The following is a 56,053-nucleotide window of genomic DNA, read 5'->3' on the forward strand; positions in this document are numbered from 1 at the left end:
GTTCGTCAACAACTTTTTAACTACTTCGTTGCGACGGCTGGGGTTCAACTTCCTGCACCGCCGAGGCCGCTACGACCAGCCCGACAGCACCGCTTCCCTTCTTCTCCCGCGCTGCGTTTCCGTTAGCGCGAAAGAGGCGTGATTCTAAGCACGTGCCCTCGTCTGCGCAACCCCTTTGTGAAAATATTTTGAAAAGCCCCCGTGCGCTGCCGCGCACGGGGGCTTGGGGTTCGATGAACTACGTGCCTCCGGCGACCTTGAAGCGGCCGGCAATCCGTCGTTCTATATATATGGCGAGTTTACTTGCCGCCAGCCACGGCCTGCAGCTGCTCCACCGGCACCGCGTCGGCCATCGCCGTGTAACCGGCGTCGCTCGGGTGAATGCCGTCGCCGCTGTCGTAGCGGCGCTGCAGCACACTCGGGCGCGCCGGATCGCGCAGTACCGCGTCGAAGTCGACCACACCATCGAACCCGCCGCCGCTTCGGATCCACCGGTTCACCTCGAGCCGGATCGCCTCGCGCCCGGCCGGCAACGCCGCGGGCGTGAGCGTCGCACCGAAGATCTTCACCCCCTGGCGGTGTGCAGCCTCGATCAACCGGCGATAGCCGTCGATCAACGATGCCGCCGTGACCTGCGTATGCGGGTTGTCGCAATCCAGCCCCGCGCGCGGCGGCATCGCCGCAAAGTTGATGTCGTTGATACCGATCAGCACGATCGCCGCCTTCACCCCCGCGCGCGACAGCGCATCGCGCTCGAACCGCGACGCCAGCGACGTGCCGTAGCACGCCGAATCGCTCAGCAGACGATTGCCGCTGATCCCGAGATTCACGACGCCAAGCGAATCCGAACCTGCCGCGGACAGCCGGCGCGCCAGCGCGTCGGGCCAGCGACGGTTGCGGTTCAGGCTCGAGCGCAGCCCGTCGGTGATCGAGTCGCCGATCGCGGCGACGCTCGCCCGCGCGGCCCCGGCCTCGACGGCCAGTTCGGTCACCCACGCATACTGGGTAAAGCGCGCACGGAAGGCACCGCCGCCCGGATCGTTCACGTGATCACCCGGCGCCGATACGAAATTGAGCTGGTTCGACACGCGGTGCCACACGGTCATCCGCTGGTTCGCGCCCATCCGCAGACTGATCGCATACGGCTGCCCGGCCATCACGTCGATCGCCACCGCGTCGCTTTCGAGTTCCTGGCCCGGCGCGAGCGTCACCGACGCCTTGCCGCCGAAGCGCACGGCAGCACTCGCCCCGTCGGCAAGCGCCGCGCCGTCACCCGCGCGCGCAAGACCGGCGCCCTCGATCACCAGCGGCGCGCGACCGTACGCATTGCTCACGCGAATCCGCGCGGCATGCCCCGATACCGTCGGGTAGACGATCTGACGGACGGTCCGTCCGCCCACGTCGGGCGCGCGATAGAGCGGCGGCGGCGCAGCCAGGTCGGGAATCGGCTGCAATGCGGTCGCCCACGCGGCGACCCACCCGGCCGGTGCGGCCGAGGCGGCAAGCGGCGACAGGAACACGGACGCGCCCAGTACGGTCGCGACGAAACTGCTTCGAAATGACATCGGCGAAATCCTTATCGGAAAGCGGGCATTGTGCCGCAGAAGCGGCCCGTCTCACGCGCCGGACCGTCTTCCTGCCCTGGCGATCGCGCCCCGACGCCCCACGTTTACCCGAATCTCCCCGCAAATCCGCGAGAAATTTATTAACCGACCGGTCGGTTGGTTTATACTTCGCACACATTCAACCGGACGAGATCCTCCGCCATGTACACGCAATCCCTCGACATCCCCGGCAACGTCGCATCGCTCGACGCCGCAGCCGAGTCGCCCGAGCAGGCGCGGTTCGACGCGGTCATGGCCGCGGACGGCAAGATCGAACCGCAGGACTGGATGCCCGACGCCTATCGCAAGACGCTGGTGCGCCAGATTTCGCAGCACGCGCACTCGGAAGTCGTCGGCATGCTGCCGGAAGGCAACTGGATCTCGCGCGCGCCGAGCCTGAAGCGCAAGGCGATCCTGCTCGCGAAGGTCCAGGACGAAGCCGGTCACGGCCTCTATCTATATAGCGCGGCGGAAACGCTCGGCGTCTCGCGCGATTCGCTGATCGACGCGCTGCACGCCGGCAAGGCGAAATACTCGAGCATCTTCAACTACCCGACGCCGACCTGGGCCGACGTCGGCGTGATCGGCTGGCTCGTCGACGGCGCCGCGATCATGAACCAGATCCCGCTGTGCCGCTGCACGTATGGCCCGTACGCGCGCGCGATGATCCGCGTCTGCAAGGAAGAGTCGTTCCACCAGCGCCAAGGCTTCGATGCGCTGCTGTCGATGATGAAGGGCACCGACGCGCAGCGTGCGATGGTCCAGCAGGCGGTGAACCGCTGGTGGTGGCCGGTGCTGATGATGTTCGGCCCGAGCGACGCCGATTCGGTCCACAGCAACCAGTCCGCAAAATGGGGCATCAAGCGGATCACGAACGACGACCTGCGGCAGAAGTTCGTCGACGCGACGGTCGACCAGGCGAAGGTGCTCGGCGTGACGCTGCCCGACCCCGACCTGAAATGGAACGAGGCACGCGGCCACCACGACTACGGCGCGATCGACTGGGACGAATTCTGGCGCGTCGTCAACGGCGACGGCCCGTGCAACAAGGAACGCCTCGCGACCCGCGTGAAAGCGCACGACGACGGCGCATGGGTGCGCGAAGCCGCGCTCGCGCACGAGGCGAAGCGCCGCGCCCGCGCCGAACAGCACGCCGCCTGAGCGGCAACCATCGAATACAGGATTCAGGAGAGAGTGATGAACAAGGAATGGCCGATCTGGGAAGTGTTCGTGCGCAGCAAGCAGGGCCTCGACCACAAGCATTGCGGCAGCCTGCACGCGGCCGACGCGTCGATGGCGCTGCGCATGGCGCGCGACGTCTACACGCGCCGCCAGGAAGGCGTGAGCATCTGGGTGGTGCCGTCGTCGGCGATCACCGCGTCGGATCCGGCCGAGAAGGCCGAGCTGTTCGAACCGGCGGGCGACAAGATCTACCGTCACCCGACGTTCTACACGCTGCCCGACGAAGTCAACCACATGTAACGCCCGCGCCATGACGATCACGCCCGAACACCTCTCCTACGTGCTGCGCCTCGCGGACAACGCGCTGATCCTCGGTCAGCGCAACGCCGAGTGGTGCGGCCACGGCCCGATCCTCGAGGAAGACATCGCGCTCACCAACATGAGCCTCGACCTCATCGGCCAGGCCCGCATGCTGTATACGCACGCAGCCGAACTCGAGCGCCAGCTGAACGGCGCGACGAAGACGGAAGACGATTACGCGTACTTCCGCACGGAGCGCGAGTTCGCGAACTTCACGCTCGCCGAGCTGCCGCACTACGGCCCGATCGCCGGCACCGCGCACGCCGACAAGGATTACGCGGTGACGATCGTGCGCAACTTCCTCTACGCGACGCTGATGCTGCACGTGTGGACCGCGCTCGAAACGTCGACGGACGCCCAACTGGCCGCGATCGCCGCAAAATCGGTGAAGGAGACCCGCTATCACGTGCAGCACGCGCGCGAATGGCTGGTGCGCCTCGGCGACGGCACCGACGAATCGCATCGCCGCGCTCAGGCCGCGCTGGACTACCTGATTCCGTACACGCGCGAATGCTTCGCGGCCGACGCGATCGACGACGCGGTCTGCGCATCGGGCATCGGGCCGGCACCGGCCGCGCTCGAAGCCGCATGGCGCGCGGACGTGCACGAAGCGCTCGCGGAAGCGACGCTCACCCTGCCGGCGCCCGTGCAGCACGTGAGCACCGGCAAGCAGGGCGAGCACTCGGAGCACATGGGCTACCTGCTCGCGGAAATGCAGAGCCTCGCGCGCCAGCACCCTGGCGCGACCTGGTAACCCGCCGCCCCAACGGAGCCCGACGATGTCCGTCCAGACCGCCGCCCCAGCCGACCCGACGCCCGCCGCGCACCGCAACGATCCGTTGCTCGCGCGCGCGTGGGACGTGCTCGAAGCCGTGCCCGATCCCGAGATTCCGGTCGTGTCGATCCGCGAGCTCGGCATCCTGCGCGACGTCCGTCGCGCGGACGACGGCCAGCTCGAAGTCGTGATCACGCCGACCTACTCCGGCTGCCCGGCGATGTCGCAGATCGCCGAGGACATCGCCGCGGCAATGCAGGCCGCCGACCTGCCGCCGCACCGGATCGAGACGGTGCTCGCCCCCGCGTGGACGACCGACTGGATCACGCAGGAAGCGCGCGACAAGCTGCGCGCGTACGGCATCGCGCCGCCCGTCGGCCAGTGCGGCAGCGCCGCGCCGCGGGAAAACGTCGTGCGTTTCGTGCCGCGCCCCGTCGCGGCGCCCGTGTGCCCGCGCTGCGGCTCAGCCAACACAGAGCGCCTCGCGCAATTCGCGTCCACGGCCTGCAAGGCGCTGTATCGCTGCGTCGACTGCCGCGAACCCTTCGACTACTTCAAACCTTACTGAAATGAAACAGCCCCCACGCTCTCTTCATTCGCTGCCCCCCGAGGGGGCCGACGCCCCCGTTGGGGCGGCCCGGCGGGGGTCGTCAACCCCGCAATTTCACCCGCTGCGTATCCGCGACGTGCGGCCCGAGACCGCCGACGCCGTTACCGTCTCCTTCGACGTGCCGCCCGAGCTGCGCGACGCGTACCGCTTCACGCAGGGCCAGTTCGTCACGCTGAAGACCCACATCGACGGCGAGGAAACGCGCCGGTCGTACTCGATCTGCGTCGGCACGACCGACTACGACCGCGACGGCGAACTGCGCATCGGCATCAAGCGCGTGCGCGGCGGCCGTTTCTCGAATTTCGCGTTCGACACGCTGCAGCCGGGTCACACGATCGACGTGATGACACCGGACGGCCGCTTCTTCACGCATCTGAACGCGGACCACGGCAAGCAGTACGTCGCGTTCTCCGGCGGGTCGGGCATCACGCCGGTGCTCGCGATCGTGAAGACGACGCTCGAACTCGAACCGCGCAGCACGTTCACGCTGATCTACGGCAACCGCAGCGTCGACGCGATCATGTTCGCGGAGGAACTCGAGGACCTGAAGAACCGCTACATGAGCCGCTTCGTCCTGTACCACGTGCTGTCGGACGACCAGCAGGACGTCGAGCTGTTCAACGGTGTGCTCGACCAGGCGAAATGCGCGGAATTCCTCGCGACGCTGACGCCAGCCGACGCAATCGACGAAGCGTTCATCTGCGGCCCGGCGCCGATGATGGACGCGGCCGAAGCCGCGCTGAAGGCAGCCGGCGTGCCGCAGGCGAAAGTGCACGTCGAACGCTTCGGCACGCCGCTGCCGCAGGCGGGCGCGCCCGTCGTCGAGATCACCGACCAGACGCCGGCTGCCGACCTCGAAATCGTGCTCGACGGCAAGAAACGCAAGCTGCGCCTGCCGTACGAAGGCGTGAGCCTGCTCGACGTCGGCCTGCGCGCGGGCCTCGCGCTGCCGTACGCGTGCAAGGGCGGCGTGTGCTGCACGTGCCGGGCGAAGGTGGTCGAAGGCGAGGTCCGGATGGAGAAGAACTACACGCTCGAGGAACACGAAGTGAAGGACGGCTTCGTGCTCACGTGCCAATGCCACCCGATCAGCGACAAGGTCGTCGTGAGCTTCGACGAGCGTTGAGCGGCGTCGCGCCGGCGCGCCGCGCCGGTTTCTCGTCGTCACACATCTCGCTTACACTAGGGGCCGCCGGCCGGCTGGACGTCTTCACGTCCGCCCGGCCGGCGGTTTTCTTTTGTTGACGACAGACCGATGAGTACCATTCACGTGATTCAGGGCGGCACCGCTGCCGCGTCGCTGCGCGAGGCCCTCGCGCAAGCCGGACGCGACGAGCGCGTCGTCGGATTGCTCGACGATCTCGCGGTCGGTCCGCTGAAGGGCGCCGACGAGACGCCCGACACGCGCGCCGCCTTCTGGCAGCGCGTGCTCGGCGACGCGATTCCCGACTGGAACGCGGAAATCGAAGGCGAATTCGCCCGCCTCGACCAGCTCGCGACCGAGACGGGCCAGGTGGTCGTCTGGCACGCGCCGAGCGTCGGCGACAAACTGCTGCTGCGCCGCGTCGCCTATCACCTGCGCAACGTGCCGCAGCGCCTGAACGAGGTGCGGCTGTCGGCCGCGGACCTCGACGCGCCGCAGCGTGCGGCGCTGACCCGCACCGACCAGGCCTGTTCGACCGGGATGTTCTCGCCGGCGGCGCTCGCGCGCAAACGGCCGCTGGCCGCACCGATCTCGGTGCTGCGCATCGGCCGCCTCGCACTCGAATGGCAGGAGGCGAAGCACCTGAATGCCGAGTTGCGCTACTGGGTCAGCAACACCATCAAGAGCGGCCAATACGCGGACCTCGACGCGCTGATCGTCGCGCACGCGGAAACCGGCTGGCTGCCCGCTCGACGCGTCGTCGGCGGCATCATGGCCGGCGCCGACCGCGGCGGGCTGTTCGTCAGCGACTCGATCGCCTGGTGGCGCTGCCGCGAACTCGCGGCAGCCGGCCGGCTCGAGCTGCAGGACGACGCGCCGGCCGCCCTTTCTTCCACGCAGGTGCGCGCGCCCGCCGCGCCTCGCTAACGCTACTCTTTCGCATTCGACCATGGCCCGTACCCGAGCGCCCGACCACGAATCCCAGCGCGAGCAGATCCTCGATCTCGCCGCCGAGAAATTCGCGCAGACGAGCTACCCGAGCACGTCGATGTCCGATCTCGCGACCGCGAGCGGCACGTCGAAGGCACGTCTCTATCACTATTACGAGAGCAAGGAAGCGATCCTGTTCGACCTGCTCGACCGTTACACGAAGCGGTTGATGCTGATCATCGCCGAGGTTGAAGGTGCGAGCCAGCGGCGCGGCCTCAGCGAACGCGACGCGTTCGCCGAGCTGGTGCGCGCGTTCCTCGCCGAGTACGAGACGTCGCACAGCCGCCATGTCGCGCTGCTCAACGACGTGAAGTATCTCGAGGACGCCCAGCGCGAAATCGTGCTCGACCGCCAGCGCGACATCGTCGCGGCATTCGCGCGCCAGCTCGCGCGCGCCTATCCGGACCGGATCTCGAAGGAAAACCAGACGTCGGTCACGATGATGGTGTTCGGGATGATCAACTGGACGTTCACATGGCTCAAGCCGGGCGGCCGCCTCGGCTACCGCGACTTCGCCGAGCAGGTGATCGACCTGATGGAGCACGGGCTGTCGTCTGGCGCGTGATTGCCGCGCAGCAGCATGCGTTGCGCGGCGGGTACACTGCGACAGGCCGCCGCGCATTTCATGTGATGAATTTTAAATCGCTTATAAATCAAATAGATAGCAAATGAACTAAGCGGATTTAGAATTCGCCCTCGGCACAAATAACGTCAAATACGGGTTTTCCCCAACCCGCTCGGGTAAAATGCTGTTGCATTGCACAAGCTGCTTGTGCGGCTACAGACTGAGGAACCCACGATGAACACGCAACTCGACCGCCGTGCCGATGCTGTCGGCCACGCCGGTACTGCGCCGGTTCTCGTCAGGGAACTGGCTTCCAAAGACCGTGAGCGAATGCTCACCCACTTTCTCTCGCTCAACGAAGAGGACCGCCTGCTGCGCTTCGGCCAGATGGTGCCCGACCACGTGATCGAGAACTATGTCCGTACGATCGACTTCGGTCGCGACACGGTGTTCGGCGTGTTCGACCATGGGCTCGAACTGATCGGCGTCGGCCACCTGGCGTATCTGCCCGCGGAAGGCGACAAGCGCACGGCCGAATTCGGCGTGTCGGTGCTCGAAAGCGCCCGCGGACGTGGCGTCGGCTCGAAGCTGTTCGAGCGCGCGGCGATCCGCAGCCGGAACACCCGCGTGACGATGCTGTACATGCATTGCCTGTCGCGCAATGCGACGATGATGCACATCGCGAAGAAATCCGGGATGCGGATCGAATACGCGTACGGCGAAGCCGATGCGTACCTGTCGCTGCCGCCGGCCGACCACGCGACGATCCTCGCCGAGATGCTGCAGGAACAGGCCGCGGTGTTCGACTACGCGCTCAAGCGCCAGGCACACCGCACGTCGAAGTTCATCGAATCGCTGATGCCTGCCGCGCTGACGGCATAACATCGGCCGACCGGGCTGCCCTGCGGGGCGCCCGGCCTTCCCTTCCTTCTCGCCTTCCCCGCGCCGCACGCTAGCGCACCGACCGGATCGGCAACGCCGTCGTCTCCTTGAAGCACTCGAGCGAGAAGCTCGTCTTCACGTCGATCACCGACGGATGGTGCAGCAAGTGCTCCTGCACGAAGCGGGAGAAGTGCGCCATGTCCTCGACCTGCACGCGAAGCAGGTAATCCATGTCGCCCGTCATCGCATGACACGCGACCACCTCCGGCCAGGTCTGCACGGCCGCGCGGAACAGTTCCGCGTGGGTCGCACCCGCGCGCGCCGACGTCTCGTCGGCACGGACCGGCGCCAGGCCACCACGCTTCTCGAGCCGTACGCTCACGTACGCCAGCAGGTCGAGCCCGAGCTTCTGGGGATCGAGCAGCGCGACGTAGCCGGTGATCACGCCGATCTCCTCGAGCCGCCGGATCCGCCGCAGGCACGGGCTCGGCGACAGGTTCACGCGCTCGGCGATCTCCTGGTTCGACAGGCGGCCGTTCTCCTGAAGAATCGCCAGAATCCGCCGGTCGATGGCATCCAATTCGGCTTGCGCCATTTTCTGCCCTCCGTTGATTATTTTCAGACTGGAAATTGCGCCATCGTAGGCACGGACGATTAAGTTCGCAAGTTTTCGCTCGCGCCTGCCCGCTACACTTTGTCGCACGTACCGATTCGTTGCGCACGCCGACACGTGCGCCGCGTTCGACATCGAACCGGGCCGCACACGCGCACGTCGCGCCGGCCGATCGCCCCGCACAGGAGACACGACATGCAGATCCCCAACTGGGACAACCCCGTCGGCACCGACGGCTTCGAATTCATCGAATACACCGCGCCGGATCCGAAAGCGCTCGGACAACTGTTCGAGCGGATGGGTTTCACCGCGATCGCCCGCCATCGTCACAAGGACGTGACGGTCTACCGCCAGGGCGACATCAACTTCATCATCAACGCCGAGCCCGATTCGTTCGCGCAGCGCTTCGCGCGCCTGCACGGCCCGTCGATCTGCGCGATCGCATTTCGCGTGCAGGACGCCGCGAAGGCTTACCAGCACGCGCTCGAACTCGGCGCGTGGGGCTTCGACAACAAGACGGGCCCGATGGAGCTGAACATCCCGGCGATCAAGGGCATCGGCGATTCGCTGATCTATTTCGTCGACCGCTGGCGCGGCAAGAACGGCGCGCAACCGGGCGCGATCGGCGACATCAGCATCTATGACGTCGACTTCGAACCGATCGCCGGCGCGAACCCGAACCCGGTCGGCCACGGCCTCACCTACATCGACCACCTGACGCACAACGTGCATCGCGGCCGCATGCAGGAATGGGCCGAGTTCTACGAGCGGCTGTTCAACTTCCGCGAAGTGCGCTATTTCGACATCGAAGGCAAGGTGACGGGCGTGAAGTCGAAGGCGATGACGTCGCCGTGCGGCAAGATCCGGATTCCGATCAACGAGGAAGGCTCGGACACGGCCGGCCAGATCCAGGAATACCTCGACGCCTATCACGGCGAAGGCATCCAGCACATCGCGCTCGGCACGAACGACATCTACGGCGCGGTGGACGGCCTGCGCAGCAAGGAAGTGAAGCTGCTCGACACGATCGACACGTATTACGAGCTGGTCGACCGCCGCGTGCCGAACCACGGCGAATCGCTGGACGAGCTGAAGAAGCGCAAGATCCTGATCGACGGCGCCCGCGACGACCTGCTGCTGCAGATCTTCACCGAGAACCAGATCGGCCCGATCTTCTTCGAGATCATCCAGCGCAAGGGCAACCAGGGCTTCGGCGAAGGCAACTTCAAGGCGCTGTTCGAATCGATCGAGCTCGACCAGATCCGCCGCGGCGTGGTCCAGGACAAGGCCTGACGCAGAAGGCCGCGCGGCGCCCGGCGGGCCCGGGCGTCCGCGCGAACATCGGCGGCACAAGGAAAAAGGGCGGGAATCCTGCGATTCCCGCCCTTTCGTCATTCCGGCGCGGCCCGGCGGCCGCGCGAACGGATCAACGCACGTTCGCCTGCGACACGACCGCACGCGCGGCCGCCGGCTGTGCGTCGGCATCCTGCGCCGGCGCGATCTGACGCATCTGCGCGCCGGCTGCCGCCAGTGCGCTCGCGCCGCGCGCGTGCACCGGGCCGGTCATCGCGAAGAACGCGGCGGACACGATCAGGAAACTCTGGATATGACGTGTGTTCATTGCACCTCCTGTAAAACTGCCGGCGCCTCCCCGGTTGCGTCGAAACGAGCCGACGCGACCGGGCACCTCCGGCAGGCCGACAAGATTAACGGCATTTGTCCGATGATGGGCGCGCCTTTACATGCCTTTACATGATGTAACGCATAGTCGCGCCATTTAGTCGGCGTGCCGCGGCACGCCGGCCGGTGGTCGGCGGGTTTATCCCAGTGCTACCATCACTTAAAACCGGCCAATATGCCGGCCACTGCCGACACGTTCACAAGACGTCGACGCAATCGAAGCTTTGGTGATCCCAAACTGGGTGGAGGAGACTGTTAATGAATGCCCCGCTAGACGCAGGCCAACGCGCATCGCTCGAAGCCGCGCTGAAGTCCGTCACGCTTGACGACAAATACACGCTCGAACGCGGCCGCGCGTACATGAGCGGCATCCAGGCGCTCGTGCGCCTGCCGATGCTGCAGCAGGAGCGCGACCGCGCCGCCGGCCTCAATACGGCCGGCTTCATTTCCGGCTACCGCGGCTCGCCGCTCGGCGGCCTCGATCTGTCGCTCTGGAAAGCCAAGCAGCACCTGGCGGCCCACCAGATCGTCTTTCAGCCCGGCCTCAACGAAGATCTCGCCGCCACCGCCGTGTGGGGCTCGCAGCAGGTCAACCTGTACCCCGGCGCGAAGCACGACGGCGTGTTCGGCATGTGGTACGGCAAGGGGCCGGGCGTCGACCGCACCGGCGACGTCTTCAAGCACGCGAACTCGGCCGGCTCGTCGAAGCACGGCGGCGTGCTCGTGCTCGCCGGCGACGACCACGCGGCGAAATCGTCGACGCTCGCGCACCAGTCCGAACACATCTTCAAGGCCTGCGGGCTGCCGGTGCTGTTCCCGTCCAACGTGCAGGAATATCTCGACTTCGGCCTGCACGGCTGGGCGATGAGCCGCTACTCGGGCCTGTGGGTCGCGCTGAAGTGCGTGACGGACGTGGTCGAATCGTCGGCGTCGGTCGACATCGACCCGCATCGCACCGAGATCGTGCTGCCGACCGACTTCATCCTGCCGGAAGGCGGCCTGAACATTCGCTGGCCGGACCCGCCGCTCGTGCAGGAAGCACGGCTGCTCGACTACAAGTGGTACGCGGCGCTCGCCTATGTGCGCGCGAACAAGCTCGACCGGATCGAGATCGACTCGCCGAATGCGCGCTTCGGGATCATGACGGGCGGCAAGGCGTACCTCGACGTGCGCCAGGCGCTGACCGACCTCGGCCTCGACGACGAAACCTGTGCGCGGATCGGCATCCGCCTGTACAAGGTCGGCTGCGTGTGGCCGCTCGAAGCGCAGGGCGCGCAGGCGTTCGCGCGCGGCCTCGACGAAATCCTCGTCGTCGAGGAAAAGCGCCAGATCCTCGAATACGCGATCAAGGAAGAGCTGTACAACTGGCCCGATGCGCAGCGCCCGCGCGTGTTCGGCAAGTTCGACGAGAAGGACGGCGCCGGCGGCGAATGGTCGGTGCCGATGGGCAACTGGCTGCTGCCCGCGCACTACGAACTGTCGCCCGCGATCATCGCGAAGGCGATCGCGACGCGCCTCGAGAAGTTCGAGCTGCCGTCCGACGTGCGCGCGCGCATCGCCGCGCGGCTCGCGGTGATCAACGCGAAGGAAATGGCGCTCGCGAAGCCGCACGTGCAGACCGAGCGCAAGCCGTGGTTCTGCTCGGGCTGCCCGCACAACACGTCGACCAACGTGCCGGAGGGCTCGCGCGCGATCGCCGGGATCGGCTGCCATTACATGACGGTGTGGATGGACCGCAGCACGAGCACCTTCAGCCAGATGGGCGGCGAAGGCGTGCCGTGGATCGGCCAGGCACCGTTCACCGACGAGAAGCACGTGTTCGCGAACCTCGGCGACGGCACCTATTTCCACTCGGGCCTGCTGGCGGTGCGCGCGGCGATCTCGTCGAAGGCGAACATCACCTACAAGATCCTCTACAACGATGCCGTGGCGATGACGGGCGGCCAGCCGGTCGACGGCGTGCTGACGGTGCCGCAGATCACGCACCAGCTCGCGTCCGAGGGCGCGAAGAAGATCGTGATCGTCACCGACGAGCCGGAGAAGTACGACAGCCAGAAAGCCCTGCTCGCACCGGGCGTGACGATTCATCACCGCGACCAGCTCGACGACGTGCAGCGCGAGCTGCGCGAGATCGAGGGCACGACGATCCTGATCTACGACCAGACCTGCGCGACCGAGAAGCGCCGCCGCCGCAAGCGCGGCACGTATCCGGATCCGGCGAAGCGCGTCGTGATCAACGACGCGGTGTGCGAAGGCTGCGGCGACTGCTCGGTGCAGTCGAACTGCCTGTCGGTCGAACCGCTCGAAACGGAATTCGGCACGAAGCGCCAGATCAACCAGTCGAGCTGCAACAAGGACTTCTCGTGCGTGAAGGGCTTCTGCCCGAGCTTCGTCACGGTCGAAGGCGGCCAGCTGAAGAAGCCGAAGGCCGTGTCGGTCGACGGCGGCGCGCTGCCGCCGATTCCGGAGCCGACGCTGCCGGCGATCGACCGTGCGTACGGCGTGCTCGTCACGGGCGTCGGCGGCACGGGCGTGGTCACGATCGGCGCGCTGCTCGGGATGGCCGCGCACCTGGAGAACAAGGGCGTGACCGTGCTCGACGTGACCGGCCTCGCGCAGAAGGGCGGCGCCGTGATGAGCCACGTGCAGATCTCGCACGCGCCGACCGACATCCACGCGACGCGGATCGCGATGGGCGAAGCCGACCTCGTGATCGGCTGCGACGCGATCGTCACGGCCGGCGACGAATGCACGTCGCGGATGCGGCACGACGCGACGCGCGTGGTCGTCAACAGCGCGCAGACGCCGACCGCCGAGTTCATCAAGAACCCGAACTGGGCGTTCCCTGGCCTGTCCGCAGAGAACGACATCCGCGCGGCAGCCGGTGAAGCCGTCGACTTCATCGACGCGAACCGCTTCGCGGTCGCGCTGCTCGGCGACGCGATCTACACGAACCCGTTCGTGCTCGGCTACGCGTGGCAGAAGGGCTGGCTGCCGCTCACGCTCGCGTCGCTCGAACGCGCGATCGAGCTGAACGCGGTGTCGGTCGAGAAGAACCGCGCGGCGTTCGACTGGGGCCGCCGCGCCGCGCACGATCTCGCGAGCGTGAAGCAGGCTGCGGCCGGCGATGCACGCCACGCGCAGGGCGCCACGGTGATCGCGCTGCACACGAAGAAGGCGGTCGACGCACTGATCGCGAAGCGCGTGGAGTTCCTCACCGCGTACCAGAACGCCGCGTACGCATCGCGCTATGCGGCCTTCGTCGACACGGTGCGGGCGGCCGAACGCGCGCTGGCGGACGGCGACGCCGTGCAGGAGCCGTTGACCGAAGCGGTCGCGCGCAACCTGTTCAAGCTGATGGCGTACAAGGACGAGTACGAGGTCGCGCGGCTGCAGTCCGATCCCGCGTTCCTCGCGCGCCTGTCGTCGCAGTTCGAAGGCGACTGGAAACTGAAGTTCCACCTCGCGCCGCCGCTGTTCGCGAAAACGGACGCACACGGCCATCTCGTGAAGAAGGCGTACGGCCCGTGGATGCTGTCGGCGTTCCGGCTGCTCGCGAAGGCGAAGTTCCTGCGCGGCACGGGGCTCGACCCGTTCGGCCGCACCGCGGAGCGCCGCACCGAGCGCGCGCTGATCAGCGAGTACGAAGCGCTGATCGGCGAAGTGCTGGGCAAGCTGAACGCGGCCAACCGCCCGCTCGCGCTCGAGCTCGCGGCGCTGCCGGACGGCATTCGCGGCTACGGCCACGTGAAGGAGAACAACCTGCGCGCGGTACGCCAGAAGTGGGACACGCTGCTCGCGAAGTGGCGTTCGCCGACGGGCGGCCAGTCGCATCAGCAGGTCGCGTGACGGCGCGCGGCGGGCGTTCGCGGCCGGGACGCCCGCGGCCGCGTAGCCCCGCCCACGGCAGTGCATAAAAAAACGCCACGGAACGCAGGTTCCGTGGCGTTTTTCATTGCGCCGCGCATGACGCGCGGCGCACGCGGGCGCGAACTTACTTCGTGTTCGCGTTCGCGGCGGCCACTGCCGTCATGTTGATGATCCGGCGCACGGTCGCGGCCGGCGTCAGGATGTGGACCGGCTTCGCGGCGCCGAGCAGGAACGGGCCGACCGTCACGCCTTCGCCGCCGACCATCTTCAGCAGGTTGTACGCGATGTTCGCCGCTTCGACGTTCGGCATGATCAGCAGGTTCGCTTCGCCCGACAGCGTCGTACCCGGGAACGCGGCCTTGCGGACCGCTTCCGACAGCGCCGCGTCACCGTGCATTTCGCCGTCGACTTCGAGGGTCGGCGCACGCTCGCTGATCAGCTTGCGGGCCTCGGCCATGCGGCGCGACGATGCCGACGGCGCGCTGCCGAAGTTCGAGTTCGACAGCAGCGCGGCCTTCGGCGCGATGCCGAAACGCTCGATCTCGGCGGCCGCCTGGATCGTCATGTCGGCGAGCTGTTCCGCGCTCGGCACTTCGTTCACGTACGTGTCGCACAGGAACAGGTTGCGGCCCGGCAGCATCAGCAGGTTCATCGCCGCGTAGTGCTCGGCGCCCTGCGCACGGCCCAGCACCTGCTCGATGAACTTCAGGTGCGTGTGGTACGTGTCGATCATCCCGCAGATCATGCCGTCCGCGTCGCCCAGGTGCACGAGCATCGCGCCGATCAGCGTGTTGAACTTGCGCAGCGCGGCCTTCGCGACTTCCGGCGTGACGCCGTCACGCGCGCCGATCTCGTGGTATGCCTGCCAGTAGCGGTGGTAGCGCGTATCGTCTTCCGGATTCACGATCTCGAAATCGACGCCCGCCTTCAGCTTCGAGCCGATCTTCGCGAGGCGCATCTCGACGACCGACGGACGGCCGACGATGATCGGCTTCGCGATCTTTTCCTGCAGCACGAACTGCGCGGCGCGCAGCACGCGCTCGTCCTCGCCCTCGGCGAACACGATGCGCGCCTGCTTCGTCTTCGCGGTCGCGAACACCGGGCGCATCACCATGCCGGTGCGGTAGACGGTCGCGCCGAGTTGCTCGCGGTATGCGTCCATGTCCTGGATCGGACGCGTGGCGACGCCCGAATCCATCGCGGCTTGCGCGACGGCCGGCGCGATCTTGATGATCAGGCGCGGATCGAACGGCTTCGGAATCAGGTAGTCCGGCCCGAACTCGAGCGAGTGGCCTTCATACGCCTTCGCGACTTCCTCGCTCTGGTCGGTTTCCTGGGCCAGCTCGGCGATCGCGCGCACGCACGCGAGCTTCATTTCTTCCGTGATCGTCGTCGCGCCGACGTCGAGCGCGCCGCGGAAGATGAACGGGAAGCACAGCACGTTGTTGACCTGGTTCGGGTAGTCCGAACGGCCGGTCGCGACGATCGCGTCCGGGCGCACGGCCTTCGCGTCTTCCGGGCGGATTTCCGGCTCCGGGTTCGCGAGCGCCAGGATCAGCGGGCGCTCGCCCATCGTCTTGACCATGTCCTGCTTCAGCACGCCCGCGCTCGAGCAGCCGAGGAACACGTCCGCGCCGACGATCGCGTCGGCGAGCGTGCGCGCGTCGGTGGTCGCCGCATAGCGCTGCTTCGACGGGTCGAGGTTGCCGCGCCCTTCGTAGATCACGCCCTTCGAATCGGCGACGAGGATGTTCGACTTCGTGAGACCCAGGTTCACCAGCAGGTCCAGACAAGCGATCGCTGCCGCGCCCGCGCCGGAACACACGAGCTTCACTTCGGACAGCTTCTTGCCGACGACCTTCAGGCCGTTCAGGATCGCGGCCGACGCGATGATCGCGGTGCCGTGCTGGTCGTCGTGGAAGACGGGGATCTTCATGCGCTCGCGCAGCTTCTGCTCGATGTAGAAGCATTCCGGCGCCTTGATGTCCTCGAGGTTGATGCCGCCGAGCGTCGGCTCGAGCATCGCGATCGCCTCGACGAGCTTGTCGGGGTCGGACTCGGACAGTTCGATGTCGAACACGTCGATGCCCGCGAACTTCTTGAACAGGCAGCCCTTGCCTTCCATCACCGGCTTCGCGGCCAGCGGGCCGATGTTGCCGAGGCCCAGCACGGCCGTGCCGTTCGTGATGACGCCGACGAGGTTGCCGCGCGACGTGTACTTCTGCGCGTCGAGCGGATCGGCGTGGATCGCCTCGCACGCCGCGGCGACGCCCGGCGAATACGCGAGCGACAGATCGAGCTGGTTCGACAGCGGCTTGGTCGGGGTGACCGAAATCTTGCCGGGTTTCGGGTTCAGGTGATAAGCGAGAGCGGCCTGCTTCAGTTGTTCGTCCATGATTGACCTGCGAGAGACATGCGAAATTTTTGACGGTTCAGTACACAGCACCTTGGGCCGCGTCTGCTTGAATCGAGGGGGTGGTCGACTGCGAGACGGCACGCGACGCGCCGGGTCGGCACGCCATCGAACCTTGGCGGGTGGCAAGAGGAAAGTACAAAGTACTGAACGATTTCTAAGGGTCGCCTAGTGTACACCCCCTAAATGCCGCCTGTTGGTGCAGCGCGGCATCCTTGCCATCAGCATCGGGCTGGTCGTGCCCCGTTTGTTTCACCGGTGGCGAGCCGCGCGCCGAACCTGCGCGAATTCCGCCGAAAACCGGCCTGAATCGGGTAAAATAGCGGGCTACGCGCGCAGCGATGCGATTGTTGGCCCGATGGGTCCGTCGATCGCACCCCGGCCCCTCGGGCAGGTTCCCCTTGCTGCGCCACCGGGCCCGCGCCCGCTCTTCGCTCATCACCCAAGGAATGCCCATGACAGGCTACGATCGTCAGTCGATCTCGGATACGACCGCCAAAATCCTGCTCGAAGTGCAGGCGGTGCACTTCAACGCCGAAAAACCGTTCATCTTCACGTCCGGCTGGGCAAGCCCCGTCTACATCGACTGCCGCAAGCTGATCTCGTATCCGCGCGTGCGTCGTGCGCTGATGGAAATGGCGGAAACGACGATCATGCGCGACGTCGGCTTCGAGCAGATCGACTCGGTGGCGGGCGGCGAGACGGCCGGCATCCCGTTCGCGGCATGGCTCGCGGACCGCATGATGGTGCCGATGCAGTACGTGCGCAAGAAACCGAAGGGCTTCGGCCGCAACGCGCAGATCGAGGGTCATCTGGAAGAAGGCTCGCGCGTGCTGCTGGTGGAAGACCTGACGACCGACAGCCGCAGCAAGATCAACTTCGTCAACGCGCTGCGCACCGCGGGCGCGACGGTGAACCACTGCTTCGTGCTGTTCCACTACAACATCTTCAAGGAAAGCGTGTCGGTCCTGAAGGACATCGATGTCGACCTGCACGCGCTGGCGACCTGGTGGGACGTGCTGCGCGTCGCGAAGGCGTCGGGCTACTTCGAGACCAAGACGCTCGACGAAGTCGAGAAGTTCCTGCATGCGCCGGCCGAGTGGTCGGCCGCGCACGGCGGCGCGACGGCCCCGAAGGAGTAACGCCGAGCCGGCACGCAGCCGGCACCCTGGCTGAAAAAACCGCTCGCCTGGCCGCGAGCGGTTTTTTTTCGTCCGTCGATCGGCATCGCGGCCGGCCCGAATCGCGGGCCACGGCATGCATCGCTCATCGAACCCTAATGCTAGACTTGATCCATCGTCGCCATCAGCTGCGCGGGCAACGCACAACGCCAACAATGCCGGGAGCATCGGCCCGGCCCACGTGACGGGAGAAGCGCCATATGCGTGTGGATCGCCGGATCACTTCGCCTGCGTCCCCGGGTCGTTCGTCTCCGTTCATCGCCGTCCTGCTCTGCGCCGCCGCCGCGTGCGCTGCGTTCACCACCCTGCCCGCGCGCGCGGAAGGCCCGTTCACCGTGTCGAGCGACGAGCTGACGCCCGGCGGGCGCGTCGGCGCCGCGAACGTGTTCGACCGCGGCGACTGCAAGGGCGACAACCGTTCGCCGCAGCTCAGGTGGCGCAACCCGCCGCCCGGCACGCGCGGCTACGCGATCACGATCTTCGATCCCGATGCACCGGGGCACGGCTGGTGGCACTGGGCCGTCGCCGGCATCCCGGCGAGCGTCACGAGCCTGCCGGCCGACGCGAGCGCGTCGGGCTTCCTGCGTCGCATCGGTGCGAGCGAGGCGCGCAACGACTTCGGGATCGACGGCTACGGCGGCCCGTGCCCGCCGCCCGGCAAGCCGCACCGCTACGTGATCACCGTCTACGCGCTGAAGGGCACGGACCTGCGCATCGGGCAAGGACGCCCCGCCCCGATGTTCGAGCACGAAATCGGCACGCTGACGATCGGCACCGCACAGCTCACGGTCACGTACGGGCAGTAAGCGCTCGCGTGTCCGCCGTGAGGCGTGTGCCGTGTGTCTCCGGTTGCCGGTCGCCGATCTCCAGTTTCCGGTCGCCGGTCGCCGGTCGCCGGTCGCCGGTCGCCGGTCGCCGGTCGCCGGTCGCCGGTCGCGATTGTCCGCGCCTGCGAATTTCTGTGCGCCGCCCGCGCGCTTTTCTCCCGTCATTTCGGCTTGCTAGACTCGGCGGCACCGGTCGCGGCATCCCGCCGCGCATCCGTCGCGCCGCCCGACCGCGGCGCGTGACGCGGCTGGCCGCGGTGCCCGCCGTTTCGTCCCCTTCCGGAGAACGCTTCATGTCGAACATCGTCATCGTCTATCACAGCGGCTACGGTCACACGCAGAAACTGGCCGACGCCGTCCATGCAGGCGCGCAGGACGCCGGCGCCACCGCACGCCTGATCGCCGTCGGCGAGCTCGACGACGCGGGCTGGGCCGCGCTCGACGCGGCGGACGCGATCGTCTTCGGCGCGCCGACCTACATGGGCGGCCCGTCCGCGCAGTTCAAGCAGTTCGCCGATGCCACGTCGAAACCGTGGTTCACGCAGAAATGGAAGGACAAGATCGCCGCGGGCTTCACGAACTCCGCGACGATGAACGGCGACAAGTTCTCGACGATTCAGTATTTCGTCACGCTGGCGATGCAACATGGGATGGTGTGGGTCGGCACGGGCATGATGCCGGCCAACTCGAAGGCGGCCACCCGCAACGACATCAACTACGTCGGCGGCTTCACGGGCCTGCTCGCGCAGTCGCCGGCGGACGCGACGCCCGACGAGGGCCCGCTGCCCGGCGACCTCGAGACCGCGAAGGCGTTCGGGCGGCGCGTCGCCGAAGCGACCGCCCGCTGGCTGGCCGGCGGCCGCTGAACGCGGCGGCACGCGCGAGCGCTCGCGCCGCCGGTGACACGGCAACGCGGCGCAGGCGCGTGACAGGGACACAAGACGGCCCGCGGGCCGTCTTTTTTTCGCCCCGTGCGGTGCAGGCCCGCCGGATGACGTCTTAAAATGGCGGTTTCAGGGCGCCGCGGCTCCCGTTTCATTCAGTGAGAGCGAAATGAGCACCAAAGTTTTTGTCGACGGCCAGGAAGGTACGACCGGCCTCAAGATCTTCGAATACCTGTCGGCGCGCAGCGACATCGAGATCCTGCGCATCGATGAAGCGAAGCGCAAGGACGTCGACGAGCGCCGCCGCCTGATCAATGCGTCGGACGTCACGTTCCTGTGCCTGCCGGACGTCGCATCGCGCGAATCGGCATCGCTGGTCGAGAACCCGGACACGACGCTGATCGACGCGAGCACCGCGTTCCGCACGAGCGCCGACTGGGCATACGGCCTGCCGGAACTGACCCGCGCGCAGCGCGAGAAGATTCGCACGTCGAAACGCATCGCCGTGCCGGGCTGCCACGCGTCGGCCTTCGTGCTCGCGATGCGTCCGCTCGTGGATGCCGGCATCGTCGCGCCGACCTTCGCCGCGCACAGCTACTCGATCACCGGCTACAGCGGCGGCGGCAAGTCGATGATCGCCGAATACGAAAACGCGGCGCCGGGCGGCAAGCTCGCGAGCCCGCGTCCGTACGCGCTCGCGCTGGCGCACAAGCACCTGCCGGAAATGGCCGCGCACACGGGCCTCGCGCACGCGCCGATCTTCACGCCGATCGTCGGGCCGTTCCTGAAGGGCCTGGCCGTGACGACCTACTTCTCGCCCGAACAGCTCGCGAAGCGCGCAACGCCGCAGGACGTGCAGCGCGTGTTCGCCGAGTACTACGCGGACGAGCCGTTCGTGCGCGTCGCGCCGTTCAACGCGGAGGCGAACCTCGACAGCGGCTTCTTCGACGTGCAGGCGAACAACGACACGAACCGCGTCGACCTGTTCGTGTTCGGCAACGAGGAGCGCTTCGTCACGGTCGCGCGCCTCGACAACCTGGGCAAGGGCGCATCGGGCGCCGCGATCCAGTGCATGAACCTCAACATCGGCGCCGCCGAGGATCAAGGCCTCAAGCGCTGATTCAACTTGCATGCGATGCAAAGCCGGCCGCTGGCCGGCTTTTTATTTGCCCGCATCAAGCAATAAATAAAAATCCGGATCACGCATTTACAAATATTTACAAGCTTTCCATTGCGTAATTGCCGGCAAATTAATTTACCCCTTTCTCCAGTCAATCCCGAATAGGGATAAACCGGATATCGCCGCTTTAAACGCTGCCGTTATACGCGTGAAGGCCTCGAGCGCCGTCCGTGCGTGGCAGCCGCCCCACTCCGGCAGCACTCCAGCGCCCTCCGCGCGTTTTAATTCTTACTGAAAGCGCTATCCCGCAAGGATTCATCGCGCGCACGTTGTTTCAATCGTCTTTTTTAGACGAGTTCATCAATTGACAGCAAAAATCCTGGCAGCGACATTAGCTCGCACAATTAAACGATTGGAGACAGCGGCATGTCGCACGCCTTATCAAAGGGGGTGGCAACGGCCTTTGCCATCGCCCCTTTCCTGATTGCCTGTGGGGGAGGAGACGGCGGCTCGCCCGCGCCGATCGAGGCCCCTCAATGTTCCGGATCGAGCTGCGGCACGCAAGGGCCGCCGCCGTCGCAGCCCGTCAACGGCGCGCTGTGCCCGGCCGATGCCGACATCGTGAAGAGCACCTACCTCGGCGGCGCCGGCAGCGGCGAGATCGTCAGCGTCAACATCGACGCGGTCGCGATGACGTACACGCTCAAGTGGCTCGAATCGCCGATTCCGCTCGCGACCGGCACGGTCACGCCGAGCCGCGCCGGCACCACGATCAACGGCAAAGTCATCCACCCGCCGACCGGCGCGCTGCCGACCGCGGAGCAGACGCGCTGCGCATTCGTCTTCACGCCGGGTTCGGGCAAGGCACCGAACGGCTCGACCTATTCGACGGCCGCCGACTTCAACCAGGCGAACCCGCCGATGCTGCTGGTCGGCATGGGCGTCGCGGGCGGCGGCATCCCCGGCGCGACGGTGCAGTACGACGGGCTGACGATCACCGTCGCCGGCGTCCCGATCTACAAGAACGTCGGCCAGGTGCCGAACCGCCACTTCGACTTCTACCCGTTCCTCGGCTTCGCGAACACGACGACCGACCTCACGAAGCTGCCGGGCACCTACAACGCGCTGCTCTACCACCTCGTGCCGTCGGGCAACTACGCGACGAAGGGCACGAATTCGAGCGAGACGTTCGATGCGAACGGCGCGTGCACGTCGACGAGTGCGGGGGGCTGCCAGACGACCGGCGATCCGTGGACCGTCAACACCGCGAACGGCGGCTACCTCGACAGCACGAAGGCACCGCAGATCCTGCCGCAGACGGCGCTGCCGATCGTCGGCACGACCGGCAAGTCGGCGACCGCGCACATGGTCATCGGCCAGCTCAACGGCGCAACCGTGCCGGTGGTGGTCCGCACGGGCTACGTGTATCTGGGCACCGACCTCGCGCTGCACACCGACGCCAAGGTCGACGACGAATCGGGCATCGCGGTGCTCGGCAAGGCAACGGCGATCCAGTCGGGCGCGATCGACGGCGGCTACGCGGGCGCGGATTCGAACTTCAAGTACACGGCGGCACTGATCCGCGGCAGCAACGCGTCGTTCATCAACCCGACCACGCAGGCCGAGGAAGACGCCTTCACGCTCGACTACGGTCAGGGAACGCCGGGCCTGCTGAACACGACGACGACGCCGGCGAACGGTGCGACCTATCCGTCCGCATCGGGCGTGGTGATCGCGACGGGCGGCCTGTACGCGGCGCTGATCCAGGGCACGGTGAACGGCGGCGTCACGTCGACGTCGGCGAACTCGAGCACGTCGTCGACACCGTACCTCGGCGTGGGCGCGCAGATCAGCAAGTAACGATCGAGGACGCGGCGGCCGGTGCGCCGCCGCGGGATGCAGGGAAGGCACGCAACGACGGCGCCCGGCACGGCGCAGCAGCACGAGCACAAGCAACAGAAGCGGCCGACAGGAAGCCGGCCGCCCGACAAGACAAATCTGGAGGAGCAACATGAAGCGCAACCTCGTTCTCGCGGCGGCCCTTGCCGCCCCCCTTCTTTCCGCATGCGGCGGTGGCGGCGGCGACAACCCGCCCCCGCTCGTCGAAGACCGGCTCTGCCCCGCCACGCTCGACTACAACACCGTGTACACCGGCGGCGCGGGCAGCGGCGAACTGGCCAAGGTCCAGCTCGACACGACCAAGATGACCTGGCAGGTCACCTATGTCGAATCGCCGGTGCCGCAAAAGACCGGCACCGTTACGCCGACCCGCGCAGGCACCGTCGACAGCGGCACGCTCACGCAGGAAACGATGCTGCCGACCAACAAGCTGAACCAGTGCGCATTCCGGCTGAACGGCGCGAGCCTCGATGCGTCGCGTCCGGCGCGCATCTTCGTCGGCTTCGGTGTCGCGGGCGGCACGATTCCCGGCAAGGAGATCCAGTTCGACGGCGTGCTCGGCCAGGCCGCGGTGCCCGACACGAAATTCCCGTACTACCCGTTCATCGGCTTCTCGTCGATCGAAACCGACATCACGAAGGTCGCGGGCACGTACAGCCACATCGGCTTCGGCGAAGTGCCGTCGCAGAAATTCGCGCCGGCGTCGATCGATGCGAAGGTGACGATCAACGCGGACGGCACGTGGACCAAGTGCGACACGACCGGCCAGTTCGCCGGCGGCGCGTGCATGCAGCAGGGCACGAACTTCGTGCAGTCGGCCGACGGCAGCGGCGCGTTCCAGAGCAACAACTACCGGAGCCAGCTCAGCCCGACGCTGTCGGCGACGCCGCAAGGCAAGGGCTTCATGATCGTCGGCAAGCTGCGCAACCAGCTGGTGCCGATCCTCGTGCGCACGGGTGTCGCGAACCCGAACCCGACGCCCGACAGCAACGGCGTGCCGGGCCTGACCGCCGACGACGAATCGAGCATCTCGATCCTCGCGCCGCAGACCGCGATCGCGGCGGGGTCGCAAAACGGCGAATACATCGGCGTAGACAGCCAGTTCGACTACCGGACCACCGCGCTGATCAACAACCAGGCCACGCTGCTCGATCCGTTCCAGCCGTCGCAGGCCTCGCTCGCGACCGCGCTCGACCTGGATTACACGCAGAAGGTGCCGGGCACGGTCACGACGATCCACACGGGTTCGGGCAGCACGTCGCCGACCGGCAAGTTCATCTTCACGGGTGGCGTGTTCGGTTTCCTCGACAACGCGGGTTCGACGCCGTATTTCACGATCGGCGCGTTCGTCCAGTAAGCGGGGGAAGCCGTGATGAAGAAGACCCTTCTCTGCGCGGCGGCCGGCGCCGCCGCCCTGGCGCCGCTCGCGGCGCACGCGCAGAGCGCCGGCAGCAACGTCGTCACGCTGGGCTGGTTCCACGTGATGCCTCAGCAGAGCAGCACGCCGATGACGACCAACGTCGCGCCGACGCCGATCAACACGCCGCTGCGGCTGCCGCCGTCGTTCACGTCGCCGGGCACCGGGCTGCGTACGAGCGGCGCCGACACGGTCGGCCTGACGGTCAGCCACTTCCTGACCGATCACATCGCGGTCACGTCGGTGGCGGGCGTGCCGCCGGTGTTCAAGGTGTCGGGTCAAGGCACGATCAAGCCGCCCGGCCCGGCCGGCGCGCTCGGCACGCAGAACATCGGCCTCGCCTCGGTGAACCCGATCGTGAAGAGCGTGCGGCAGTGGAGCCCGGCGGCGATCCTGCAGTACTACTTCGGGGCGGCGACCGCGAAGTTCCGGCCGTTCCTCGGCCTCGGCGTGTCGTACAACTGGTTCAGCGACCTGCAACTCAACACGAACTTCATCAAGCAGACGCAGGACAACCTCGGCGCGATTCTCGCCGCGGGCGCGGGCAAGCCGGGTACGACATCGGTAGAGGCGAAGGCGTCGTCGTCATGGCAGCCGGTGTTCAACGCGGGCCTGCAGTACAACATGACCGAGCATTTCGGGCTGGTCGCGTCGGTGACCTACATCCCGCTGAAGACGACGTCGACGGTGACGATCAAGGCGGCCGACGGCACGGTGCTCTCCGAGTCGAAATCGGACCTGAAGGCCGATCCGATCATCAGCTACGTCGGGATGACCTACAAGTTCTGACGGCGGCGACGGAGGATGAGCGGACGGCCCGCGCAAAAAACGCGGGCAAAAAAAAGCCCGCCTAAGAGGCGGGCTGAATCCATATCAGAGGAGACATGGAGGAGACAGGTGTAACTATAGCGAATCAATTTCTGCATTGCAACATTTCCGTAGAGAAAATAAGGATTTTCCCTCGACTGCGCACTCTAGATCGCTAGTTCGAATCCGACCCCTTCCCGTTCTCCCGGTCGAGCACCTCGCCCAGCGTGTCGCGCAGCAGCGCGACCGGCCGCGTCAGGCGGCCCGGCAGCGCGCCGTGCACGATCCACACGTTGATCCGCGTTTCCAGCCCCGCCGTTTCCACCACCCTCAGCGCATCGCGATGCTTGCTGCGCGCCAGTGCGTTCGGCGACGCGATCCCGATGCCGGCACCGCGCGCGACGAGCGACAGCTGCAGCTCCGAGCCGAACGCCTCGACCGCGACGTCGAACGGCAGCCCCGCGGCGCCGAGCGCACGGCTCAGTGCCGAACGCATCCCGCAGCCGTCCTGGCTCAGCACCCACGGAAAACCCGATAGCACGTCGAGCGACAGCGGACCGGCCGGCAGCGGGAAATCGCGCGCGGCGACCAGCACCGTCGGCTGCGTGCCGAGCGGCGTGGCCGTCAGCGTATCGGGCAGCGCCGCGCTGGCCGGCACCATGACCGCCGCGACATCGAGCGTGCCGCGCTCGATGCCCTGCACGAGCGCCGGCGACCAGCCAGCCGTCACGCGCAGGGTCAGCCGCGGAAACGCGTCGCGCAGCCGGTCGATCGGCCGCTCGAGCGCCAGCTCGGACAGGAACGGCGGCACGCCGATGCGCAGTTCGCCCGACGGCTCGCTGTCGGGCGCGCCGGCCGCCATCAAAGCGTCGACCGCCCCCAGCACGTTGCGCGCGAGCGCATAGACGTCGCGCCCGGCGGCGGTCGGCTTCAGTGGCTTGCTCTGCCGCTCGAGCAGTGGCATGCCCAACAGCGTCTCGAGGTTCTGCACGCGTCGCGTGAGGCCCGGCTGCGTGAGATGGAGCTTCGCCGCGGCCGCGACCATCGACCCGCTGTCGACCACCGCGACGAACGCCTGGAGATCACGCGTATTCAAATCAAACTCGCATAATCATGTTAGACATATTTCAATTGTCGCATAAACATCCGGCACCTACGATGGGGATTCCTTCGCTCGACGCTCCAGGCTTCCGATGAACTGCCCTGCCGACTCCTGCCCCGCCCCCGGCCGCGCCGCGCGCGGTGCCCCGCCCGTGCTGAGCACGGGCATGACGCTCTTCTTCGCCGCGACGGTCGGCGTGATCGTGATGGACCTGTTCGCCGCGCAACCGTTGACGGGCCCGATCAGCGCCGACCTGCACCTGCCGCCCGGTCTCGCGGGCCTCGTCGCGATGCTGCCGCAACTCGGCTACGCAGCCGGCCTCGTGCTGCTCGTGCCGCTCGTCGACCTGCTCGAGAACCGCCGGTTGATCGTCGCGACACTCGTCGCGTGCGCGGCCGCGCTCGCGCTGCCGGCGTTCACGCGGTCCGGCACCGTCTTCCTGCTCGCGACGCTGGCCGCCGGCGCCGCGTCGAGCGTGATCCAGATGCTGGTGCCGATGGCCGCGTCGATGGCGCCCGAAGCGCAGCGCGGCCGCGCGGTCGGCAACGTGATGAGCGGGCTGATGCTCGGCATCCTGCTGTCACGGCCGCTCGCCAGCCTGATCGCGGGCACGGCCGGCTGGCGCGCGTTCTACGCGCTGGCCGCGCTCGCGAACGCGGCGATCGCGGCAGTGCTCGCGCTGCGCTTGCCGCCGCGCGTGCCGCCGGCTTCGGCCGGCTATCGCGCGCTGCTCGCGTCGATGGGCCGGCTGCTGGCCGACGAAGCGGTGCTGCGCCGGCATGCGCTATCGGCCGCGCTCGCGATGGCCGCATTCAGCGCGTTCTGGACCGCCGTCGGGTTGCGGCTTGCGCAGCCGCCGTTCGGCCTCGACCTGCACGGCATCGCGCTGTTCGCGTTCGCCGGCGCGAGCGGCGCGATCGTCACGCCGCTGGCCGGCCATGCCGGCGATCGCGGCCACGGCCCGGCCGCGCAGCGCATCGCGCACGTGACGATGCTCGCGGCGCTCACCGTGCTCGGCATCGCCGGCGCCGGCTGGTTCGGCTTCGATGCGCACGCGCATCGCGGCGTCGCGCTGGCGCTGCTGGCCGGCGGCGCGGCGCTGCTCGACGCGGGCGTGATCGTCGACCAGACGATCGGCCGCCGGGAAATCAACCTGCTGAACCCGGCCGCACGCGGGCGGCTGAACGGGCTGTTCGTCGGGTTGTTCTTCGTCGGCGGCGCGCTCGGCGCGGCGCTGGCGGGCAGCGCATGGGCGTGGGGCGGGTGGAGCGCCGTGTGCGGCGTCGGCTTCGCGTTCGCGGGCGCGGCCGCGGCGTTCGGCTTGTCGGGCGGGCGCCGGAGCGGCACCGCGGCGTGGCCGCGCGCGTAACGCGGGCCCGGATATGAAAACGCCCCGCCCTCTGACGAGGCGCGGGGCGCCCGACGGGCCGCGTGGGCCGCGCAGGCCGAAATTAGTGACGGACCAGCGCCATCATCGCGCCGAAGCCGACGAAGATACCGCCCGTCAGCCGGTTGAACACCTTCGCGACGCTCTGGCTCTTCAGCGTCGCGCCGATGCGCGTGCCGAACGACGCGTAGACGAGATACCAGCTGACCTCGATCACCGCGAACGTGACGACGAGGATGCAGAACTGCGGCAGCGTCGGCTCGGCTGCATTGATGAACTGTGGCAGCAGCGCGGCCGCGAACAGGATCGCCTTCGGGTTGCTGCCCGCGACCAGGAAACCGTTGCGGAACAGCGCCCAGCGTGATGCCGACGCGCCTTGCGAAACCGCATCGACGTCCGCGGCCGGCGCGTCGTCGACGCGTGCGCGCCACGCCTTCACGCCGAGATAGATCAGGTAGGCGGCGCCCGCGAAGCGCAACGCATCGAACGTCGCCGGCCACGCCTCGAGCACCGCCCCGAGCCCCGCCGCGGACACCGCGAGCATCAGCACCAGCGCGCTCAGGCAGCCGGCCATCGTCGACGCCGAGCGGCGCAGCCCATGCTGCGCGCCGTGCGTCATCACGAGCAGCATGTTCGGACCGGGAATCGCCGACACGACGAACACCGTCGCCACGAAAAGCCACCACGTATGCAGGTTCATGACCGCCCCGACCGAAAGAGAATTGAAATGTCGATTATGCCGTGCGCGCGACGTTTTTGTCCCGCGTCGGCTCAGCGGCCCGCGCGGCGCAGCGCGACTTCGCCGAGCACCGCGAAGTCCTGTTCGCCGCCGCCGTGCGCGAGCGCATCGAGCAGGCTGTCGCGCACGACGCTCGCCACCGGCAGCGGCACCGACGCCGCGTCGCCGGCCTCCAGCGCGAGCCGCACGTCCTTCAGCCCGAGGCGCGCCTTGAAGCGCGCGGGTTCGTAGCTGCGCTCGGCGATCATCCCGCCGTAGCCTGCGTAGACCGGCCCCGGGAACACGCTGTTCGTGACCACGTCGAGGAAATCGCGCATCGCGACGCCGTGCGCGCCGAGCAGCGCGGACGCCTCGCCGAGCGTCTCGATCGCCGACGCGAGCGTGAAATTCGCCGCGATCTTCGCGACGTTCGCATGCTGCGGCAGCGAGCCGAACCGCCAGGTCTTCTGGCCGATCGCGTCGAACAGCGGCTGCACGCGGTCGATCGCCTCGGCCGGGCCGCCGGCCATGATCGTCAGCCGCGCGGCGGCTGCGACGTCCGGGCGCCCCATCACGGGCGCGGCGACGTACTCGAGGCCGCGCGACGCATGCGCGTGCGCGAGCGACTCGGCGAGCGCGACCGACACCGTCGCCATGTTCACGTGGATCAGGCCGCGCGGCGCCTGCGCGAGCAGCGCGTCGTCGAATACTTCGCGCGCGGCCGCGTCGTCGGCGAGCATCGAGAACACGGCATCGCCGCGAAACGCATCGGCCGGCGTCGCGACGATCTGCGCGCCCAGCGCGGCGAGCGGCTCGGCGCGCTCGCGCGACCGGTTCCAGACCCGCAGGGCGTGCCCCGCCTTCAGCAGGTTCGTCGCAATCGCCTGCCCCATTTCGCCCAGCCCGATAAATCCGAGATCCATTTCCCCGCTCCTTCGACCCGTGAAGCGGGGAGTTAAACACAGATGGCGGCGGCCTGCAGCCCCCGGCGACCGGCCGTGCGCGGTGCGATACTGCGCCAATGGCGACCGCGACCTTCCGCTTCCACGGCGAACTGAACGCGTTTCTCGCGCGCGAGCAGCGCGAGTGCGCATTCGCGCACGCGTTTGCGCGCGACGCGACGGTCAAGCACGCGGTCGAGGCGCTCGGCGTCCCGCATACGGAAATCGGCCGGCTCTGCGTGAACGGCGCACCGGCCGCCCTCGACCGGCCGCTCGGCGACGGCGACCGCGTCGACATCCATCCGGAGCGCGCGCAGCCGGCGGCCGCCTCGCCGCTGCCGCAACCGGACCGCTGGCGCTTCGTCGCCGACGCGCATCTCGGCGGCCTCGCGCAGCTGCTGCGCCTCGCCGGCTTCGACACCTGCTACGACAACCACTACCGCGACGACGAACTCGCGGCGCTCGCCGCGCGCGAAGGCCGGATCGTGCTGACCCGCGACCGCGAGCTGCTGAAGCGCCGCGCGGTCGTGCGCGGCTGCTACCTGCATGCGCAGCAGCCGGACGCGCAGCTGCGCGAGCTGTTCGCGCGGCTCGATCTCGCGCCGCACATGCGGCCGTTCCGGCTGTGCCTGCGCTGCAACGCGCCGCTGCACGCGCTCGATGCGGCGGACGCCGCGCCGCGCGTGCCGCCGGGCGTGCGCCAGCGGCACCGGCGCTTTGCCGCGTGCGACGTGTGCCGGCGCGTGTTCTGGGAAGGGTCGCACTGGCGGCGCATGCGCGCGGTGGTCGATGCGATGCGCGCGCCGCCGCCCGATGCCCTCGACGTCGCGGACGTGGCGGACGCCTGAAAAAACAAAACCCCGCAGGCCGGAGCGTGCGGGGTTTCGCGACAGGGAGCCGGCAGCGCCGGCCCGGTGAAGCGTGCTTAGTTCTGCGTGCCTGCGTCGTTCGTGCCGGCGGCCGAAGCGGCTGCAGCCTTCGCCTTGCCCTTGGCCGAACCGTGTTGCTTCAGCTGGTGCTTCGGCTTGCTGTGATCCTTCTTGGCCGGTGCCGGTGCAGCGGCCGACGTGTCGGCTGCCGGCGCCGACGCCTGTGCGAATGCCGAAACCGATGCGAGAGCGAATGCTGCGGTCATGATCGAAGCGAGCGTCTTCTTCATTGTTCTTCCTTTAGCGGAGAAAAAGTCAAACGTACCGGTAAGAGATGCGAGGCATCCGCATCGGAACATCAGTCGCGCCGGGCTCCCGGTCGCCACCGGACGGGTCGGCTCTCGCCTTTCCGCCTCGGCAAATACTGACGCACAGGCTCCATAACGCATCGCCCGCGCGGCGAGTTGACATGCAGCTTGCATCGTTCGGGTTTCCCCGGGGGGCACGGGTTTCGCGCCCGCGCGACGCGCCGCCGGGACCTGCGTCAATCGTCCGACAAACCGGCTCTCGCGCCCGTCGCGCCGACGCTATACTGGCCACCTTCCGTCCCAACCGGACGCGGCCGGTCACGAGACCGCCGCCGTCGCAAGGCGCCCAAATTGCCCGATCACAATCTGGACAAACTGAAAATCGACCGGCGTCCGATCGCACCCGCGCCACGCCGGCGCCGGTGGGTCCGCTACGCGGTCGCCGCCGCGCTCGTCATCGTCGCGATCGTCGCCGCGCTGGCGCTCACCGGCCGGCCGACGGTCGACACGACCTCCGTCACGTCCGCCTACCCGTACCAGAACGACACCCAGCTCAACGCGACCGGCTACGTCGTGCCGCAGCGCAAGGCGGCGGTCGCGTCGAAGGGCCAGGGTCGCGTCGAGTGGCTCGGCGTGCTCGAGGGCACGCGCGTGAAGAAGGACGAGATCATCGCGCGGCTCGAAAGCCGCGACGTGCAGGCGTCGCTGGCACAGGCACGCGCGCAGGCGCAGGTCTCCCGTGCGAACCTCGGCGTCGCGCAGGCAGAGCTGAAGGATGCGGAGATCGCGCTGCGCCGCACCGCCGCGCTCGCGCCGAAGGGCGCGGTGCCGGCCGCGCAGCTCGACATCGACACGGCCCGCGTGAACAAGGCACGCGCGTCGGTCAACAGCGACGAAGCCGCGATCGCGTCCGCCGAAGCCAATGCGCAGGCCGCGCAGGTCGCGGTCGACCAGACGGTGATCCGCGCGCCGTTCGACGGGATCGTGCTCGCGAAGCACGCGAACGTCGGCGACAACATCACGCCGTTCTCGTCCGCGTCGGACAGCAAGGGCGCGGTCGTGACGATCGCCGACATGGACACGCTCGAGGTCGAGGCCGACGTCGCCGAATCGAACATCGCGAAGATCCGCGCGGAGCAGCCGTGCGAGATCCAACTCGACGCGCTGCCCGACATGCGCTTCGCGGGCCGCGTGTCGCGCATCGTGCCGACCGTCGACCGCTCGAAGGCGACCGTGCTGGTGAAGGTGCGTTTCGTCGACCGCGACGAGCGCGTGCTGCCCGACATGAGCGCGAAGATCGCGTTCCTGTCGAAGCCGGCGTCGCCGCAGGACCGGCAGCCGGTGACGGCCGTGCAGGCGAGCGCGGTGGTCGAGCGCGACGGCCGCCCGGTCGTGTTCGTCGTGAAGGACGACACGGTGCGTGCGACGGCGGTGACCCGAGGCGCGCGGATCGGCGAACTCGTCGCGATCCGCGGCGTGAAGCCCGGCGATACGGTCGTGCTCGCGCCGGGCGCGAAGCTGAAGGACGGCGCGAAAGTCGCCGTCGCGAAGAAGTAGCGTGGCGCGCGTGAACGACGCCTCGCCGCCCCTCGTCGAGATCAGCCACGTCGCGAAGTCGTACCGGCGCGGCAACCAGGTCGTGCCGGTGCTGACCGACATCACGCTCGACATCGGCGCAGGCGACTTCGTCGCGCTGATGGGGCCGTCGGGTTCCGGCAAGAGCACGCTGCTCAATCTCGTCGCCGGCATCGACCGGCCCGACAGCGGCGAGCTGCGCGTGGGCGGCCTCGACATCTCGCGGCTGGAGGAAGCGCAACTGGCCGAATGGCGCGCGGCGAACGTCGGCTTCATCTTCCAGTTCTACAACCTGATGCCGGTGCTCACCGCGTTCGAGAACGTCGAGCTGCCGCTGATGCTCACGCACCTGTCGCGCCGCGAACGGCGCGAGCGCGTCGAGCTGGTGCTCGACATGGTGAATCTCGGCGACCGGACCAGCCATTACCCGTCCGAGCTGTCGGGCGGCCAGCAGCAGCGCGTCGCGATCGCGCGCGCGCTGATCACCGACCCGGTGCTGATCGTCGCCGACGAGCCGACCGGCGACCTCGATCGCGCGTCGGCCACCGACGTGCTCGCGATGCTGCAGCGGATGAACGCGGAGCTCGGCAAGACGATCATCATGGTGACCCACGATGCGCACGCGGCTGCCGCCGCGCAGTCGCTCGTGCATCTGGAGAAAGGAGAGTTGATCGATGGGCACGCCGTCTGACGGACGGGAGCGCGCACGATGATGGTGTTCAAGCTGATCGCGCGCAACGCGCTGCGGCACCGGCTGCGCACGCTGCTGACCGTGCTCGGGCTGACCATCGCGGTGCTGGCGTTCGGGCTGCTGCACACCGTCGTCGACGCGTGGTACGCGGGCGCGGCCGCCGCGTCGAGCGGCCGGCTCGTCACGCGCAACGCGATCTCGCTCGTGTTCCCGCTGCCGGTCAGCTACGAGAACCGGATCCGCGGCGTCGACGGCGTGACGGCCGTGGTCCGCTCGAACTGGTTCGGCGGCATCTACCGCGACCCGAAAAACTTCTTCGCGAGCTTCGCGGTATCGGAAAACTACCTCGACCTGTATCCGGAATTCATCCTCCCGGCGCAGCAGCGCGCCGACTACGTCCGCGACCGCCGCGGCTGCCTCGTCGGGCGTCAGCTCGCGACGCAGTTCGGCTTCAAGGTCGGCGACGTGATTCCGCTGAAGGGCACGATCTACCCGGGCACGTGGGATTTCGTCGTGCGCGGCATTCTCGACGGCCGCGACGACTCGACGATCACGCGCCAGCTGGTGTTCCACTGGGACTACCTGAACGAGACGGTGCGCAAGCGCACGCCGAAGCAGGCCGACCAGGTCGGCGTGTTCGTGCTCGGCGTCGCGCACCCGGACGACGGCGCCGCGATCGCGCGCAACGTCGACGCGGTGTTCAGGAACTCGCTCGCCGAAACGCTGACCGAGACCGAACAGGCGTTCCAGCTCGGCTTCGTTGCGATGTCGAACCAGATCATCGCGGCGATCCGCGTCGTGTCGTACGTGGTGATCCTGATCATCATGGCCGTGATGGCGAACGCGATGGCGATGAGCGCGCGCGAACGCACCGCCGAATATGCGACGCTGAAGGCGCTCGGCTTCGGCCCCGGTTTTCTCGCGCTGCTCATGTTCGGCGAATCGGTCGTGATCGCGGTGGTCGGCGGCGGGCTCGGGATGCTCGCGACGCCGCCGGCCGCGAGCCTCTTCAAGCAGGCCGCGGGCGGCATCTTTCCGGTGTTCAGGGTGTCGGACGGGACGATGGCGCTGCAGGCCGCGTGCTCGATCGCGGTCGGCTTCGCGGCCGCGCTGGTGCCGGCGTGGCAGGCGGCACGCGTGCGCGTGGTCGAAGGCCTGCGGGCGATCGGCTAGAGGCACGCATCGATGGCCATTCCGCTCACCTACATCGCGCGCAACCTGTGGACCCGGCGGCTCACCACCGCGCTCACCGCGGGCGGGATGGCGCTGGTGATCTTCGTGTTCGCGACCGTGCAGATGCTCGACGCGGGGCTCACGCAGACGCTCGTGTCGACCGGCGAACCCGACAACGTCGTGGTGATCCGCAAGGGCGCGGAAACCGAGATCCAGAGCGCGATCGACCACCAGCAGGCCAACGCGCTCGAGATGCATCCGGCCGTCGCGCTCGGCCCCGACGGCCGGCCGCAGGTGTCGAAGGAAGCCGTCGTGCTGATCTCGCTCGTGAAGACGTCGACCGGCAAGCCGTCCAACGTCGTGATCCGCGGCGTGTCGCCGGCCGGCCTCGCGCTGCGCCCGCGCGTGAAGCTGGTCGCGGGCCGCACGTTCGCGCCGGGCTCGTCGGAGATCGTCGTCGGCAGCGCGATCGCGAGAGGCTTCAGCGGCACGCAGCTCGGCGACCGCCTGCATTTCGCGCAGCGCGACTGGACCGTCGTCGGCATCTTCGACGCGGGCGGCAGCGGCTTCGATTCGGAGATCTGGGGCGACGTCGACCAGCTGATGCAGTCGTTCCGGCGCACCAGCTATTCGTCGATGGTGCTGCGCATCCCGAGCGCCGACGGTTTCGCGCGCTTCAAGGCCGACATCGACGTTGACCCGCGCCTCACCGACGAAGCGAAGCGCGAGCAGACGTTTTACGGCGACCAGTCGAAGGCGCTGTCGACCTTCATCAACATCCTCGGCATCACGCTGTCGACGATCTTCTCGATCGCCGCGATGATCGGCGCGATGATCACGATGTATGCATCGGTCGCGAACCGCACCGCCGAGATCGGCACGCTGCGCGCGCTCGGCTTCAAGCGCATGAACGTGCTCGCCGCGTTCCTGCTGGAGGCGCTGCTGCTCGGCTTCGTCGGCGGCGTCGCGGGGCTCGCGTGCGCGTCGCTGATGGAGTTCGCGTCGTTCTCGACGACCAACTTCCAGACTTTCTCCGACCTGTCGTTCCGTTTCGTGCTGACGCCCGCGATCGTCGTGAAGACGCTGCTGTTCTCGCTCGTAATGGGGCTCGTCGGCGGGTTCCTGCCGGCGATGCGCGCCGCGCGGCTGAGCATCGTCGACGCGCTGCGCGCGCAGTGACGCGTGCGGCCGCTCACGCGCGGCGCTCGCTCGGCACCCACGCGCCGTGGAACCCGGCCGGCACGCGGCGCGGCAGGTGCACGGTCGCGACCGGCGCCGCGTCGATCGCGCGCGCATCGAGGATCACGACGTCGCTCGTATCCGTCGCCGCGCGGTAGACCACCACCAGCAGCCAGCCATCGTCCTCGTCGGTGCCGCCCGGGCGCGGCACGAACACCGGCTCGCCATTCTGGTCGCCGGCCGGCACCGCGTAACGCGTCGTCGTGCCGCGCATGTGATCGAAGCGCATCACGCCGCGCATCTCGGTGTGGTTCGGCTGCTCGGCCGCATACAGGTAACGGTAGCGGCGCCCGGTCCGGCTTTCGTTGATGCGCGGCAGCTCGATGCCGCCATCGGCGAGCGGCCCCTCGTCGACCAGCCCGTTCGCGGTATCGATCACGTAGCGCCACAGTTCGCCGACCGGGTTGTCGGCGAACCGGCCGGTGCGCGCGTCGAGCCGCAGGAACCACGGATAGCGCACCGCATCGAGCACGATGCACGACGCATCGCAGTCGTACGCGTTCACCACGTGCTGGACGAAGCACGGCTCGATCCCGAACCAGCGCACGTCGCCGCCGTGGCGCGGCATCACGCCGATCCGCGCGTCGCGGTCGTCGTGCCAGCGCAGCGGCATCCGGTGCCCGTGCTTCAGCATCGCGAAGTCGTAACCCACGTTCAGGTCGAGCAGCAGGCTGCGGGTCTCGGTGATCGCGAGGTCGTGCATCATCGACGGCGCGCGCACGTCGACCGTGAGGTCGACGCGCTGCACGCCCTGCGCGTCCGCGACACCGTAGCGCAGCCACGGCGCGCGCCAGTCCGCGCGAAACAGGATCAGTTCGCCGGTCACCGGATCGACCTTCGGATGCGCGGTCATCGCGCCGCCGAACGCCGCGTGCCGCGCGGGCGCACCGAGCGTGTCGAGCGCGGCCGTGATCGCGAGCGGCGCGCCGCCTTCGGCCAGCGCGAGCAATTCGCCCGCGTGCTGCAGCACGTTCACGTTCGGATTCGTGTCGGGCAGATGCGGCGCCTGCTCCGGTGCGTGAACATCGGCCCAGCGGCGCGTGCGGGCCCAGCGGTTCCGGTAACCCGCGGCGCGGCCGCGTTCGAACGCGATCGCGTGCAGCATCGCCGCTTCCGGCCACCACGACAGCACGTCGTTGCCTTCGAAACGGCCGCCCGGCGGATTCGGGCCGTTGCGCAGCAGCGTGCCGTCGAGTTCGGGCGGGATCGTGCCGGTCACGCGCAGGTCGACGAGGTCGGCTTCGTCGGCGACCGGCGCGATCGCGCCGCGGTTCAGATCGAACGTCGTCATCGCGTCGTGTGCTCCTTCAGCAGTCTTCGGTCGACGGCGGCAGATCGCCGCGCGCCAGTGCGAGCGCATGGTCGCGCACGTCGTCCGGCCAGCCGGCGACCCGCTCGGCCAGCCGCGCGAGGTCGTTCGCGTACAGCGCGCGCGCGGCCTCCTCGAAACCGGGCAGGTCGCCCGCGATCGCGGACATGAAGTGATAGGCGCGTGCCTGCGCGTCGCGGCGCCGGTCGGCCGCCGCATGCGTGCGCCGCGCGTCCTCGACGAGCTTGCGCAGCGCGACGGACGCGCCGCCCGGCTGCGCGGCGAGCCACTCCCAGTGACGCGGCAGCAACGTGACCTCGCGCGAGACGACGCCGAGCTTCGGACGGCCGCGGCCGCGTTGTTCGCCCGCCCCGCCTCCCTCCGCGGCGGGCGCGGATGCATCGCCCGGCGCTGCCGCGTAACGCGCGCGGATATCGTCCGCCGTGCCGCGCAGGTCGAGGTCGATCGAGCGGCCGGTCGCGTCGTCGAAGATCACGATCGTGCCGGACATGGCGTCGCCGGCCGCCTGCCGGACCGCGACCGCCACCGTCGCGAGCGGGCCCGACGCGACGCGCCGGTGGCCGTCGAACGCCGTGTAGGAAGGGAGAAGTGTGGAGAGCGTCATCGTGGTCGCCCGTGGGCAGAAATCGGAATGACGCTATTTTTATCCGGGTATAAATTGAATGTCAATATCACCCGGGTAAAAATTTGCCGACGCCGTACGCGTCGGGTGAGCGCGCTGTCCGGTCTTCAGGGCGTCGCGGCCGGCATCGCGGTCATGCGTGCGCGGGCGAGCGCATCGTCGAGCGACACGTGTCCTTCGAATGCCGACGACACCGGTAGCGGCCGGTTTTCCTCGATCGCGTGAGCGAACTGCACGCCGGCGTCGTCGGCGAGCCGTGCGCGCAGCGCGGCGACGTGCGGAAACGCATCCTGCTCGAACACCGCGTGATAGTCGGCCCAGCGGGCGATTCCCGCGAAATACGCGTCGGCCAGCGTGCGTTGCGCGCCGAGCAGCCACGGACCGTCGCCGCGCTCGAGCAGCGCTTCGAGGTGACGGTGCGCCTTCAGCACCTTGCCGCGACCGTATGCCTGCAGCACGGTTTTCTCGGCGCCTTCGGCGCCGTGTTCGTACACGTACCAGAGCGCACCGAACGCGCTGAAGAACGTCGTGTTCAACCACGCGAGCATGCGGTTCAGACGGTCGAAATCCGCGCTGCCCTGGCGGAACGCGAGGCCGCTATCGAGCGCCTGTGCGCCGACATGGCCGAGGATCGCGACGCTTTCGGTCAGCACGTCGCCGTTCGCGGTCACGAACGCCGGTGTCTCGGCGGCGGGGTTCAGCGCGAGGAACGCGTCGCTCGTCACGAGGCCCGGCATCGTGATGCGCGACAGCCGGTAAGGCCGGCCTGCCCATTCGAGCGCCACGATCGAGCCGAACGAGCAACCGGCGGGAATGCCGTAGAGAAGGATCGGAGACATGGGGATTTCGCAGAAGTTGATCGAGCAATCATGCTCCCATGACGAACGATCGCGCAGTAGCCGCTAGAATCGAAACCCGTCGTTTCTCCTGGTGGACGCTGACAGTGAATCTGAACGATCTCTACCTCTTCGTACAGGCGGTCGACGCGGGCAGCATGTCGGCGGCCGCACGTCGGCTCGATCTGCCGAAATCGACGGTCAGCAAGCGCGTGGCCGAGCTCGAGCGCACGCTCGGCGCACGACTCGTGCATCGCACGTCGCGCAGCTTCCGGCTGACGCCGGTTGGCGCCGAATTCTTCGAGCATGCGCGCGCGGCGGTGATCGAGGCCGAAAGCGCGCGCGACGCCGTGCTGCGGCAGGTGGCCGAACCGGCCGGCGTCGTGCGGATCACGAGTTCGGTGCCGGTGGCGCAGCACATCCTCGCGCCATGCCTGCCGGCGCTGGCGATCGCGCACCCGAAGCTGCTGCTGCAGATTCATGCGAGCGACCGGCTCGTCGACATCGCGCAGGAAGGCTTCGACATCGCGGTCCGCAGTCATTTCGCGCCGCTCCCCGATTCCGCACTCGTGCAACGGCCGCTGGCCACGTCGCCGATCGTCGCCGTTGCGTCGCCGGCATATCTCGCGCGTGCCGGCACACCGGACGCACCGGCCGACCTCGCGCGGCACGACGGGCTTCATCCGGGTCCTCAGCCATGGCGGCTGCAGCGCGCCGGCGACACCGTCGACGTCGCCCCGCGCATCCGGATGCAGGCGGACGAGTCGACGCTGCTGCTGCAGGCCGCGACGGCCGGCCTCGGGATCGCATGCCTGCCCGACTGGATCGCCGGCGCCGCGCTCGCGTCGGGCGCGCTCGTGCGCGTGCTGCCCGGCTGGCGGGCCGGCACCGTCACGACCACACTGCTGATGCCGCACCGGCGCGGCCAGTTGCCTGGCGTGCGCGCCGCGGTCGAGTTTCTCGCGGAACACGTCGCGGCCCACCACGGCGCCGGCCCGGACGACGCGCACGCGTGAACGGGCCTTCCGCCGAATCGCGCCCACAATTCGCGCCCGCCTCCAATCGATTCAATTCCTGAATCGATCAAGTCAGTAATTGGCATGAAAGCACATATTTCGCCGTGACAGAATGATCCGGACGCCGTGCCCCCGGGCATCGGCGTCCGGCGTCCGGCCTCCGGCCGGCAACACCACCACGAAAAAACGCGCGCACCCGACGCGCAGCCGCACGACGGCACCTTCCGCCCTTCGGAGGAGACACTGATGAATCCGCTTCACGCATTGCCGGCGTCCGCGTCGGCAACGGCCCGGCGCACCCGCGTGCGCTGGCTCGTGCTGACCGTGCTGTTCGCGGTCACGACGATCAACTACGCGGATCGCGCGGCGATCGCGATCGCGGGCCCGGCGCTGGCCCGCGCGCTGCACCTGAGCCACGTGCAGATGGGCTTCATCTTCTCGGCGTTCGGCTGGTCGTACGTGATCGCGCAACTGCCGGGCGGCTGGCTGCTCGACCGCTTCGGGTCGCGCATCGTCTATGCGTTCAGCATCTTCTTCTGGTCGCTGTTCACGCTGCTGCAGGGCGGCATCGGCTTCTTCGGCGGCGCAGCCGCGTTCGCGCTGCTGTTCGGATTGCGCTTCCTGGTCGGCGCGGCCGAGGCGCCGTCGTTCCCGGCCAACAGCCGGATCGTGTCCACCTGGTTCCCGGCCGCGGAGCGCGGCACCGCGTCGGCGATCTTCAATGCCGCGCAATACGCGGCGACCGTCGTGTTCGCGCCGCTGATGGGCTGGCTCGTGCACGCGTACGGCTGGCAGTCGGTGTTCGCGGTGATGGGCGTGCTCGGCTTCGCGTTCGTGCTGGTGTGGAACCGCACGATGTACGACCCGAAGGCGCACCCGCGTATCAACGATGCGGAGCTCGACTACCTCGCCGAAGGCGGCGCGCTCGTCAACATCGACCAGGCGACCGGCGCGCGCGACGGCGGGCCGTCGATGCGTCACGTGAAGGCGCTGCTGAGGAACCGGATGCTCGTCGGCGTGTACGTCGCGCAGTACTGCATCAACGCGCTCACCTACTTCTTCATCACGTGGTTCCCCGTCTATCTCGTGCAGGCGCGCGGGATGTCGATCCTCAACGCGGGGCTCGTCGCGTCGATCCCGGCCGTGTGCGGCTTCCTCGGCGGGATTCTCGGCGGCATCGTGTCCGACGCGCTGCTCAAACAGGGCCAGTCGCTGTCGGTCGCGCGCAAGGTGCCGATCGTGACCGGCATGCTGCTGTCGATGTCGATGATCGTCTGCAACTACACCGACTCGCACGTGCTGGTCGTGCTGTTCATGGCGCTGTCGTTCTTCGGCAAGGGGCTCGGCGCGCTCGGCTGGGCCGTCAACGCCGACACCGCGCCGCGCCAGATCGCCGGCCTGAGCGGCGCGCTGCTCAACACGTGCGGCAATCTTTCCAGCATCACCACGCCGATCGCGATCGGCTATATCGTCGACCGCAGCGGCTCGTTCAACGGCGCGCTGGTGTACGTCGTCGCGCACGCGCTGGTCGCCGTGATCTGCTACCTGTTCGTCGTCGGCGAGATCCGCCGCGTCGAGCTGAACTGAACGGCGCGGGCCGCGCCGGCGGGTCCGGCGGCCCGTGCATCACCGGAACCAGGAGCGAACCGATGTCCGAATCCCGCCGTGCCGGCACGCCGCGCGTCACGCGCATGCAGGTGATCCCCGTCGCCGGCCGCGACAGCATGCTGCTGAACCTGTGCGGCGCGCACGCGCCGTATTTCACGCGCAACCTCGTGATCCTCGACGACAGCAGCGGCCACACGGGCGTCGGCGAAGTGCCCGGCGGCGAAGGCATCCGCCAGGCGCTCGAGCGGATGACCGGCCTCGTGGTCGGCCAGTCGATCGGGCGTTACCAGGCGACGCTCAACGCGGTGCGCGCGGCGTTGTCCGGCGCCGGTGCGACGGCCGGCCGGACGATCCGGCACGAGGTGACGTCGGCCGGCGAGGCGGCCGTGCTGCGCCAGCCGCACGAGATCAACCTGCGACTCGACAACGTGATCACCGCGATCGAGGCCGCGCTGCTGGACCTGCTCGGCCAGCATCTCGACGTGCCGGTCGCGGCGCTGCTCGGCGAAGGCCAGCAGCGCGACGCGGTGCCGATGCTCGCGTACCTGTTCTACATCGGCGAGCGGCGCCGCACCGACCTGCCGTATCGCGACGAGACGCACGCCGCCGATCCGTGGTTCCGGTTGCGCAACGAAGCCGCGCTCACGCCGGCCGCGATCGCGCGGCAGGCCGAGGCCGCGGTCGAGCGCTACGGCTTCGCCGATTTCAAGCTGAAGGGCGGCGTGATGGCCGGCGCGGACGAAATGGAAGCGATCGCGGCGATCAAGGCGCGCTTTCCCGACGCGCGCGCGACGCTCGACCCGAACGGCGCGTGGTCGCTCGACGAAGCGGTCGCGCTGTGTCGCGGGCAAGGTCATCTGCTCGCGTACGCGGAGGACCCGTGCGGGCCGGAAGCCGGTTATTCGGGCCGCGAGGTGATGGCCGAGTTCCGGCGCGCGACCGGCATTCCGACCGCGACCAACATGATCGCGACCGACTGGCGGCAGATGGATCATGCGGTGCGGCTGCAGGCGGTCGACATCCCGCTCGCCGATCCGCACTTCTGGACGATGCAGGGCTCGGTGCGGCTCGCGCAGCTGTGCCGCGACTGGGGGCTCACGTGGGGTTCGCACTCGAACAACCACTTCGACGTGTCGCTGGCGATGTTCACGCACGCGGCCGCGGCGGCGCCCGGCACGATCACCGCGATCGACACGCACTGGATCTGGCAGGAAGGCGACGCGCGGCTCACGCGCGAGCCGCTCGAGATCGTCGGCGGCCAGGTGGCCGTGCCGGAGCGGCCGGGGCTCGGGATCGAGCTCGACATGGCGCAGGTCGAGGCCGCGCATGCGCTGTATCGCGAGGTCGGCGGCACGGCGCGCGACGATGCGATGGCGATGCGGTATCTGGTGCCGGGCTGGACGTACGATCCGAAGCGGCCGAGTTTCGGGCGGGGGTGACGGCGGCGGAGCGGGACACGCGGAAAAACAAAAGGGCCCGGTCTTGCGACCGGGCCCTTCGGAATCCGTTGGTGGAGCGGAGGAGGATCGAACTCCCGACCTTCGCATTGCGAACGCGACGCTCTCCCAGCTGAGCTACCGCCCCAACAGACGACCATCATACACATGCATTTCCGCGCTTGGCAATAGGGGTTCCGTCACCCCGGCGCGTCACTTCGACGGCGCGCCGGCCAGCACCCATTCGACCACGGAGCGCAGATCCGCGTCGCTCATGCGCGGGTGTGCCGGCATCGGAATCGCGCCCCACACGCCGGAGCCGCCGTCCTTCACCTTCTTCGACAGCTTCGCGACGGCCTGCGGATCGGACTTGTAGCGCGCGGCGATGTCCTTGAACGACGGACCGACGAGCTTGCGGTCCACTGCGTGGCAGCCCATGCAAGCATTGCCGCGCGCGACCTTCAGGCCGTCGCCGACGTCCGCATGCGCCGTGCCGAGCGCGCCGGCCGCGAGCGCGGCCGCCGCGGCGCCCTGCACCATCCATTGCTTCAACTTCATCTGCGTCGACTTCATTGCGGCGTGGCCTTCGGGTTACCCGGATGCACGCTCGACGAATTCGAGATCGGCGCCGGCGGTTGCAGCGGCGTGGACTGGACCGACGCATCGGGCACGGCACCGACCGTCGCGGCATCCGCGGGCGCGGCGGCGGGCTGCGCGCCGGATGCCCCGCTCGGCGACGCGGCCTGCAATGCCTGCGCGTCCTGCGGCTGGATGTACTGGAACACCTTCACGACCTTCTCGACGCCCGGCACCTGGCTCGCCGCATCAGCGCCGCGATTGCCTTCGTCGACCGTCACGAGGCCCATCAGATAGATGTTGCCGCGCTCGCTGACGACCTTGTAGTAGTTCGCCGACAGCCCCTTCGTCGCGATGAACTCGGACTTCACGCGTCCTTCGAGATACGAGTCGTTCGCGCGCGACGACAGCGACGATGCCGGCTCGACCGACAGCTCGTTGACGATGCCGTTCACGTTGTTGATGCCGCGCACGATTTCCTCGGCGCGCTGCTTCGATGCGTCGTTCGGCACTTCGCCCGTCAGCAGCACGCGGCGGTTGAACACCGTCACGTTCACGTGCGACTGGTCCGGCAGCCCGTTGTTGATCTGCGTGAGCGACTTGACCTGGATCTCGCGATCCTCGGTCTGCGCGCCGAGCGTGCGGCGATCGGTCGCGATCAGCGCGCCGCCGCCGGCCGCCGCACCCAGCACGCCGAGCACGCAACCCTGCAGCGACATCGCGAGGCCCGCCGTCAGCGCGGCGAGCAACGTGGTTCTGACGAGCGTCTGTTTGACGCGGCTTTGGTTCATCGACGGCTCTCCTTCGTTCAATCCTCACCCAGCAGCATCGCGTCGATGCCGTCGCACAGGCAGTGGATGGTCAGCAGATGGACTTCATGGACGCGCGCCGCGCGCGAGGCGGGCACGCTGATCGGAATATCGGTATCGGACAGCGCGGCCGCGACGGCTTGGCCGTCGCCACCCGTCAGCGCGACGACGGTCATCTCGCGCTCGTGCGCCTCGTCGATCGCGGCCAGCACGCGCGGCGACGCACCGCTCGCGTCGAGCACCAGCAGGATGTCGCCGGTCTGCCCGAGCACGCGCACCTGCTGCGCGAACAGCTGGTCGACGGCGGATGCCCCCATGAGGCCGCCCTGCGACGCATCGGTGGCCAGCGCGATCGCGGGCAGGCCCGGACGCTCGCGCTCGAAGCCGCCGACGAGCGACACGGCGAGGTAGTGCGCGGCGGCAGCCGACGGGCCGTCGCCGCACGCGACGATCTTGTTGCCGTTCGCCAGCGCGGCGAACATCGCATCGACCGCGGCTGCGATCGGCAGCGACAGCGCGTCGGCCGCTTCGGCGTGTAGCGCGGCGCTGTCACGGAAATGTTGCTGAATACGTTCGACTGACATCGATTCCTGGTGAACTGGGCGCGTGGGCACACCGCGCGCAACGTCATGGGTGCGGCGAGTTTACCGCACTCCGGCACCCTCTCCGGGGGTATGACGAGAACTCTTTACATCTCGTCACAGCTCGCGGCTACGCATCGTCGGCACGAAATGCATCGCGCAGCCACTCGAGCCGGCCGGCCTCGAACGCGACGACGTCGAAACGGCACGCGGCACCCGCGCCATGCCGCACCCAGAAATGAAGCGCGGCCGCGACCAGACGCCGCCGCTTGCGCCAGCCGATGCTCGCGGCCGCGCCGCCGTGCCGCGTGCTGCGCCGCGCGCGCACCTCGACGAACACGAGCGTGCCGTCGGGCGTGCGCATCACGAGGTCGAGTTCGCCGCCGCGCATCGTCACGTTCGCCGCGACGAACGCGAGACCGCGGCGCTCCAGGAACTGCCGCGCGCGCTGCTCGAACGTCGCGCCAACCGACCTGGATCGTGTCGTGCCGGAAAAATTGCCGCCGCCGCGCGGCAAACCGCGCTCGCCGCCCGGCGCGGCAGGCGCCGCGTGGCACAATGCCGTCCTTGTTCCGCTTGCGCCGCGATTGCGCGCATTGCCTGCCATGACTGCCCTCCTCGAACTCGCGCAAACACAGCACTACCCGGACGCCGCGCTCTACGTGGTCGCGACGCCGATCGGCAACACCGCCGACATCACGCTGCGCGCGCTGCACGTGCTCGGCCTCGCCGACCGCATCGCGGCCGAAGACACCCGCAACACGGGCCAGCTGCTGGCCCGCTACGGGATCTCGAAACCACTCGTCGCCGTGCACGAGCACAACGAACGCGAAGCCGCGCTGCGCGTGATCGAGCTGCTGCGCGCCGGCGAACGCGTCGCGTACGTGTCGGACGCCGGCACGCCCGGCATTTCGGACCCGGGCGCGCGGCTCGTCGACGCCGTGCGCGCGGCCGGCTTCGCGGTGATTCCGCTGCCGGGCGCGAGCGCGGCCGTGACCGCGCTGAGCGTGGCGGGCGACTGGGCCGGCACGTTCACGTTCGCGGGCTTCCTGCCGCCGAAGGCGAAGCAGCGTGCGAGCGCGCTGCAGGCGCTCGTGCGGCACCCGTACGCGCTGGTCTTCTACGAAGCGCCGCACCGGATCGCGGACACCGTCGCCGCCCTCGCCGACGTGTTCGGCCCCGCGCGCCGGCTGCTGATTGCGCGCGAGCTCACCAAGCTACACGAGCAGCTGTTCCAGGGCACCCTGGCCGAAGGACAGAGCTGGCTCGACGGCGATGCGAACCGGCAGCGCGGCGAGTTCGTGCTGGTCGTGGAAGGCGCGCCGGCCGACGGCGGCGAAGCCGACGACACCGCGCACGACGCGCTGCTCAAGCTGCTGCTGGAAGAAGTGCCGGTGAAGAGCGCGGCGAAGCTCGCGGCCGCGTTGACGGGCGCGTCGCGCAACGCGCTGTATGCGCGCGCGCTGGTGCTGAAGGAAGGCTGACGCGCGAGCACGGACGGCCTCCGCCGCCCGGCACGCGGAAATGCAAAAGGGCTGCCCGAAGGCAGCCCTTTTGCGTAGGCGGACGAACCGCCGCGTTACCTCGCCGAGACCGACGCCAACATTTCGTCGCGTGCCTCGCGCGCTTCCTGCGGCGACAGCCCTTCGATCTTCACGCGGCCCGTGCCGGCGTGCACGAGGCCGATCATCCGGGCAGCGGCATACGACAGGTCGAGCACGCGGCCGCGCTTGTACGGCCCGCGATCGTTGACCTTCACGACGACCCACTTGCCGGTCGACGCGTTCGTCACCCTGATGTACGACGACAGCGGCAGCGTACGATGCGCGGCGGTCAGCGCGTTCATGTTGAAGCGCTCGCCGTTCGCGGTGCGGCGGCCGTGGAAATCCCGGCCATACCACGATGCCCGGCCCGTCTGGCGGAACTCGGACACATCCTTGCCGTCGATCGGCTCGGCATCCGCCAGCGACGACCTCTTCGCGTCCTTGCTGTCGGCAGCCGGCATCGATGCCAGCGCGGAATCGAAATTCAGTTGCTGCTTGTCGTCATCCGCTTTCGCGGCCGCGGCCGTCTTGTTGACCGCGTTCTTCTGGTTGGCGCTGCCGGTGGTCTGGCTGGATGGCACCGCACAGCCCGTCAGCGCAAAAAATAAAGCAATGGTCCCGAATCGAGTCGGAAATCGAAAATTCATCGACGTGTCGCCTTCTGGTTCGGGCCGCACCAGTACAACGCTGCTGAACAACGCAGATATGCGGCCCGGACGGCAAATGCGTGCACGCCCCGCTCGGCTACGCGAGCAGGCGGCTAGCATGGGCGCGGCTTTCGTCTATGCCGCAACCGTCCTGATTAGTTTTCACGTCTGGCGCAACCTGTCCCCGGCAGCCTGACCAGACCCCACATGCCGCCATCGAACATGGCTTTCAGGTTCGCGCGCGTCGCGTACAGCCAACGCACAGGAACGGCGGCACAGGCCTCATCCGGCGGCGCGGCAGCAGGGCCGCAGACGGGCGCGCAGCACCCGGCCGGACAAGACGTGAGCACCGAATGCTCGGTGCTGGATACACCGCCGGACTCCCCGGCGGTCGATGCTTGACGGTGAATCCGACACCCCGTTTAACGGGGTCGAAACACCAGCGAATTGCGTGAAATTCACGCGCAATGGGGCGCATTATACATAAACCAAAAGCCTGTCTCGAAAAGGCCCCCGTCCGGACCATTGATTCTCGCTATGGCTGTAACAATCGGGATGCTCCGGGATTGCCCGCACGAGCGGCGTCCGACACCGCACCGCAGGGCCGGCATGCCGCGCGCGCGACCGGTACAATCGCTCCTTTTAGCCGCCGCGGTGCCTCCATGAAAGTCACGCTCATTCCGGTCACGCCGTTCCAGCAGAACTGCTCGCTGCTCGTCTGCGAAAAGACCGGCCGCGCCGCCGTCGTCGATCCGGGCGGCGATCTCGAACGGATCGAACAGGAGATCGCGCGGCAGAACGTGCAGGTCGAGAAGGTGCTGCTCACGCACGGCCACGTCGATCACTGCGCGGGCGCGAAGGCACTCGCGACGCACTACGGCGTGCCGATCGTGGGACCGCAGGAAGACGAGCGCTTCTGGATCGAGCAACTGCCGATGCAGAGCCAGCGCTTCGGCTTCCCGGCCGCCGAAACGTTCGAGCCGGACCACTGGCTGAACGACGGCGACACCGTGCAGTTCGGCGACGAGACGCTCGAGGTCTATCACTGCCCCGGCCACACGCCCGGCCACGTCGTGTTCTTCAGCCGCGCGCATCGCGTCGCGATCGTCGGCGACGTGCTGTTCGCCGGCTCGATCGGCCGCACCGATTTCCCGCGCGGCAACCACGCGGACCTCGTGCGCTCGATCAAGGAGAAGCTGTGGCCGCTGGGCGACGACGTCACGTTCGTGCCGGGCCACGGCCCGGTGTCGACCTTCGGCGACGAGCGCCGCACGAATCCGTTCGTGTCCGACAAGGTGTTCGGATGAACCAGACCGCCATCCCCGAAATCTACGTCAGCACCGACGTCGAGGCCGACGGGCCGATTCCCGGCCCGCACTCGATGCTGAGCTTCGCGTCGGCCGCCTATACGGAGGACAAGCAGCTGATCGCGACGTTCTCCGCGAACCTCGAGACGCTGCCCGGCGCGCAGGCCCATCCGGTGCAGGAAGCGTGGTGGAAGACGGAGCCGCAAGCGTGGGCCGCGTGTCGGCGCGACCTGCAGGCGCCGGCGGCCGCGCTCGTCGCGTACGTCGAATGGGTCGAGGCGCTGCCCGGCAAGCCGGTGTTCGTCGCGATGCCGGCCGGCTTCGATTTCACGTTCATGTTCTGGTACATGATGCACTTCGCCGGACGCTGCCCGTTCTCGTGGTCGGCGCTCGACATCAAGACGCTCGCGTTCGCGATGACGGGCCTGCCGTACCGCAAGGCGATCAAGCCGCGCTTTCCGAAGCACTGGTTCGACGATCATCCGCACACGCACGTCGCGCTCGACGACGCGATCGAGCAAGGCGCGCTGTTCTGCAACATGCTCGCCGACCTGCGCCGCCAGCAAGCCGCGCTCGCGGGCCTCGCGGTGGCCGACACCGACCGGTCGGAACAGGCGGGAGCGGGACAAAACCCAACGGATCCGCGGGCAAATTAGCGAATCTCGCTCAACGGCGCGCCGCCAGATTGCCTTTCCTTTCCCGGGCCTCTAACATTCAGCGTGTTGTAGCTGCCGCATGGAGGCGCAGGTGACGCTCGATTCCTTTTCGCAAAAAATCCTTCGCCTGTTGCAGCTCGACGCGCGCCGTTCCGTGCAGGAAATCTCCGACCAGGTCGGCCTGTCGAGTACGCCGTGCTGGCGCCGCATCAAGGACATGGAACAGTCCGGCGTGATCCAGCGCTACACCGCGCTGCTCGATCGCGAGAAGCTCGGCCTGCACGTCTGTGCGCTCGCGCACGTGCACCTGACCCGCCACAACGAAGGCGGCGTCGAACAGTTCGAGCGCGAGATCGCGACCTGCCCGGAAGTCACCGAGTGCTACAGCACGACGGGCGAAGCCGATTACATCCTCAAGATCGTCGCCCCCGACATCAAGGCCTACGACGTCTTCCTGCACGAAAGGATCTTCAAGATCCCGGCCGTGTCGCAGGTGCGCACGAGCGTCGTGCTGCGCGAAATCAAGTTCGACACGCAACTGCCGCTGTAACGCGCGGCTCGCGGTCGCGGGCGCCGCTCACGCCTGCGCCGGCAGCCCGCGCGTGAAGCCGATCCGGCGCGCGCCGAACTGGCGCTTCAGCGCGTCGACATCGAGCCGGCCGGCCAGCGCCGCGTCGGTATCGCCCGCGCCTGCGTCGAGCGTCACGTCGATCTCGAGCCCCGTACTCAGGTAGTGCAGGTTGATCGCGGCCGGATGCAGCCCGCGCTGCGCGAGCGCGGCCTCGAGCCGCGCCGCAATCTCGGCGCGCGGCGGCAGCGCGAGCGCCGGACGGCGCGCCACATCGTTCTCGGGGTCGACGTGGATCAGCGCGTCGAGCACGCGCGGGTCGCGCAGCACGCGCGCTCGTGCGGTTTCCGCGATGTAATGCCCTTCGGAGACGGAGATCATCGGATCGACGAGGATGTGCGCGTCGACGAGCGCCGCATCGCCCATCTTGCGCGTGCGCAGGTCGTGCACGTCGCGCACGCCCGGCGTCGCGGCGAGCAGCGCGCGGATCTCGGCCGTGTCGGTAGTGTCGAGTGCGCGATCCGACAGGTCCTGCAGCGCGTCATAGCCGAACGTCCAGCCCATGCGCGCGACCATGAAGCCGACGATCGCGGCGGCGATCGGGTCGAGCAGCCGCACGCCGGCGAGACTGCCGACGATGCCGATCGCGACGACGAGCGACGATGCGGCGTCCGAGCGCGCATGCCATGCGTTCGCGACGAGCATCGCCGAACGCACGCGCCGCGCCTCGCGCAGCATGTAGCGGAACAGCGCCTCTTTCGACACGAGCACCGTGAGCGCGACGATCAGCGCGGAAAAATGGACGGCCGGAATGTTTTCGAGATTCACGAGACGGTTGCCGGCGCGCCAGAGCATGCCGATGCCGACCGCGATCAGGATCGCGCCGAGAAACAGCGACGCGACGGTCTCGTAGCGGCTGTGTCCGTAATTGTGATCGGCATCCGGCGATGCGCCGCTATGGCGATTCGCAACCAGTACGACAAAATCCGAGATCAAATCGGAAATCGAATGGATACCATCGGCAATCAATGCCTGCGAATGCGCAACCACGCCGACGACGATCTGAAACGTCGCAAGCACCACATTCAGCACGATACTGACGAGGGTGCTCTTGCGCGCGACCGCGTGCTTATCTGCGCTTTGTGCGTCGTCGGAAAACGTGGACATGAAATACGAGATATCGGTTGGGACACGTAATTCTACCAAACGACCCTCGCGGGGCATTCCGATAACCCCAAATTTTCCATTTAAATCAACCGCTTATGCGAACGGGTCGCATTTTCATTCACGCGCCGTTTCTGACATTTTCATGACAGAACGCATACATTCCGATCCCACGATACAAAAAAGCCGCGCTCCTGCACGGATACGCGGCTCTTTTCGAGGCAATGATTTAAACAGTCGTTTAAATCGAGAACTGTTCGCGGTCCTTGCCGGCGATCCAGCGCGGCGGCTTGCCACGGCCCGACCACGTCGCGCCCGTTTCCGGATCGCGGTACTTCGCTGCCACGCCTGCGCGCGGACGACCGACCTTGCCTGCCTTCGCGCGGCTGAGGCCGAGTTCGGCGAGCGAAAAGCCGTAGTCGGCAATTTTCTGCTTCACGTCATTCAGCACTTCGGCGTATTCGCGCGACTTCGCTTCTTCGATTTGCTTCTCCAGCTTCTCCCGCTGGGCCAGCAGGTCCTTGTAAGAAGACATAGTTTCCCTTTCGATATGACCAATGGCGCCGATCTGCTGCCGGCTCACCATTCATGAAATATTTGTGCCTCGGATTTTGAAGGCAGAGATTAGCACAAAAAAGATTTGATAGAAGCAGGATTCACGAAAATCCCGAGACCAATTGTAATTCACGCATGTCATTTTGACCGGCCACGGCCTTTTCTCAAATTTTTACGCGCTTGCATAGAGATTAGGACATTACCCGATCCGGAAATAGGTCTATCAACATACGCAATTACCCGCATTCGGAAAAATCAAAGCTTTCATCCGGCGACATGTTTGCGAAAATCGTACGGCGCGTGACGCTAAACAGACAAAGCTGAATCCGCGGCCTCACGTCACATCCCGCGCGCTGGCCATCAACCGCTCGCGCAGTGCGCCGGCATCGCCGGGCACCGGGTCGAACGGCGTGCGCACACGGCGGCCGTCGCAGCGCCAGTCGGCGCCGTGACGGTCGACGCCGAGCAGGTCGAGCCCGGCGCGGCGCGCAGCGCTCGAGTCGTATGCGTCCCACAGCGCCCGTTCGTCGTCGAACCCGAGCGGCGGCAGCGCATCGAGGCCGGTGCCGTCCACCCAGCCCATCCGGCCGAATCCGCCGATATAGCGCAGCCGCTCGATCTCGAGCGCCCAGAACGTGAAATCGCCGAGCGCGAGATAGCGCGCGGCGTCGGGTTCGTAGCGCAGGTAGCGTGCGGCGACATGCGGCGCGTCGCCGAGCGGCACGAAGCGGCCGAGCAGCGTCGCGCGCTCGGCGTTCAGCACGTCGCCGTCCGGCGCGTCGACGACCAGGAAGCCCGCGCGCGGATCGGCGGCGAGGTTGCGTGTGTGCTCGGCGAGGCCGCTCACGAGAATCACGGGCCGATGATCCGCATCGGGTGCGAACGGCACGACCGTCGGATAGGGAAAGCCTTGCGGGTCGCGCGCGTGGGTCGCGAGCGTGCCGAGCGCGCAGCGATGCAGCAGGTGCAGGGCAAGGACGGGATCGATGTTCACGGTGACTCCTGCGATCGGAAGGCCTGGTGGCAAGGGTGGCGAAGGCGGGCCGCGCCGGAACGCGTCGGGCACGCCGCCTGCGCATCGATGTTACCCGCGGCGGCGGCTTGCCGGGCATCGGCCGAATGGCCGACGCGCCGCGTGAAGGCAAAGTGCGCGCCGATCACGACCGGCGGCACGGCCAGCGCGCCGGCAAGACCGTAAACGGTTCGATAGAATCGGACGAATCCGACGGGCGCGACGCGCCCGCGCATCGTCCATTCAAGAGCGTTCCGTGTCCGAATCCTCCTCCCGATCCTCGTCCGACTTTTCCGCGCCGCCCGACGCGCATCGCGTGCTGGCGTTGCCGGTCCGCCAGCGCGCACGCACGGCCACGATGGCGCTGTTCTTCGTCGCCGGCATGATGTACGCGTCGTGGGGCGTGCACGTGCCGACCGTGCGCGACAAGTTCGCGTTGAGCGCCGGGCTGCTGTCGATCGCGCTGTTCGCGGTCGCGGGCGGCTCGATCGCCGCGATGCTGACGATCGCGCGCTGGATCGCGCGCGTCGGCTCGCGCACCGCGTGCCTCGCGGGCGGGCTCGTGATGTCCGCCTGCGCGGCGCTGATCCTCGTGGTCCCCGATTACTGGATGCTGCTCGTCGTGCTCGCGCTGTTCGGCTTCTCGATGGCGACGCTCGACGTCGCGATGAATGCCGAGGCAAGCGCGGTCGAGATCGCGCTCGGCAAGCCGATCATGTCGTCGCTGCACGGGATGTTCAGCATCGGCGGGATGTCGGGGGCGGCGGCCGGCGGCGCGCTGTTGTCGGCCGGCATGGCGCCGGCCGTGCATCTCGCGCTCGCGGCGGCCGTCAGCGCCGCGGTGCTGCTCGCCGCGAGCCCGGCCGTGCTGCCGCACGTGCCGCATCACGAACACGCGCACGGCGGCGGCAATCGCTGGCGCTCGCCCGCGCTGTGGATGCTCGGCGGCATCGCGCTGATCGCACTGATCGCCGAAGGCGCGATGTACGACTGGGCGACCGTCTACATGCGCGACGTCGTCGCGGCGAGTCCCGCGCTCGCGAGCGCCGCGTATGCGGCGTTCTCCGGCGGGATGGCGGTCGCGCGTTTCGCCGGCGACGCGGTGCGCGCGCGCTTCGGCGCGCCGCAGCTGGTGTTCGCGAGCGCGTCGCTCGCGTGCGCCGGGATGATCGGCGCACTGCTGCTGCCGAACCCGATCGCCGTGCTGACGGGCTTCACGCTGATGGGCCTCGGCCTCGCGAACATGATGCCCGTGCTGTTCGCCGCCGCCGCGCGCGTGAAAGGCATCCACGCGGCCGAAGGCCTCGCGCACGTGGCCGGGCTCGCGTATTTCGGACTGCTGTTCGGTCCGGTCGTGATCGGCGCGGTCGCGCAGACGGCGAACCTGACCATCGGGCTGGCGGTCGTCGCGCTGTGCGCGGCGCTCGTCGCCGCGGTCGCGCCGAAGGTCCTCGCACACCTGAAGATCTGACCGCGCGGCGGGCGCGCCAAAAAGAAAGCGCGCCTGCGTTGCCGCAGGCGCGCTTTCACCCCTTCTGTCGACCGCTGTTCAGCTTACATCTTCACTTCGTCGAGCAGCGTCTTCTTGCCGCTCTTGTAGTTGTACAGCGAGATCACGCCGTGCTGCAGGTCGCCCTTCGAGTCGAAGGTCGTCGTGCCGATCACGCCCGAGTAGTTCGTCGCCGGCATCGCAGCGAGAATCTTCGCCGGATCCGTCGAGTTCGAGCGCTTCATCGCATCGACGATGATGTACACGGCGTCGTACGTGAACGGTGCGTAGATCTGGATCGGCTGGCCGAAGCGCTTCTCGTACTTCGCCTTGAACGCCGCGCCGCCCGCCATCTTCTCGAGCGAAGCACCGGCTTCCGAGCACACGACGTTGTCGGTCGCGTCGCCGGCCAGGTCGGCCAGCTTCTCCGTGCACACGCCGTCGCCCGCGAGGATCTTCGCGCGCAGGCCGAGCTGCTTCGCCTGTTTCGCGAACGGGCCGCCGGTGGCGTCCATGCCGCCGTACATGATCGCGTCCGGGTTCTCGCCCTTGATCTTGGTCAGAATCGCGCGGAAGTCGACCGCCTTGTCGTTGGTCGCATCGTGCGACATCACCTTCAGGCCGAGCGCCTTCGCCTTCTTCTCGAACTCGTTCGCGAGACCCTGGCCGTAGGCGGTCGAATCGTCGACCACCGCGACGCTCTTGATGCCCTTCGAGTGCGCGTAGTTCGCGAGTGCCGGGCCTTGCTGCGCATCGGTCGCCACCACGCGATACGTGGTCTTGAAGCCTTGCTGCGTGTACGCCGGGTTGGTCGCCGACGGCGAGATCTGCACGATGCCCGAATCGCTGTAGATCTTCGAGGCCGGGATCGACGTGCCCGAGTTCAGGTGGCCGACCACCGCGACGACCTTGTCGTCGACGAGCTTCTGCGCAACCTGCGTGGCCTGGCGCGGGTCGGCCGCGTCATCCTGCGCGTCGAGTTGCAGCGTGATTTTCTGGCCGCCGATCGTGAGACCCTTGGCGTTGATCTCCTCGACTGCGAGACGTGCACCGTTTTCGTTGTCCTTGCCCAGGTGTGCAATACCGCCCGTCAAGGGCGCGACGTGGCCGATCTTGACGACTTGATCGGCGGCCGCGTTGCTTGCCGCTGCAACGCACAGCATCGCCGCTGCGGTGATAGGCAACAGCTTTTGCATCTTGATATTCATGTAAGTCTCCAGTTTCGGTCCCAATAAACGCCATCGCCCGGTGCCCCGCTGCCATCCCTGTGTTTGCATTCACTGGACGATTCGCCGGTTGCATCGTTCATGCACTTGGCCTCAAGCACGTGGGAAGCAACCGCTTTTAGCAGCCGCCCGCCCGTACTTGCGCGCAAGTGTAGGTGATCAAATTAATTTGTGGGACTTTTTTGGGGTAGTGGTAACACTACCGATACGGGCGCTTTGGAATGACTGCTCGAATGTCGCCGCAAGCCCCGCCGGATAAGGGTTTCCGCTAGTTCCACGCGGCCTGGCGAAAGGTTGATTTAAAGCATTCCCGTGTCATTTCGATTCGGTATTTTGTGCGCGGGATCATTGAATGAAACGCGCGTGACGACGCGCGCGTTTCGTGTGCCGACGCGAGCCGCTCCGGCGGCCGTCGAATCGTTTACGCAGGCACCGCGCGCCATTCGGCGTCGAGCGCGTCGACGAGCTGCGACGTCGTCAGCGCGGCGTCGCGCCGCCTGGCGAGCGGCGCGCCCTGCCCGGCCCACAGCGACAGGTAGTCGCCGTCATTCGCGCGCGCGGCGGCCTGGCGCAGCGGCTGGGTCAGCGCGTTCTGCACCGGATACGGCGCGGCATCGGCCACGCGTTCGCCGAGCCGCATCATCAGCGCATTGCGCAAGCCACGCGCATGGCGGCCGGTGATCGCGCGCGTGACCTGCGTCGACGTATCGGCGCTCGCGAGCAGCCGCGCCTTCCAGTCCGCCGCGATCGCGCTTTCCGCACACGTCAGGAACGCGGTGCCGAGCTGCGCGCCCTGCGCGCCGAGCGCGAGCGCGGCGGCGATCCCGCGGCCGTCCATGATGCCGCCCGCGGCGAGCACGGGCAGCCCGGTCGCATCGACGAGCTGCGGCACCAGCGCGAGCGTGCCGATCAGCGCATCGTCGGCCGGGCCGATGAAGGTACCGCGATGGCCGCCGGCTTCGGCGCCCTGCGCGGACAGCGCGTCGGCGCCAGCCGCCCGCCACGCGAGCCCTTCGGCGACGTGCGTCGCGGTGCCGATCACGTAAGTGCCGGCGGCCTTCAGGCGCGCGACGTCGGCCGCGTCGAGCACGCCGAACGTGAAACTCGCGACCGGCACGCGCAGCGCGACGAGCGCGTCGAGCTGCGCGCGGAAGTCGGGTGCGTAACGCGCGGGCGCGCTGCCCGGCGGCAGCCCGAGCGTCGCGTTCAACGGATCGATCGCGGCGAGCGCGCGAGCGACGGTCGCCGCGTCGGGCGCGGCGTCGGGCGCGGCGTCGGGCAACACGAACAGGTTCACGGCGAACGGACGCGAAGTCGCCGCGCGAATCGCGGCGACTTCGGTCGCGAGACGGTCCGGCTCGAACGCGCCGGCGCCGAGACTGCCGAGCGCGCCGGCGTTGGACGCGCCCGCGACCATCGCGGCCGTGGTCGCGCCGACCATCGGCGCCTGCACGAGCGGCAGGCGCAGGCCGAAGCGTTCGGAAAACGGGGTGGAAAATGCACGGGCTGGCATGGCGAATCCTTCGGGGGCGATGCGCGAAAGCGCTTTGTAAAGGCCGACACGTCGACTCTATCGAAGCCGCACGCCGCCGAAAAATGAATAATCGAGATCGAAACGATCGCTGCGCGAGAAGCGGGTTCGGCACGCGGGTTCGAGCCGCGCATACCCGGCCGGCGCGCCGCTTGCGCGCGCTGCAGCGTCCGGGGATTGGTGGCACACTGGGCCGCCTCCATTTCCATCCGCGGCGCGCATGTCGCGCGCCCGTTCGCCAGGAGTTCAAACGTGACAGCCCAATGGATCGACATCCCGACCGGTAACGACAGCTTCGGCGGCTATCTCGCGCTGCCCAAGCGCGGCAAGGGCCCCGCCGTCATCATCATCCAGGAAATCTTCGGCGTGAACGCGCACATTCGCGCGGTCGCCGACCAGTACGCGGCCGACGGCTTCGTCGCGCTCGCGCCGGACGTGTTCTGGCGCACGCAGCCGCGCGTCGAACTGACCTACGAAGGCGCCGATCGCGACAAGGGTATCGAGCTGATGAAGAAGACCGACGTGGGCCTCGCGGTCGCGGACATCGGCGCGGCCGCCGACGCGTTGCGCGCGCGCCCCGAAGTCGCCGGCAAGGTCGCCGCGATCGGCTACTGCTTCGGCGGCCAGCTCGCGTACCGCGCGGCCGCGGCCGGCAAGGTCGATGCGGCGGTCGCCTACTACGGCGGCGGCATCCAGAATGCGCTCGACCTCGCC

At 68.0% G+C, this 56,053-nt stretch carries 54 protein-coding genes and 1 tRNA gene (1 of these 55 cut by a window edge); 32 read left to right on the forward strand and 23 right to left on the reverse strand.

Annotated features, from left to right (window positions below; translation table 11 throughout):
* Positions 1-299: 299 nt before the first annotated feature.
* Entirely contained in the window at positions 300-1,565 is a 1,266-nt protein-coding gene (locus DIE04_RS12435) for an SGNH/GDSL hydrolase family protein (RefSeq protein ID WP_124489241.1), read from the reverse strand.
* A gap of 201 nt (positions 1,566-1,766) precedes the next feature.
* Between DIE04_RS12435 and paaA the strand changes: the two genes are divergently transcribed.
* From paaA to DIE04_RS12475, 8 genes are all read left to right on the forward strand, one after another.
* Positions 1,767-2,765 (forward strand): 1,2-phenylacetyl-CoA epoxidase subunit PaaA, encoded by a 999-nt coding sequence (gene paaA / locus DIE04_RS12440; protein ID WP_044846317.1) that lies wholly within the window; start codon positions 1,767-1,769, stop codon positions 2,763-2,765.
* Positions 2,766-2,801: 36 nt separating this feature from the next.
* Positions 2,802-3,086 carry a 1,2-phenylacetyl-CoA epoxidase subunit PaaB gene (paaB, locus tag DIE04_RS12445; protein ID WP_006752453.1) on the forward strand — a complete coding sequence of 95 codons (285 nt, stop codon included), beginning with the start codon at positions 2,802-2,804 and terminating at the stop codon, positions 3,084-3,086.
* A gap of 10 nt (positions 3,087-3,096) precedes the next feature.
* Positions 3,097-3,900 (forward strand): 1,2-phenylacetyl-CoA epoxidase subunit PaaC, encoded by an 804-nt coding sequence (gene paaC, locus DIE04_RS12450; protein ID WP_124520506.1) that lies wholly within the window; start codon positions 3,097-3,099, stop codon positions 3,898-3,900.
* Positions 3,901-3,925: 25 nt separating this feature from the next.
* On the forward strand, positions 3,926-4,489 hold the full coding sequence (paaD, locus tag DIE04_RS12455) for a 1,2-phenylacetyl-CoA epoxidase subunit PaaD (protein ID WP_124520505.1): 564 nt from the start codon (positions 3,926-3,928) through the stop codon (positions 4,487-4,489).
* Positions 4,490-4,520: 31 nt separating this feature from the next.
* Entirely contained in the window at positions 4,521-5,657 is a 1,137-nt protein-coding gene (gene paaE / locus DIE04_RS12460) for a 1,2-phenylacetyl-CoA epoxidase subunit PaaE (protein WP_044846378.1), read from the forward strand.
* Positions 5,658-5,786: 129 nt separating this feature from the next.
* Complete coding sequence (locus DIE04_RS12465; protein ID WP_124489238.1) at positions 5,787-6,602, forward strand: DUF1835 domain-containing protein; 816 nt, start codon at positions 5,787-5,789, stop codon at positions 6,600-6,602.
* 22 nt (positions 6,603-6,624) lie between these two features.
* Positions 6,625-7,230 carry a TetR/AcrR family transcriptional regulator gene (locus tag DIE04_RS12470; RefSeq protein ID WP_059682891.1) on the forward strand — a complete coding sequence of 202 codons (606 nt, stop codon included), beginning with the start codon at positions 6,625-6,627 and terminating at the stop codon, positions 7,228-7,230.
* A 234-nt stretch (positions 7,231-7,464) separates the two neighbouring features.
* Entirely contained in the window at positions 7,465-8,112 is a 648-nt protein-coding gene (locus DIE04_RS12475) for a GNAT family N-acetyltransferase (protein WP_044846322.1), read from the forward strand.
* Positions 8,113-8,182: 70 nt separating this feature from the next.
* Here DIE04_RS12475 and DIE04_RS12480 read toward each other — a convergent pair whose 3' ends face one another.
* Positions 8,183-8,707 (reverse strand): Lrp/AsnC family transcriptional regulator, encoded by a 525-nt coding sequence (locus DIE04_RS12480; protein WP_011655746.1) that lies wholly within the window; start codon positions 8,705-8,707, stop codon positions 8,183-8,185.
* Positions 8,708-8,920: 213 nt separating this feature from the next.
* On the opposite strand from DIE04_RS12480, the gene hppD reads away from it, so the two are divergent.
* Complete coding sequence (gene hppD / locus DIE04_RS12485) at positions 8,921-10,018, forward strand: 4-hydroxyphenylpyruvate dioxygenase (protein ID WP_124489237.1); 1,098 nt, start codon at positions 8,921-8,923, stop codon at positions 10,016-10,018.
* Positions 10,019-10,151: 133 nt separating this feature from the next.
* Here the strand turns inward: hppD and DIE04_RS12490 are convergent, their stop codons facing one another.
* Positions 10,152-10,346 (reverse strand): hypothetical protein, encoded by a 195-nt coding sequence (locus DIE04_RS12490; RefSeq protein WP_124489236.1) that lies wholly within the window; start codon positions 10,344-10,346, stop codon positions 10,152-10,154.
* A gap of 317 nt (positions 10,347-10,663) precedes the next feature.
* Here DIE04_RS12490 and DIE04_RS12495 point away from each other — a divergent pair, with 317 nt between their 5' ends.
* Entirely contained in the window at positions 10,664-14,254 is a 3,591-nt protein-coding gene (locus DIE04_RS12495; protein ID WP_124520504.1) for an indolepyruvate ferredoxin oxidoreductase family protein, read from the forward strand.
* A gap of 145 nt (positions 14,255-14,399) precedes the next feature.
* Here DIE04_RS12495 and DIE04_RS12500 read toward each other — a convergent pair whose 3' ends face one another.
* On the reverse strand, positions 14,400-16,670 hold the full coding sequence (locus DIE04_RS12500; RefSeq protein WP_124489234.1) for an NADP-dependent malic enzyme: 2,271 nt from the start codon (positions 16,668-16,670) through the stop codon (positions 14,400-14,402).
* A 473-nt stretch (positions 16,671-17,143) separates the two neighbouring features.
* On the opposite strand from DIE04_RS12500, the gene DIE04_RS12505 reads away from it, so the two are divergent.
* The 7 genes from DIE04_RS12505 to DIE04_RS12540 all read left to right on the forward strand — a co-directional run bounded on the left by DIE04_RS12505 (position 17,144) and on the right by DIE04_RS12540 (position 24,805).
* Positions 17,144-17,830: an orotate phosphoribosyltransferase gene (locus tag DIE04_RS12505; protein WP_006752465.1), complete on the forward strand. Its 687-nt coding sequence runs from the start codon at positions 17,144-17,146 to the stop codon at positions 17,828-17,830.
* A 239-nt stretch (positions 17,831-18,069) separates the two neighbouring features.
* Positions 18,070-18,675, forward strand: coding sequence for a YbhB/YbcL family Raf kinase inhibitor-like protein (locus DIE04_RS12510; protein WP_044846328.1), 606 nt, complete (start codon positions 18,070-18,072; stop codon positions 18,673-18,675).
* Positions 18,676-18,989: 314 nt separating this feature from the next.
* The gene (locus tag DIE04_RS12520; RefSeq protein WP_044846329.1) at positions 18,990-19,562 is read left to right on the forward strand and encodes a flavodoxin family protein; all 573 of its coding nucleotides are present in this window, start codon (positions 18,990-18,992) and stop codon (positions 19,560-19,562) included.
* Between the two features lie 187 nt (positions 19,563-19,749).
* A complete protein-coding gene (argC, locus tag DIE04_RS12525) occupies positions 19,750-20,700 on the forward strand; it encodes an N-acetyl-gamma-glutamyl-phosphate reductase (protein WP_124489232.1) in 951 nt (316 codons plus the stop codon).
* A 426-nt stretch (positions 20,701-21,126) separates the two neighbouring features.
* Positions 21,127-22,560: a DUF2957 domain-containing protein gene (locus DIE04_RS12530; RefSeq protein WP_124520503.1), complete on the forward strand. Its 1,434-nt coding sequence runs from the start codon at positions 21,127-21,129 to the stop codon at positions 22,558-22,560.
* A 151-nt stretch (positions 22,561-22,711) separates the two neighbouring features.
* Entirely contained in the window at positions 22,712-23,956 is a 1,245-nt protein-coding gene (locus DIE04_RS12535) for a DUF2957 domain-containing protein (RefSeq protein WP_124489230.1), read from the forward strand.
* 15 nt (positions 23,957-23,971) lie between these two features.
* The gene (locus tag DIE04_RS12540) at positions 23,972-24,805 is read left to right on the forward strand and encodes an OmpW family protein (protein ID WP_044846333.1); all 834 of its coding nucleotides are present in this window, start codon (positions 23,972-23,974) and stop codon (positions 24,803-24,805) included.
* Between the two features lie 193 nt (positions 24,806-24,998).
* Here the strand turns inward: DIE04_RS12540 and DIE04_RS12545 are convergent, their stop codons facing one another.
* Positions 24,999-25,919, reverse strand: coding sequence for a LysR family transcriptional regulator (locus tag DIE04_RS12545; protein ID WP_044846334.1), 921 nt, complete (start codon positions 25,917-25,919; stop codon positions 24,999-25,001).
* Positions 25,920-26,016: 97 nt separating this feature from the next.
* Between DIE04_RS12545 and DIE04_RS12550 the strand changes: the two genes are divergently transcribed.
* Positions 26,017-27,294, forward strand: coding sequence for an MFS transporter (locus DIE04_RS12550; protein ID WP_124520502.1), 1,278 nt, complete (start codon positions 26,017-26,019; stop codon positions 27,292-27,294).
* Between the two features lie 82 nt (positions 27,295-27,376).
* Here the strand turns inward: DIE04_RS12550 and DIE04_RS12555 are convergent, their stop codons facing one another.
* The gene (locus tag DIE04_RS12555; protein ID WP_044846336.1) at positions 27,377-28,012 is read right to left on the reverse strand and encodes a LysE family translocator; all 636 of its coding nucleotides are present in this window, start codon (positions 28,010-28,012) and stop codon (positions 27,377-27,379) included.
* Positions 28,013-28,083: 71 nt separating this feature from the next.
* On the reverse strand, positions 28,084-29,124 hold the full coding sequence (locus DIE04_RS12560; RefSeq protein ID WP_260426303.1) for an NAD(P)-dependent oxidoreductase: 1,041 nt from the start codon (positions 29,122-29,124) through the stop codon (positions 28,084-28,086).
* Between DIE04_RS12560 and DIE04_RS12565 the strand changes: the two genes are divergently transcribed.
* On the forward strand, positions 29,052-29,819 hold the full coding sequence (locus DIE04_RS12565) for a Mut7-C RNAse domain-containing protein (RefSeq protein WP_124520500.1): 768 nt from the start codon (positions 29,052-29,054) through the stop codon (positions 29,817-29,819). The two genes, DIE04_RS12560 and DIE04_RS12565, sit on opposite strands and share 73 nt — an antisense overlap.
* Before the next feature lie 77 nt (positions 29,820-29,896).
* Here the strand turns inward: DIE04_RS12565 and DIE04_RS12570 are convergent, their stop codons facing one another.
* A complete protein-coding gene (locus DIE04_RS12570; RefSeq protein WP_044846339.1) occupies positions 29,897-30,130 on the reverse strand; it encodes a hypothetical protein in 234 nt (77 codons plus the stop codon).
* A gap of 369 nt (positions 30,131-30,499) precedes the next feature.
* Between DIE04_RS12570 and DIE04_RS12575 the strand changes: the two genes are divergently transcribed.
* The 4 genes from DIE04_RS12575 to DIE04_RS12590 are packed head-to-tail and all read left to right on the forward strand — an operon-like array spanning position 30,500 to position 34,766.
* Positions 30,500-31,705, forward strand: coding sequence for an efflux RND transporter periplasmic adaptor subunit (locus DIE04_RS12575; RefSeq protein WP_044846340.1), 1,206 nt, complete (start codon positions 30,500-30,502; stop codon positions 31,703-31,705).
* Between the two features lie 10 nt (positions 31,706-31,715).
* A complete protein-coding gene (locus DIE04_RS12580) occupies positions 31,716-32,414 on the forward strand; it encodes an ABC transporter ATP-binding protein (RefSeq protein ID WP_124520499.1) in 699 nt (232 codons plus the stop codon).
* Positions 32,415-32,432: 18 nt separating this feature from the next.
* Positions 32,433-33,587, forward strand: a complete 1,155-nt coding sequence (locus tag DIE04_RS12585; protein ID WP_124520498.1) for an ABC transporter permease — start codon at positions 32,433-32,435, stop codon at positions 33,585-33,587.
* A 12-nt stretch (positions 33,588-33,599) separates the two neighbouring features.
* The gene (locus DIE04_RS12590) at positions 33,600-34,766 is read left to right on the forward strand and encodes an ABC transporter permease (RefSeq protein ID WP_124520497.1); all 1,167 of its coding nucleotides are present in this window, start codon (positions 33,600-33,602) and stop codon (positions 34,764-34,766) included.
* Between the two features lie 13 nt (positions 34,767-34,779).
* Here the strand turns inward: DIE04_RS12590 and DIE04_RS12595 are convergent, their stop codons facing one another.
* The 3 genes from DIE04_RS12595 to DIE04_RS12605 all read right to left on the reverse strand — a co-directional run bounded on the left by DIE04_RS12595 (position 34,780) and on the right by DIE04_RS12605 (position 37,617).
* Positions 34,780-36,117 (reverse strand): carotenoid oxygenase family protein, encoded by a 1,338-nt coding sequence (locus tag DIE04_RS12595; RefSeq protein WP_124489225.1) that lies wholly within the window; start codon positions 36,115-36,117, stop codon positions 34,780-34,782.
* Positions 36,118-36,133: 16 nt separating this feature from the next.
* Positions 36,134-36,760 (reverse strand): DUF2239 family protein, encoded by a 627-nt coding sequence (locus DIE04_RS12600; RefSeq protein ID WP_124520496.1) that lies wholly within the window; start codon positions 36,758-36,760, stop codon positions 36,134-36,136.
* 125 nt (positions 36,761-36,885) lie between these two features.
* Positions 36,886-37,617 (reverse strand): glutathione S-transferase family protein, encoded by a 732-nt coding sequence (locus tag DIE04_RS12605; RefSeq protein WP_124520495.1) that lies wholly within the window; start codon positions 37,615-37,617, stop codon positions 36,886-36,888.
* A 38-nt stretch (positions 37,618-37,655) separates the two neighbouring features.
* Between DIE04_RS12605 and DIE04_RS12610 the strand changes: the two genes are divergently transcribed.
* The 3 genes from DIE04_RS12610 to DIE04_RS12620 all read left to right on the forward strand — a co-directional run bounded on the left by DIE04_RS12610 (position 37,656) and on the right by DIE04_RS12620 (position 41,677).
* Positions 37,656-38,630, forward strand: a complete 975-nt coding sequence (locus tag DIE04_RS12610) for a LysR family transcriptional regulator (RefSeq protein WP_124520494.1) — start codon at positions 37,656-37,658, stop codon at positions 38,628-38,630.
* A gap of 246 nt (positions 38,631-38,876) precedes the next feature.
* Positions 38,877-40,217: an MFS transporter gene (locus tag DIE04_RS12615; RefSeq protein ID WP_124520493.1), complete on the forward strand. Its 1,341-nt coding sequence runs from the start codon at positions 38,877-38,879 to the stop codon at positions 40,215-40,217.
* A 62-nt stretch (positions 40,218-40,279) separates the two neighbouring features.
* Positions 40,280-41,677, forward strand: a complete 1,398-nt coding sequence (locus DIE04_RS12620) for an enolase C-terminal domain-like protein (RefSeq protein WP_124520492.1) — start codon at positions 40,280-40,282, stop codon at positions 41,675-41,677.
* A 69-nt stretch (positions 41,678-41,746) separates the two neighbouring features.
* On the opposite strand, the gene DIE04_RS12625 is transcribed toward DIE04_RS12620, so the two are convergent.
* The 5 genes from DIE04_RS12625 to DIE04_RS12645 all read right to left on the reverse strand — a co-directional run bounded on the left by DIE04_RS12625 (position 41,747) and on the right by DIE04_RS12645 (position 44,199).
* Positions 41,747-41,822 (reverse strand) — tRNA-Ala (locus DIE04_RS12625).
* A 65-nt stretch (positions 41,823-41,887) separates the two neighbouring features.
* Positions 41,888-42,247 (reverse strand): c-type cytochrome, encoded by a 360-nt coding sequence (locus DIE04_RS12630; protein ID WP_124486880.1) that lies wholly within the window; start codon positions 42,245-42,247, stop codon positions 41,888-41,890.
* Entirely contained in the window at positions 42,244-43,041 is a 798-nt protein-coding gene (locus tag DIE04_RS12635; protein ID WP_124486879.1) for a BON domain-containing protein, read from the reverse strand. Before DIE04_RS12635 ends, DIE04_RS12630 begins: the two co-directional genes overlap by 4 nt.
* Before the next feature lie 17 nt (positions 43,042-43,058).
* Positions 43,059-43,643, reverse strand: a complete 585-nt coding sequence (locus DIE04_RS12640; protein WP_124520491.1) for an SIS domain-containing protein — start codon at positions 43,641-43,643, stop codon at positions 43,059-43,061.
* Positions 43,644-43,770: 127 nt separating this feature from the next.
* The gene (locus DIE04_RS12645) at positions 43,771-44,199 is read right to left on the reverse strand and encodes a YraN family protein (protein ID WP_124486891.1); all 429 of its coding nucleotides are present in this window, start codon (positions 44,197-44,199) and stop codon (positions 43,771-43,773) included.
* Positions 44,200-44,245: 46 nt separating this feature from the next.
* On the opposite strand from DIE04_RS12645, the gene rsmI reads away from it, so the two are divergent.
* Positions 44,246-45,124: a 16S rRNA (cytidine(1402)-2'-O)-methyltransferase gene (gene rsmI / locus DIE04_RS12650; RefSeq protein ID WP_124520490.1), complete on the forward strand. Its 879-nt coding sequence runs from the start codon at positions 44,246-44,248 to the stop codon at positions 45,122-45,124.
* 95 nt (positions 45,125-45,219) lie between these two features.
* On the opposite strand, the gene DIE04_RS12655 is transcribed toward rsmI, so the two are convergent.
* Entirely contained in the window at positions 45,220-45,831 is a 612-nt protein-coding gene (locus DIE04_RS12655) for a septal ring lytic transglycosylase RlpA family protein (RefSeq protein ID WP_124520489.1), read from the reverse strand.
* 662 nt (positions 45,832-46,493) lie between these two features.
* On the opposite strand from DIE04_RS12655, the gene DIE04_RS12660 reads away from it, so the two are divergent.
* The 3 genes from DIE04_RS12660 to DIE04_RS12670 all read left to right on the forward strand — a co-directional run bounded on the left by DIE04_RS12660 (position 46,494) and on the right by DIE04_RS12670 (position 48,344).
* Positions 46,494-47,138, forward strand: a complete 645-nt coding sequence (locus tag DIE04_RS12660) for an MBL fold metallo-hydrolase (RefSeq protein ID WP_044846354.1) — start codon at positions 46,494-46,496, stop codon at positions 47,136-47,138.
* On the forward strand, positions 47,135-47,794 hold the full coding sequence (locus DIE04_RS12665; RefSeq protein WP_044846355.1) for an exonuclease: 660 nt from the start codon (positions 47,135-47,137) through the stop codon (positions 47,792-47,794). Before DIE04_RS12660 ends, DIE04_RS12665 begins: the two co-directional genes overlap by 4 nt.
* A gap of 79 nt (positions 47,795-47,873) precedes the next feature.
* Positions 47,874-48,344 (forward strand): Lrp/AsnC family transcriptional regulator, encoded by a 471-nt coding sequence (locus DIE04_RS12670; RefSeq protein WP_006477376.1) that lies wholly within the window; start codon positions 47,874-47,876, stop codon positions 48,342-48,344.
* Between the two features lie 27 nt (positions 48,345-48,371).
* Here DIE04_RS12670 and DIE04_RS12675 read toward each other — a convergent pair whose 3' ends face one another.
* The 4 genes from DIE04_RS12675 to DIE04_RS12690 all read right to left on the reverse strand — a co-directional run bounded on the left by DIE04_RS12675 (position 48,372) and on the right by DIE04_RS12690 (position 51,329).
* Entirely contained in the window at positions 48,372-49,529 is a 1,158-nt protein-coding gene (locus tag DIE04_RS12675) for a cation diffusion facilitator family transporter (RefSeq protein ID WP_044846356.1), read from the reverse strand.
* A 238-nt stretch (positions 49,530-49,767) separates the two neighbouring features.
* Positions 49,768-50,061, reverse strand: a complete 294-nt coding sequence (locus DIE04_RS12680; protein ID WP_096508184.1) for an H-NS family nucleoid-associated regulatory protein — start codon at positions 50,059-50,061, stop codon at positions 49,768-49,770.
* Positions 50,062-50,415: 354 nt separating this feature from the next.
* Positions 50,416-51,075 (reverse strand): HugZ family protein, encoded by a 660-nt coding sequence (locus DIE04_RS12685; protein ID WP_124520488.1) that lies wholly within the window; start codon positions 51,073-51,075, stop codon positions 50,416-50,418.
* Positions 51,072-51,329 (reverse strand): hypothetical protein, encoded by a 258-nt coding sequence (locus DIE04_RS12690; protein WP_124520487.1) that lies wholly within the window; start codon positions 51,327-51,329, stop codon positions 51,072-51,074. The genes DIE04_RS12685 and DIE04_RS12690 overlap by 4 nt, the downstream gene beginning before the upstream one ends.
* Before the next feature lie 20 nt (positions 51,330-51,349).
* Between DIE04_RS12690 and DIE04_RS12695 the strand changes: the two genes are divergently transcribed.
* On the forward strand, positions 51,350-52,564 hold the full coding sequence (locus DIE04_RS12695; RefSeq protein WP_124520486.1) for an MFS transporter: 1,215 nt from the start codon (positions 51,350-51,352) through the stop codon (positions 52,562-52,564).
* An 83-nt stretch (positions 52,565-52,647) separates the two neighbouring features.
* On the opposite strand, the gene DIE04_RS12700 is transcribed toward DIE04_RS12695, so the two are convergent.
* Together DIE04_RS12700 and DIE04_RS12705 are read right to left on the reverse strand one after the other, a co-directional pair.
* On the reverse strand, positions 52,648-53,790 hold the full coding sequence (locus DIE04_RS12700) for a branched-chain amino acid ABC transporter substrate-binding protein (protein ID WP_044846361.1): 1,143 nt from the start codon (positions 53,788-53,790) through the stop codon (positions 52,648-52,650).
* Positions 53,791-54,229: 439 nt separating this feature from the next.
* Positions 54,230-55,321: a nitronate monooxygenase family protein gene (locus DIE04_RS12705; RefSeq protein ID WP_124520485.1), complete on the reverse strand. Its 1,092-nt coding sequence runs from the start codon at positions 55,319-55,321 to the stop codon at positions 54,230-54,232.
* Between the two features lie 270 nt (positions 55,322-55,591).
* On the opposite strand from DIE04_RS12705, the gene DIE04_RS12710 reads away from it, so the two are divergent.
* A protein-coding gene (locus tag DIE04_RS12710; RefSeq protein ID WP_124520484.1) for a dienelactone hydrolase family protein crosses the window boundary here: on the forward strand, positions 55,592-56,053 show its 5' portion. The gene runs 231 nt beyond the window's last position; only the first 462 of its 693 coding nucleotides appear in the window; it begins with the start codon at positions 55,592-55,594; its stop codon lies off the right edge, out of view.

Origin of the sequence: Burkholderia sp. Bp8994 (genome assembly GCF_003853805.1) — a bacterium.
Classification (GTDB): Bacteria; Pseudomonadota; Gammaproteobacteria; order Burkholderiales; family Burkholderiaceae; genus Burkholderia.

Coding starts and splice junctions, on each gene's coding strand:
- DIE04_RS12435 (WP_124489241.1), bottom strand. CDS start 1,565: ATGTCATTTCGAAGCAGTTTCGTCGCGACCGTACTGGGCGCGTCCGTG.
- paaA (WP_044846317.1), top strand. CDS start 1,767: ATGTACACGCAATCCCTCGACATCCCCGGCAACGTCGCATCGCTCGAC.
- paaB (WP_006752453.1), top strand. CDS start 2,802: ATGAACAAGGAATGGCCGATCTGGGAAGTGTTCGTGCGCAGCAAGCAG.
- paaC (WP_124520506.1), top strand. CDS start 3,097: ATGACGATCACGCCCGAACACCTCTCCTACGTGCTGCGCCTCGCGGAC.
- paaD (WP_124520505.1), top strand. CDS start 3,926: ATGTCCGTCCAGACCGCCGCCCCAGCCGACCCGACGCCCGCCGCGCAC.
- DIE04_RS12465 (WP_124489238.1), top strand. CDS start 5,787: ATGAGTACCATTCACGTGATTCAGGGCGGCACCGCTGCCGCGTCGCTG.
- DIE04_RS12470 (WP_059682891.1), top strand. CDS start 6,625: ATGGCCCGTACCCGAGCGCCCGACCACGAATCCCAGCGCGAGCAGATC.
- DIE04_RS12475 (WP_044846322.1), top strand. CDS start 7,465: ATGAACACGCAACTCGACCGCCGTGCCGATGCTGTCGGCCACGCCGGT.
- DIE04_RS12480 (WP_011655746.1), bottom strand. CDS start 8,707: ATGGCGCAAGCCGAATTGGATGCCATCGACCGGCGGATTCTGGCGATT.
- hppD (WP_124489237.1), top strand. CDS start 8,921: ATGCAGATCCCCAACTGGGACAACCCCGTCGGCACCGACGGCTTCGAA.
- DIE04_RS12490 (WP_124489236.1), bottom strand. CDS start 10,346: ATGAACACACGTCATATCCAGAGTTTCCTGATCGTGTCCGCCGCGTTC.
- DIE04_RS12495 (WP_124520504.1), top strand. CDS start 10,664: ATGAATGCCCCGCTAGACGCAGGCCAACGCGCATCGCTCGAAGCCGCG.
- DIE04_RS12500 (WP_124489234.1), bottom strand. CDS start 16,670: ATGGACGAACAACTGAAGCAGGCCGCTCTCGCTTATCACCTGAACCCG.
- DIE04_RS12505 (WP_006752465.1), top strand. CDS start 17,144: ATGACAGGCTACGATCGTCAGTCGATCTCGGATACGACCGCCAAAATC.
- DIE04_RS12510 (WP_044846328.1), top strand. CDS start 18,070: ATGCGTGTGGATCGCCGGATCACTTCGCCTGCGTCCCCGGGTCGTTCG.
- DIE04_RS12520 (WP_044846329.1), top strand. CDS start 18,990: ATGTCGAACATCGTCATCGTCTATCACAGCGGCTACGGTCACACGCAG.
- argC (WP_124489232.1), top strand. CDS start 19,750: ATGAGCACCAAAGTTTTTGTCGACGGCCAGGAAGGTACGACCGGCCTC.
- DIE04_RS12530 (WP_124520503.1), top strand. CDS start 21,127: ATGTCGCACGCCTTATCAAAGGGGGTGGCAACGGCCTTTGCCATCGCC.
- DIE04_RS12535 (WP_124489230.1), top strand. CDS start 22,712: ATGAAGCGCAACCTCGTTCTCGCGGCGGCCCTTGCCGCCCCCCTTCTT.
- DIE04_RS12540 (WP_044846333.1), top strand. CDS start 23,972: ATGAAGAAGACCCTTCTCTGCGCGGCGGCCGGCGCCGCCGCCCTGGCG.
- DIE04_RS12550 (WP_124520502.1), top strand. CDS start 26,017: ATGAACTGCCCTGCCGACTCCTGCCCCGCCCCCGGCCGCGCCGCGCGC.
- DIE04_RS12555 (WP_044846336.1), bottom strand. CDS start 28,012: ATGAACCTGCATACGTGGTGGCTTTTCGTGGCGACGGTGTTCGTCGTG.
- DIE04_RS12565 (WP_124520500.1), top strand. CDS start 29,052: ATGGCGACCGCGACCTTCCGCTTCCACGGCGAACTGAACGCGTTTCTC.
- DIE04_RS12560 (WP_260426303.1), bottom strand. CDS start 29,124: ATGCGCACTCGCGCTGCTCGCGCGCGAGAAACGCGTTCAGTTCGCCGT.
- DIE04_RS12570 (WP_044846339.1), bottom strand. CDS start 30,130: ATGAAGAAGACGCTCGCTTCGATCATGACCGCAGCATTCGCTCTCGCA.
- DIE04_RS12585 (WP_124520498.1), top strand. CDS start 32,433: ATGATGGTGTTCAAGCTGATCGCGCGCAACGCGCTGCGGCACCGGCTG.
- DIE04_RS12590 (WP_124520497.1), top strand. CDS start 33,600: ATGGCCATTCCGCTCACCTACATCGCGCGCAACCTGTGGACCCGGCGG.
- DIE04_RS12595 (WP_124489225.1), bottom strand. CDS start 36,117: ATGACGACGTTCGATCTGAACCGCGGCGCGATCGCGCCGGTCGCCGAC.
- DIE04_RS12600 (WP_124520496.1), bottom strand. CDS start 36,760: ATGACGCTCTCCACACTTCTCCCTTCCTACACGGCGTTCGACGGCCAC.
- DIE04_RS12605 (WP_124520495.1), bottom strand. CDS start 37,617: ATGTCTCCGATCCTTCTCTACGGCATTCCCGCCGGTTGCTCGTTCGGC.
- DIE04_RS12610 (WP_124520494.1), top strand. CDS start 37,656: ATGACGAACGATCGCGCAGTAGCCGCTAGAATCGAAACCCGTCGTTTC.
- DIE04_RS12615 (WP_124520493.1), top strand. CDS start 38,877: ATGAATCCGCTTCACGCATTGCCGGCGTCCGCGTCGGCAACGGCCCGG.
- DIE04_RS12620 (WP_124520492.1), top strand. CDS start 40,280: ATGTCCGAATCCCGCCGTGCCGGCACGCCGCGCGTCACGCGCATGCAG.
- DIE04_RS12630 (WP_124486880.1), bottom strand. CDS start 42,247: ATGAAGTCGACGCAGATGAAGTTGAAGCAATGGATGGTGCAGGGCGCC.
- DIE04_RS12635 (WP_124486879.1), bottom strand. CDS start 43,041: ATGAACCAAAGCCGCGTCAAACAGACGCTCGTCAGAACCACGTTGCTC.
- DIE04_RS12640 (WP_124520491.1), bottom strand. CDS start 43,643: ATGTCAGTCGAACGTATTCAGCAACATTTCCGTGACAGCGCCGCGCTA.
- rsmI (WP_124520490.1), top strand. CDS start 44,246: ATGACTGCCCTCCTCGAACTCGCGCAAACACAGCACTACCCGGACGCC.
- DIE04_RS12655 (WP_124520489.1), bottom strand. CDS start 45,831: ATGAATTTTCGATTTCCGACTCGATTCGGGACCATTGCTTTATTTTTT.
- DIE04_RS12660 (WP_044846354.1), top strand. CDS start 46,494: ATGAAAGTCACGCTCATTCCGGTCACGCCGTTCCAGCAGAACTGCTCG.
- DIE04_RS12665 (WP_044846355.1), top strand. CDS start 47,135: ATGAACCAGACCGCCATCCCCGAAATCTACGTCAGCACCGACGTCGAG.
- DIE04_RS12670 (WP_006477376.1), top strand. CDS start 47,874: ATGGAGGCGCAGGTGACGCTCGATTCCTTTTCGCAAAAAATCCTTCGC.
- DIE04_RS12675 (WP_044846356.1), bottom strand. CDS start 49,529: ATGTCCACGTTTTCCGACGACGCACAAAGCGCAGATAAGCACGCGGTC.
- DIE04_RS12680 (WP_096508184.1), bottom strand. CDS start 50,061: ATGTCTTCTTACAAGGACCTGCTGGCCCAGCGGGAGAAGCTGGAGAAG.
- DIE04_RS12690 (WP_124520487.1), bottom strand. CDS start 51,329: ATGCGCGGGCGCGTCGCGCCCGTCGGATTCGTCCGATTCTATCGAACC.
- DIE04_RS12700 (WP_044846361.1), bottom strand. CDS start 53,790: ATGAATATCAAGATGCAAAAGCTGTTGCCTATCACCGCAGCGGCGATG.
- DIE04_RS12705 (WP_124520485.1), bottom strand. CDS start 55,321: ATGCCAGCCCGTGCATTTTCCACCCCGTTTTCCGAACGCTTCGGCCTG.